Below are 56,481 nucleotides of genomic sequence, written 5' to 3' on the forward strand. Positions count from 1 at the left end.
GAACCGCAGCGGCAGGGCAGGTGTGTGCGGCCGTTGAGCAACGCGCCCGCGGCCTCGGAACGGCGTTGCCCGATGCTGCGCGGGTCATTGGCGCAGACGCCGTCGATCATGGCCAGGATGCGCCGCTCGGCGGCGATGCCGTCGGCGGCGATCAACCGGCCCCATACCGAGGTGGTCTCCGCCCCGTCCTCGTGGGCGCCGATGTGGAAGTCGCGCTCGCGCAGCGCGATGGCGGTCAGCCGGACCGCGTCGGGGTCGTAGCGTTCGATGACGGCGTTGACCGCGCCGATGAGCTTGTCTTTGGACAGCGCTCCCCACGATGTAGCGTGCTCGGCGAGTTCGGCGTCGATGATGGCCAGCACCTGGTGGTCATCGACCAGATGGGTGCGCCAGCTCAGCTCCGAGATGACCCGGGCATCGATGCGGCCGGCACAGAACAGCGCCGCGACGCGGGGCAGTCGGTCGCGCAGGGCCATCGCGATGCGCATCTGCGCCGAGGCGCGGCGCTGTCCGATGCTCAGCGCGGCGCCGATGTCGACGGAGGTGGCGGCCCACAGATCGNGCTCAGCTCCGAGATGACCCGGGCATCGATGCGGCCGGCACAGAACAGAGCCGCGACGCGGGGCAGTCGGTCGCGCAGGGCCATCGCGATGCGCATCTGCGCCGAGGCGCGGCGCTGTCCGATGCTCAGCGCGGCGCCGATGTCGACGGAGGTGGCGGCCCACAGATCGAAGCTCCAGCGGGAGCGTTCATCGTCGTCGTCGACGGTGCGGTGGGTCAGTTCGGCGATCGCGGCGAGTCGTCGCGCACTGGCCTGCGCCTCTTCCACAGCGGCCTGCTCGATCGCGCCCAGCAACGCCTCATCGGCGACGTCGGCGAACAGCTGATCGAACATACGTACGATTCTGCNGCCTCTTCCACAGCGGCCTGCTCGATCGCGCCCAGCAACGCCTCATCGGCGACGTCGGCGAACAGCTGATCGAACATACGTACGATTCTGCCCGAGCCCGCAGACATCCCGAAACACGAATCCCGCCGCCTGTGGATGAATCCGGGATTGGGGATAACCCCGGCGCCGCAACAGTTCTCGGCCACGCCGAGCGTGCATGAAATGTCCGCCGANAACACGAATCCCGCCGCCTGTGGATGAATCCGGGATTGGGGATAACCCCGGCGCCGCAACAGTTCTCGGCCACGCCGAGCGTGCATGAAATGTCCGCCGAGAGCGGCGCGTCGACCGCAGACACGCACACTCGCCGAAGAGGGGATGGGGCTACAACGCCGGGATGACCTCGCCGGCGAGCAGGTCCAGTGTCTCGTCCGAGCAGCGGTCGTGGGTGAACAGCACGATCTGGCCGAACCCCATCCCGATCAGCTCACGCAGCCGGTCCGCCACGGCGGCGGGGGTTCCGATCAGCCCCGCCTCGTGCAGCCCGAATCCCGGCCCGCCGAAACGCTTCTCGGCGGTGTCGCGCACCGCGGGCAGCGCCGCGTCATCGCGTGCCAGCGCCGCCACCGCTTCGATCGACATCACGATGGACGCCGGGTCCCGGCCCACGGCCTCGCACGCCGACCGGAGCGCGGTGATCGCGTTCTCGAGGTCGCCGAGCGCGTAGGTCGGGACGTTCCACACGTCGGCGTAGCGGGCCACGAGCGGCAGGGTGTACGTCGCGCCCACCCCGCCGACCACGATCGGGGGGCGCGGCCGCTGCGCCGGGCCCGGCTTGACCGGCATGTCGGAGACCGTGAAGTGCTTGCCCGCGTGCGTGATTCGCTCCTCGCCGAATGCCTGGTGGAGGATCTCCAGCGTCTCGCCGAGCCGCCCCGAGCGCTGGGCGAACGTCCCCCAGTCGAAGCCGCCCCGCCGGTGCTCGTCGTCGATGGAGCCGCTTCCGACACCGAGCGTGAGCCGGCCCCCGGAGATCTGGTCGAGCGTGGTGGCCATCTTCGCGAGCATCACAGGGTGGCGGAACTGATTGCACAGCACCATGTGTCCGATCCGGATCCGCTCGGTGTTACTCAGCAGTGCGGTCGCCAGCGTCCACGCCTCCAGAGACGGCAGGTCGGGCATGCCGGGCGCGTAGAGATGGTCGTAGAGCCACAGCGATTCGATGCCGAGCTCGTCGCAGCGTCGCGTGCGCCGCAGCACCTCCTCGTAGGTGAAGCCCATGTGGGGCAGGTACACGCCGATCTCGGGCCTGCTCATGGACCTCCTTGTCGCTGTACATTCCGCCCCCGCCATGGTAACGACATTCTCACAGAAGAAGAAGGCGGTTCTAGCCGCCACGAGAGGGAGGCCGGCGTGCATTTCGCGCTCACCCATCCGATGCACAGTCACCCCTACACCCCCGACCTGGTCACCGGGTCGGGCATCGCGACGATCGCCGCTGCAGCCGAGGCGGCCGGCTTCGACGGGTTCGGGTTCACCGACCATCCGGCGCCCGGCACGCGATGGCTCGCGGCGGGTGGCCACGACACGCTGGACCCCTTCGTCGCGATGGGTTTCGCCGCCGCGCACACTACGACGCTGAGACTGATCCCGAACATCGTCGTGCTGCCCTACCGGAACCCCTTCGTCGTCGCGAAAGCCGGCGCGACGCTCGACCTGGTCTCCGGCGGCCGCTTCGTCCTCGCGGTCGGGGTGGGCTACCTCAAGCGCGAATTCGCCGCGCTCGGTGTGGATTTCGACGAGCGCGCCGCTCTGTTCGAGGAGTCGCTCGACGTGATCCGGCAGATCTGGACCCGCGACGACGTCAGCGTCGAGGGCAGGCACTTCACCGCCGACGGCATCACCGCGCACCCCCGTCCCCTCACCGCGCCGCATCCGCCGATCTGGATCGGGGGCAACACCGCGGCGGCGAGGGCGCGGGTGGCCGCCCATGGACAGGGCTGGTGCCCGTTCCGGGCGCCCGCTGCGCTCGCGAAGACCGCCCGCACCGCCGCGCTCGACACCGTGGATCGGCTCGTCGCGGGGATCGCCGATCTGCGTCGTCGCCTCGAGGACGCGGGACGCGATCCGTTCGACGTCGACATCGCCTTCACCAACGATGCCGGCGGCGATCCCGGTGACGACGCCTTCAACGCCGACGCGTTCCTCGCCGGCGCCTCCGATCTGGAGAGGGCCGGCGTGACGTGGATCCAGGTGACGGTGCCCGGCGACAGCTTGGCCCGCGCCGTCGATGCCGTCGAACGGTTCGGCGCCGAGGTCATCGCGGCGCGCTGAGTCTCAGATTCGAACCAGGGTCTTGCCGATGTTGGCGCCGGTGAACAAACCGTTGAGCGCGTCGACGCAGGACTCGATGCCGTCGAAGATGTGTTCGCGGTGCACGAGCAGGCCCTCCTCGTCCCACCGGCGCAGCGCGGCGAACGCCTCGTCGAACCGGCCCCATTCGTCGAGGGCGTTGAACCCCTGCATCAGAGCGGTCTTGGCGAGCAGGTTGACGTAGTTGGCGGGGCCGGGATGCTCACCGGTCAAGTAACTGGAGATGACCCCGCACAGAACCACCCGCGCCTTGCGGGCCAGCCTGCCGAGCACTGCGTCGAGGATCGGTCCGCCGACGTTGTCGAAGTACACGTCGACACCGCGTGGGCAGTGCTTCTTCAGCGCCGCCGGAAGATCCTCACCGCGGTAGTCGATGCACGCGTCGAATCCGAAGTCCTCGACCACGGCCCGGCATTTGTGCGGCCCGCCAGCGATGCCCACCACCCGCGCACCCGCGATCCGGGCGATCTGGCCCGCCACCGAACCCGTCGCACCGGCGGCAGCCGACACCACGACCGTCTCACCCGGCTGCGGCCGGCCGATGCCGGTCATCCCGAAGTACGCGGTGGCGCCGGTCGGGCCGTAGATCGACATCACCGCGCGCTGATCGACCTGGTCCCCGGGGCCGGGGACCGGCGTGGTGAACAGGTCGTCCCGGACAATGGTGTACTCCTGGAAGCCAGTCAGGGTGGTCACCACGTCGCCGACACTGTAGGCGTCACAACGGGATTCGATCACCTCGCCGATTCCCGCGGCGCGAATCACCTCGCCGATCTGCACCGGTGGCAGGTAGCTGGGCTGGTCGTCCAGCCAGGTCCTGGCCGCCGCGTCGATGCCCACGTACGTGGTGCGCACCAGTGCCTCCCCGGCAGCCGGTTCCGGCGCCGTCGTCGTCACGAGTTCGGTGTCCTCGGGCGCGACGAGTCCGTTCGGGCGGCGGCGCAACACGATCTGGCGGTTGGTCAGAGTCGGCACACGGGCGAACCTACGCCACGGCGTCGTCGCCCCGGACCCGCTTCGGCTACAGGCGCCACAGTGCCTCCTGGGTGGTGGTGGCCACCAGCACGCCGTCGAGGTCGAACAGCGAGCCGAGCACCAGTCCGCGGGAGTCGCTGTGGTTGCGCTGCTCCACCTCGTAGCGGTGCCAGGCGTGCGGGATGAATCGACGGTGGAACCACACCGAGTGGTCCAGGCTGGCGGCGTATGCGGCGCCGGGCGTCAGGGGCGCACCCGCGGGCCGGGCCACGGGAACCGGGCCGAAGTCGGACATGAAGGTCAGCGTGCACGCCTGGATCAGCGGATCGTCCTCGATCTCGGCCCGGGTGCGGATCCAGAACGGCGGCAGCGCGAACACCGACTCGTCGCCCGGGCGGGTGCGGATCTCGAACCTGTCCGCATACTCGATGCCCGGCGCCTTGGCGCGGGCGTCCTCGAGGGACAGGGACGGCACGGCATCCGGCTGTTGGTCTGCTCCCGGTTCGGCCACGTGGAACGACGCGATCATCTCGAGGATGACGGCGCCGTGCTGGACCGCGGTGACGCGGCGGGTGTCGAAGGACCGGCCGTCGCGGGTGCGCTCGACCCGGAACTCGACGTCCTCGCCGTACCGGCCGCCGCGGACGAAGTACAGATGCAGCGACTGCGGGAGCTTTCCCGGGTCCACGGTGGCCCCGGCCGCGCCGAGGGCCTGCGCCGCGATCAGACCGCCGAACAGGCGGGGGCCGGGACCCGCTGCCGGCTGCGTCGTGACGAACGTGTCGTCGCTGCGGCGGTCGAAATCCAGCAGCTGCGCGATCCAGCTAGCGGGCGGCGAAATGCTTCTGCCCGTCGGAGGCCATCCGGCCGAACCCGGCCTTGACGATCGGAGCGAGCACCGTGAACGGCAGCCGCATGGCCCCGACCGGTTCGATGGCGACCAGCCACGTGAACTTCGTGCCGGCGCCGTCCGGTTCGACGCGGTAGTCCTCGGCGAAACGCCGGAACAGCGGGGCGTTCGCCTCGTAGACGTAGAAGCTGTAGCCCGAGCCCTCGTCCCAGCGGAAGAACCGCTCGTGCACCTGCGCGGGCCCGAGGGCCACCGTCCGGGTGGTGCCGACGCCGAACGGCCGCGGTGACGTCCAGGTCAGCGACGTCACCGTCGACCCCCATTCGGACAGCGACGCGTCGGACTGCAGCGACTCCCAGACCTGCGCGGGGGCGGCGTCGTAGTGCTTCTCGTAGCGGAACACATGCGGCGCCGACTCCAGGAAATCGGCGTCGGCGTCTTCCAGCGCGAACCATCGTGGCATGGCGCTGACTCTAGAGCGCGGCCGCCGGCAGCTCCATCACCGAGGTGGACCGACACGAGGTTGAGCGGGCAGGTGCGCGGTGACGTCTGCACGTGTCTCGTCGAAGCTGAGCATCCCGGCGATCGGCGAACTCTCCGGCAGGGGCTCGTCGTAGCTCCACGCCACGTCGTCGACCACCACATCGCCGACCACGGCGCCCCAGTACGTCGCGTGGCCCTTGTAGTTGCAGTAGCTCGTCGTGGCGGACCTGCGCAGCACGTCGGTGCGGACCAGGCTGGGCCGCACGTACAGGCGCGGCGCCAGCGAGGTCTCGAAGACGATCACGGTGTCGTCGGTGTCGACGAGCGGGACGCCTGCGAGGTCGACCCGGAGCCGGCGGGTGGTGGGCCGGCAGTCCACCCGGTGGTACGGGTTGGGCGGGTAGTGCACCAGGGTGCGGCCTTCCTCGATCCACGTGTCCACCGCGGTCCAGGGCACGACGACGAATCCCGGTGCCTCCGGTACCGGGTCGGCGCGCAGATCCCCGACGTCCTCGACGCGGAAGGCGTAGTGCAGCGGTTGGCCGCGGCGGTGCACCAGCAGTGCGCGCTCGGTGTCGATCACGGTGTGCCCGTTGCGGATTGCCTGCACCCGCCGGGGATGCGGCTCGATGTAGACGAGGTCCCCGGACAGCGGCGGTACGAAGCGGCCCGCGCGGTCCGCGGTGAGAGGACCGCGGCCGGCGACCAGGCTCATGGTCGGCAGTGTACAAATGCCCATCGCGGGGTGCGCAGAACAGGTGAAATGGGTACCAGGGTGTCGACGAACGGGGTGATCGATGAAGCGGCTCAACGGCGTGGACGCCATGATGTTGTACAGCGAGACACCGGAGATCCACATGCACACGCTAAAGATCGGCGTGCTCGACGTGTCCGGTATCGACGGGTTCGACTTCGACATGTTCCGCACTCTGGCGCTACCGCGCCTGCACGCCCTGGCCCCGCTGCGCTGTCAGCTCGTCGACATCCCGCTCAAGCTGCACCACCCGATGTGGGTGCAGAACGCGGAGATCGACCTGGACTATCACCTGCGCAGGGCCCGGGTGCGGGCCCCGGGCGGGCGGCGTGAACTCGACGAGTTGATCGGCGAGATCGCGAGCACACCCCTGGATCGCAGTCGCCCGCTGTGGGAGATGTATGTCGCAGAAGGGTTGGCGGACAACCGGATCGCGGTCATCCACAAGGTGCACCACGTGCTCGCCGACGGGATGGCGTCGGCGAACCAGATGGCGATGGCGATCGGTCCGCGCGACCCGGAGGTCGGGGGAGCGCTCGCTGATGCGCCCCCGGATTCGCAGGCGCCGATCAACTTGCTCAAGGCCGCCGGCCGCGACCATCTCCGGGGCCTGAGCCGGCTGCCCCGGCTGCTGCGCGACACCGCCGCCGGGGTCACGCGGGTCCGTCGCAGCGCGCGCGAGCGCGGCCCGAATCCCGACCTGGCGCGCAACTTCGCCCCGCCGCCGACGTTCATCAACCACGTGGTCTCGCCCGGCCGGCGGTTCGCCACCGCGCCGCTGGCGCTGGCCGATGTCAAGGAGACCGCGCGGCACCTCGGGGTCACGCTCAACGACATCGTGCTCGCGACGGCGGCGGGGGCGCTGCGCCGTCTGCAGTTGCGGTACGACGGGGCCGCCGACGCGCCGCTCATCGCCGGGGTCCCGGTCAGCGTCGACACCTCACCGCAGCGGTTGATGGGCAACGAGTTCACCTACATGACCCCGTCGCTGCCCGTCCACGTCGACGATCCGCTCGAACGGGTCCGTCTCACCGCACTGGCGACGGCGATCGCCAAGGAGAATCACCAGATGCTCGGGCCGACCCTGCTGCCGTCCTGGCTGTCGTATCTGCCGCCGGCGGCGACGCCGCGCATCTTCCGTCAGCAGGCGCGGCGGGTCGAGTCCGCGATGGTGATGAACCTGACCATCTCGAACGTGAAGGGTCCCCGCGAGCGCGGCCTGATCCACGGCGCGACGGTCAACGAGATCTACTCGGTCGGCCCGATCGTCGCGGGCAGCGGGATGAACATCACGGTGTGGAGCTACGTCGACCAACTGGCCGTCTCGGTGCTCACCGACGACCGCACGCTGGAGGACCCGCACGAGGCGACCGACGCGCTGATCGAGTCGTTCGTCGACATCCGCCGCGCGGCGGGGCTGTCCGGCGATCTGACACCGGTCGGCAGCGCCCTCCCGCCGGCTGTGGCGGTCTGACGCAGAAGTCTTGGCCGAGGACGTCTTTCGCGATCACTGCGTCCACGCGCCTTTACAAAACATGCAAGAAGTGTCACCCTGGGTGCGATGAGCGCGCGCACGTTCGAGGTGACGTCCGACAGCTGCTGTAGGCACCGGCTGCTGGTCCTGGGCGGTGAGATGGGTGACATCGGCGACCTCGTCGAGGCGGCGGGTGGCTTCCTGTGCGACCGCGCCCGCGCCGGGTGGGACGTGACCGTGATCGCGGCGGGCTGCAAGGCATCCCGATCGCTGGCCATCCTCGGCGTCACCGGCACGACGGAGATCGTCGACATCGCGACCGCGCTGCGGGCGTTGCCGCCGGGGGCGGCGGTGGCGGTCGCGCCGGATCTGCTGAGCCACGACGCGCGGTTACGTCACCAACTCGCGCGCATCGCACGCGACGGCGTGATCGAGATCCTCATGTGGGGCACACCGGCCCAGGGCGAGACCGGACGGGGACTGGAACCGGTCACGCATGCGGTCAGTGGCGCGGCGCGGGCGTTCAAGGGCCACGCGTTGACGGCCGAGGGCCGGGCGCGCGGCCATGACGCCGAGACGCTGTACCGGGTGCGCCCCGCGGCGTTGCGCCCGCTCTCCCCGGTGTGAGTCGCTAGCGGGTGTCGCTGTTGCGGCCGAGATAGACGCTGCGGGCCACGAACCCGAGCAGCAGGGCCGCGCCGGCGATCAGGAACCAGTCCTCGACGTGGCCCTGGTGGTTGCCGTGCGTCATCAGGAGCAGGAACACCGCGGCGATGACCCCGCCGACCTGCTGCAGCCGCCGATTCTCCTTGGACCAGCCCCACTGTGCGGACGGCACGTCCTCGACGTCGACACCCGTGTGTCGCTCCACCTCGGTGCTTGCCACAGCTGCTCCTCCGGTCTCGGTTGTTGAGGCCATTCTGACACAGCCGTAGGCTGGCCGGTCATGGCAGCGCAGCAGGCCGACGGACGGTTCACCGGCAGGGTGGTCTTCGTGACGGGCGCCGCGCGGGGGCAGGGCCGGGAGCACGCCGTCCGGTTCGCCGAGGAGGGCGCGGACGTCATCGCCGTCGACCTGTGCGAGCAACTCGACAGCGTGGCGTACCCGATGGCCACTCCGGAGGACCTCGAGGAAACGGTGCGCTTGGTCGAGAAGACGGGCCGACGCATCGTCGCCGAGCACGCGGACGTCCGTGACCGTGACGCGCTCGCCGGGGTCGTGGACCGGGGAGTCGGCGAGTTCGGGCGGCTCGACTTCGTGCTCGCCAACGCGGGCATCCTGCCCGCTGCCGGTGCGCAGGGCCGTGACATCACCGCCTACACCGACGCGGTGGCCGTCCTGCTCAACGGCGTCTACTTCACCGTCGACGCCGCGCTGCCCGCGCTGCTGCGCAACCCCGACGGCGGCGCGATCGTGCTCACCAGTTCGGCGGCCGGATTCAAGTCCGTCAGCACCGATTTCGACAGCATGACCCACGGCGCGGCCGGCTACACCGCCGCCAAGCACGGCGTCGTCGGCCTGATGCGGCACTTCGCCACGTCGCTGGCCGCCCGCAACATCCGGGTCAACTCGGTGCATCCCGGCGGCGTCGCGACCCCGATGGTGATCAACGAGGCGATGGCCGGATTCGTCGCCGAGCACCCATCGTTCGGGGAGTCGCAGCGGCCGCTGATGACGCTGCCGATGATGGAACCGGACAGCGTGACCGACGCGGTGATGTTCCTGTGCGCGCCGACGGGCCGCTACATCACCGGGGTGGCGCTGCCCGTCGACGCCGGGCTGCTGCTCAAGTGAGCCGGCGTCAACTCAGGTTGCTGTAGCGGCGCAGCGCCTCGGCGCGTTCGTGGCCGTGGTCGACGATCGGCTCCGGGTAGCCCTCGGGCCGGTCACCGTCGAGTTTGTGGACGTCGGGCACATCGGCCAGTTCGGGCACCCAGCGCCGGATGTAGTCACCGGACGGGTCGAACTTTTTGCCCTGGGTGGTGGGGTTGAAGACCCGGAAGTACGGCGCCGCGTCGGTCCCGCAGCCGGCCGCCCACTGCCAACCGTGCTGATTGTTGGCCATGTCCCCGTCGACCAGTTGATCGAGGAACCAGCGCGCGCCCCACTGCCACGGCAGGTGCAGGTCCTTGACCAGGAACGAAGCCACGATCATGCGCACCCGGTTGTGCATGAACCCCGTTTCGGCGAGCTGACGCATGCCGGCGTCGACGATCGGGAAGCCCGTCCGGCCCGCCTTCCACGCCTCGAACGCCTTCTCGGCGTCCTTTCCCTCGTCGACCTCGATGGCGTCGAACGCGCTGTTGAAGTTCCACCACACGCTGCGCGGCCACGCGTGCAGCACCGAGGCGTAGAAGTCGCGGAAACACAGTTCGCGCAGGTAGGCAGCCGCTCCGTTGCCGCGGCCGAGGTCGGCGGCCATCGTGCGCGGGTGGATCGCGCCGAACTTCAGGTGCGCCGACATCCTGCTCGTCGCGGCCAGGTCCGGCCGGTTGCGGTCGTCGTCGTAGCCGGCTACCCCGTCGGAGAGGAACTGTTCCCACTGCTTGCGCGCCGCCTGCTCACCGGCGGGCAGATCGAGCTCGACGTCGACGTCGGGAACGTCGACGAGCTTCGCGCCCCGCACGTCGGACGGATCGACCCATTGGGCGCAGTCGGGCCCTGATTCCGCCGGGGGTCGCCAGCCGTGTTTGCGCCACGCGGAGAAGAACGGGGTGAACACCTTGTAGGGGCTGCCGTCGGGCTTGGTGACCCGGCCCGGTGAGACGAGGTAGGGGGAGCCGGTCGCGACCAGATCGATGTCGCCGAGCGCGTCGCGCACCTGGTCGTCGCGACGCCTGCCGAACGGCGTGAAGTCGTCGGAGACGTGAACGGCGCTCGCGTCGATGGCCTTGGCCAGCTTCGGAATTCGCGCGGCCGGATCACCGCGGGTGATCAGCAGGCGGCCGTCGAGGCGTTCCTGCAGATCTCGCAGCGCGTCATAGAGATAGCGCAGCCGGCGCGGTCCCGACGAGGCCTCGAGCCGGGGGTCGAGCACATAGCAGGCGAGGACCTCGCCGTCGGCGTCGTCGTCGCGGGCGGCGGCCAGTAGTGCGGGCAGATCGGCGAGCCGCAGATCACGGCGGAACCACATCACGGCGGTCATGGAATAGATGCTGCCCCGGAATTCGGATCGAGAAACAAGTGCAAATCGGACGGAACGATGACGGCGCCGCAGCGCCGACGAGGATCCCCCGCCCGGTCGGGGGGGAATAGGCGGGGGATCCTCTGTCCTGGGGCCGTCAGGCCGCCGGCGGCATCAGCACCGTGTCGATCAGATACACGGTCGCGTTGGCGGTCTTCACGCCACCGCAAACCACCGATGCGTAGTTGACCATCAGGTGGTCGGGGGTGCCCGTCACCGTCAGATCAGCGCCCTGCACCGTCTTGTGGGTGCCCACGACCTTCGACGGATCGGCCTGTCCCGGAACCACGTGATAGGTCAGGATGCTCGTCAGCAGCGGGGCGTCGTTCTTGAGCTTGTCGATCGTCGCCGGATCGATCTTGGCGAACGCCTCGTCGGTCGGGGCGAAGACGGTGAACTCACCGCCGTTGAGCGTGTCGACGAGGTTGACCTGCGGGTTGAGCTGACCCGAGACGGCTGCGGTGAGCGTCTTGAGCAGCGGGTTGTTCGACGCCGCCTCGGCGACCGGCGCCATCGACATGCCCTGAACCGAACCGGGTCCGGCGGGCACCTGTTCGGCGTAGGCCGCACACCCGGGGCCCGCGGGCTGGGCGCCCGCGATCGGGGCGGTGGCCAGGATCATGCCGGCGGCGGTCGCCGCGGCGAACCCGATGCCGGCTACGCGTCGTGCGTTGTTCATCATGATGTCGATCTCCTCAAAGATGTTAATTGACAGTACTTTTGGTGAATCGATGCGGCCGTGATCAGGCGGCCGGGGGCATCAGGACGGTGTCGATCATGTACACCGTGGCGTTGGCGGTCTTCACGCCGCCGCACACCAGTCCGGCGTCGTTGACCTTCAGGTCGTTCCCGGCGCCGGTCACCGTCAGGTTCGCGCCCTGCACGGTCTTGTGCTCACCGGCGACCGCATCGGGCGCAGCCTGGCCCGGCACGACGTGGTAGGTGAGGATGCTGGTCAGCAGGTTGTCACCGGTCTTGCCGGGGAGGCGGTTGNCTCGATGGTCGCCGGATCGATCTTGGCGAAGGCGTCGTCGGTCGGGGCGAACACGGTGAACTCACCGCCGTTGAGCGTGTCGACGAGGTTGACATTCGGGTTCAGCTGGCCCGACAGCGCCTGGGTCAGCGTCTTGAGCATCGGGTTCGCCGCGGCGGCCTCGGTCACCGGAGCGGTCGACATCCCGGCCACGGAACCCGGACCCGACGGCACCTGCTCGGCGTACGCGGCGCAGCCCGAGCCGACGAGGTTGGCAGCGGGATCGGCCGCAGCACTGGTCGGCGAGGACGAGGTAGCGGTCGCCGACTCCACGGCCGAGGAGGCTGCGCTGGTCGCCGACGAAGCCGTGCTGGACGCCTCTTCGCTGGAACACGCGGCGGCTCCGAAGATGGCCAGAGCGGCGAGGCTCGCGGCGGCGGCGGACTTGCGGTGAACTGTGAGCATCACTTCATCCCTTCGTGGGCGGGCCTCTGTGCCCGTCCTTGGCTGACACACGTGATTCACCGCCATTCGCTTTTTGGATCGGTCCGGAGGCTTCACGTCACACTTGTGTCACAGTCACCTCACAGGTGCCGGCGCGGCACAATGAACCCGTGACGCGACGCGTACTGATCCTCGGAAGCACAGGGTCGATCGGCACCCAGGCCCTCGAGGTGATCGCGGCCAACCCCGACGAGTTCGAGGTCGTCGGGCTGGCCGCCGGCGGCGGCAACACCGATCTGCTCGCCGCGCAGCGCGCGCAGACGGGCGTGACGAACATCGCGGTCGCCGACCCGCGGGCGGCCGACGTGCTCGGCGACGTCCCGTACTCCGGACCCGACGCGGTGACGCGGTTGGTGACCGAGACCGAGGCCGACGTGGTGCTCAACGCCCTGGTGGGTGCGCTGGGCCTGCAACCCACGCTGGCGGCGCTGGCCACCGGTGCCCGGCTGGCGCTCGCCAACAAGGAGTCGCTGGTCGCCGGCGGACCGCTGGTGGTCAAGGCGGCCGCACCCGGCCAGATCGTGCCGGTCGACTCCGAGCACTCCGCGCTGGCGCAGTGCCTGCGCGGCGGCACCGCCGACGAGGTCGCCGCGCTGGTGCTCACTGCCTCGGGCGGCCCCTTCCGCGGGTGGACCGCCGAGCAGCTCGAACACGTCACGCCCGAGCAGGCGGGGACCCATCCGACCTGGTCCATGGGGCCGATGAACACGCTGAACTCGGCGTCGCTGGTCAACAAGGGCCTCGAGCTGATCGAGACGCACCTGCTGTTCGGGGTCGACTACGACCGCATCCAGGTCGTCGTGCACCCGCAGTCGATCGTCCATTCGATGGTCACCTTCACCGACGGCTCGACGCTGGCCCAGGCCAGCCCGCCGGACATGAAGCTGCCGATCGCGCTGGCGCTGGGCTGGCCGTCACGGGTCGCCGGGGCCGCCCTGGCCTGCGACTTCACCACCGCTTCGACCTGGGACTTCGAACCTCTCGACGACGCCGTGTTCCCCGCGGTCACGCTCGCCCGAGAAGCCGGTGTGGGCGGCGGCTGCCTCACCGCGGTCTACAACGCCGCCAACGAGGAGGCGGCCGCGGCGTTCCTGGCCGGCCGGATCGGATTCCCCGCGATCGTGCGCACGGTCGAGCACGTGCTGCGCGCTGCTGACCAGTGGGCCGCCGAACCAGCTACCGTGGATGACGTCCTCGATGCACAGGACTGGGCGCGCGACCGCGCCCGGCGTGCCGTCGAGCACGAGTTCGCAGGTACCCGGGACTAGCAGGAGTAGAGGCCCACCAGATGATGTTCGCGATCGGCATCGTGCTCTTCGCACTCGCCATCCTGCTGTCGGTGGCGCTGCACGAGTGCGGCCACATGTGGGTCGCGCGCGCGACCGGGATGAAGGTGCGGCGCTATTTCGTCGGGTTCGGTCCGACCCTGTGGTCGACGCACCGGCGCAATCGGCTGGGCTCGACCGAGTACGGCGTCAAGGCCGTCCCGCTCGGCGGCTTCTGCGACATCGCGGGCATGACCTCGGTCGAGGAACTCGACCCGGAGGACCGGCCCTACGCGATGTACCGGCAGAAGACGTGGAAGCGCGTCGCGGTGCTGGCCGCCGGACCCGGGATGAATTTCGTCATCGGCCTGGTGCTGATCTACGCGATCGCGATCATCTGGGGCCTGCCCAACCTGCACCAGCCCACCAACGCGATGGTGGGGGAGACATCGTGTGTGAAAGACGAAGTCACGCAGGGCACCCTGGGCGAATGCGTGACGGCCAGCCCGGCCGCGGCCGCCGGCATCCGCGCCGGTGACGTCGTGGTGAAGGTCGGCGACACCCCGGTGGCGAACTTCGACGAGATGTCCTCGGCCGTGCGCAAACTCAACGGGCCGACGCCGATCACCGTGCAGCGCGACGAGAACGGGCAGACCCGTGAGTTCGTCACCACGGTCAACGTCACCCCCAGCCAGCGCTACATCGCGGGCGGCGACGGCGCCGAACCGGCGCCCGCCAACGTCGGCACCATCGGCGTGACCGCCGCCAGTTTCGGCCCGACGCAATACAACCCGCTGTCCGCGGTGCCGGCGACCTTCGCCTTCACCGGGGACCTCGCGGTCGAACTGGGCAAGTCGCTGGCCAAGATCCCCACCAAGGTCGGCGCGCTGGTGCAGTCGATCGGCGGCGGGGAGCGCGACCCGGAGACCCCGATCAGCGTGGTCGGCGCCAGCATCATCGGCGGCGACACCGTCGAAGCGGGGCTGTGGGTGGCCTTCTGGTTCTTCCTCGCCCAGCTGAACTTCGTGCTCGGCGCGGTCAACCTGGTGCCGCTGCTGCCGTTCGACGGCGGCCACATCGCGATCGCGGTGTTCGAGAAACTGCGCAACATGTTCCGGACCGCGCGCGGCAAGGTCGCCGCCGCCCCGGTGAACTATCTCAAGCTGATGCCGGCCACCTACGTGGTGCTGGTGTTGGTGGTCGGCTACATGCTGCTGACCGTGACCGCCGACCTGGTCAATCCGATCAGGTTGTTCCAATAGGGTCCGCTCGGTTCCAGAAGGAAAAGCTCTGATGACTTCCATCGGTTTAGGAATGCCGGCCGCCCCGGCGCCCGTACTGGCCCCGCGCCGCAAGACCCGTCAGTTGATGGTGCGCGACGTCGGCGTGGGCAGTGATCACCCGATCTCGGTGCAGTCCATGTGCACCACCAAGACCCACGACATCAACGCCACGCTCCAGCAGATCGCCGAGTTGACCGCGTCGGGCTGCGACATCGTCCGGGTGGCCTGTCCGCGTCAGGAGGACGCCGACGCGCTCCCGGCCATCGCCAAGAAGTCGCAGATCCCGGTGATCGCCGACATCCACTTCCAGCCCAAGTACATCTTCGCCGCGATCGACGCGGGATGTGCGGCCGTGCGCGTGAACCCGGGCAACATCAAGGAGTTCGACGGCCGCGTCGCCGAGGTCGCCAAGGCCGCCGGCGACGCCGGCATCCCGATCCGCATCGGCGTCAACGCCGGCTCGCTGGACAAGCGCTTCCTCGAGAAGTACGGCAAGGCCACGCCCGAGGCGCTCGTGGAGTCCGCGCTGTGGGAGGCGTCGCTGTTCGAGGAGCACGGCTTCGGCGACATCAAGATCAGCGTCAAGCACAACGACCCCGTCGTGATGGTCGCCGCCTACGAGCAGCTCGCGGCCCAGTGCGACTACCCGCTGCACCTCGGGGTCACCGAGGCCGGGCCCGCGTTCCAGGGCACCATCAAGTCGGCGGTCGCGTTCGGCGCGCTGCTGTCCAAGGGCATCGGCGACACGATCCGCGTCTCGCTGTCGGCGCCGCCGGTCGAGGAGGTCAAGGTCGGCAACCAGATCCTGGAGTCGCTGAACCTGCGGCCCCGCGGTCTGGAGATCGTGTCGTGCCCGTCGTGCGGGCGCGCGCAGGTCGACGTCTACACCCTGGCCAACGAGGTGACCGCGGGCCTCGAGGGCATGGACGTGCCACTGCGGGTCGCGGTGATGGGCTGTGTGGTCAACGGTCCCGGTGAGGCGCGCGAAGCCGACCTCGGGGTGGCCTCCGGCAACGGCAAGGGCCAGATCTTCGTCAAGGGCGAGGTGATCAAGACCGTGCCCGAGGCCCAGATCGTCGAGACGCTGATCGAGGAGGCCATGCGGCTGGCCGAGCAGATGGACACGGCGCAAGGTTCCGGGGATGCCAGCGGTTCGCCGGTTGTGACCGTAAGCTGACCCCAGACCCCGTGCACGGGGTCTGATGCCAAGGGTCGTCGCAGAAAGAGTCCAGATGTCGGCTCCTCCGCTTTTTCGCCTCGTTGACGAGCGAAGGGTGTCGGTGGTGCGCGACATCCGCGACATGACCGCCGTCCGTCAGGTCCTCGACGACGACCCGGTGGCCTCCTGCATGGTCGCCTCCCGCGTTGCCGAGCACGGCATCGAGCCGTCGGCCATCGGCGGCGAACTGTGGACGCGGCGGCGTGCCAGCGAATCGCTCTGCTACGCCGGGGCCAACCTGATCCCGTTGCGTGGCGCCGCCGGTGACCTGAATGCGTTCGCCGACAAGGCGATGAGCACGTCACGGCGGTGCTCGTCGCTGGTGGGCCGCGCCGAACTCGTGCTGCCGATGTGGCAGCGACTGGAGCCTGTGTGGGGGCCGGCCCGCGACGTGCGCGCGCACCAACCGCTGATGGCGCTCGGCACCGCACCCGCCTGTGCCGTCGACCCGGCGGTGCGGCAGGTGCGGATGGAGGAACTCGACGCCTACCTCGTCGCCGCGATCGACATGTTCATCGGCGAGGTCGGGATCGACCCCCGGATCGGTGACGGCGGCCGGGGCTACCGCCGCCGGGTCGCCGGGCTGATCGCGGCGGGGCGGGCGTGGGCCCGGTTCGATCGCGGACAGGTGGTGTTCAAGGCCGAGATCGGTTCGCAGTCTCCGGCGGTGGGCCAGATCCAGGGAGTCTGGGTGCATCCCGACTTCCGGGGCCGGGGCATGGGCACCGCGGGCACCGCGACGGTCGCCGCGGCCGTCGTGGGCAGCGGTCGCATCGCGAGCCTGTACGTCAACAGCTTCAACACCGTCGCCCGCGCCACCTACGCGCGCATCGGGTTCACCGAGATCGCCTCGTTCGCCACGGTGCTGCTCGATTGACGGCCGAACAGGATGCGGCGGTGCAGCGCAAGGTCGTCGCCGACGCGATGGTGGCCGCGCTGGAACGGCGGCACGAGGTGCTCGACGCGGTCGTGGCCTCCGAGGACTACGACGCGGCGATCGAGGCGCTCGCCGATCTGCTCGACACGTCGGCCGACGCGGCCGAAGCGGTGCTGAGGCTGTCGTTCGATCGCCTGACCCGGGTGTCACGGCGCCGGATCGCCGCGGAGTTGGACACGCTGACCAGTCAGCTCGCCACCCCCGGTGCGGCTGAGCAGACGCCTGGCTCGTCGCGGCGTCTGCGACTGCGGCCGTTCAGTCCCGACACCGACCGCGACATCTTCGCCGCCCGCACCCGCGACATGCGTTCGGCCGGTGACGGCACCGACGCCCCGCCGCGCGATCTCGGCGACGAGATCCGCGACGCCGTCACCCGGGTCGCCGCCGAGGAGGCGGCGTGGCTGGTCGCCGAGGTCGGCGCCGCCAAGGTGGGGATGGTGTTCGGGGAACTGTGCGGCGGCGAGGTCGACGTGCGCATCTGGATTCACCCGGAGCACCGCAAGCAGGGCTACGGCACCGCGGCGCTGCGCACCTCGCGCTCGGAGATGGCGGCCTATTTCCCGGCGGCGCCGCTGGTGGTGCGCGCCCCCGCTGCCGGCGCATAACCGCTTTCCCGCCCACCGAGATCGACGAAAAGGTCGCTTCTTCTCGCCCGTTCACGCCCAAACGTCGGTTTGGGCGCAACGGTGCGGTGCGCCTCCGTCGAAACCGGATCGTTACTTCTTAACATCTGTCCCAATGGCAACAAGAGTCTCATCCGTATCGACCGCGGCGTCGCTCGTCGCGGTCGTCGTCCTGGTCCTGTCGCTCGGGGCCTGCACGCCCCGGCCCAACGGTCCCGAGCCCACCGCCGAAGAGTTCTTCGCCGCGCTGGCCACCGGTGACACCGGGGCCGCCGCCGCGCTGGCCGACCGTCCCGACGACGCCCGCGCCGCGCTCAACGAGGCCTGGGCCGGTCTGCAGGCCACGGGCCTGGACGCGCAGATCCTCAGCTCCAAGTACGCCGAGGACACCGGCAGCATCGCCTACCGCTACACCTGGCACCTGCCCAAGGACCGCACCTGGACCTACGACGGGCAGCTGAACATGGTCCGCGACGAGGGCCGCTGGCAGGTCCGCTGGAGTGCGACCGGCCTGCACCCGCGGCTGGGGGAGAATCAGACGCTGGCGCTGCGCGCCGACGCCCCGCCCCGCGCCTCGGTCAACGAACGCGGCGGCACCACCGTGCTGGTGCCCGGATTCCGCTACGCGTTCGCGCTCGACGCGAAGGCCGCCGGCGAGAACCTGATGCCGACGGCGCGCACGGTCGCCGACGCCCTGCGCCGCTTCGACAACACACTCGACCCGCAGCGGCTCGCCGAACAGGCCAGCTCGACCAAAGGCCCACTGAGCCTGATGACGCTGCGCCAAGCCGACCGCGACGCGGTGGTCGGCGCCCTGGGCGCGCTGCCCGGCGTGGTCATCACCCCGCAACCCGAGATGGTGCCCACCGACGAACACTTCGCGCCGGCGCTCGTCGACGAGGTCAGGAAGACCGTCGCCGACGAACTGGACGGATCCCCGGGCTGGCGGGTCGTGACCGTGAATCAGAACGGCGTCGACGTCGACGTCCTCAACGAGGTGCCCGGCACGCCCGCCCCGTCGGTGAGCATCAGCCTGGACCGCGCCATCCAGAACGCCGCGCAGAACGCGGTCGACGTCACCGGCAAGCAGGCCATGATCGTCGTCATCAAACCGTCCACCGGCGAGATCCTGGCCGTCGCGCAGAACGCAGCCGCCGACCGCGAGGGACCGATCGCCACGATGGGCCTCTACCCGCCCGGGTCCACGTTCAAGATCGTGACGGCGGGCGCCGCGATCGAACGCGACATGGCCACCCCCAACACCCTGCTGGGCTGCCCCGGCCACCTCGACATCGGGCACCGGACCGTGCCCAACTACGGCGGATTCGACCTCGGCACGGTGCCGATGTCGCGGGCCTTCGCCAGCTCCTGCAACACCACTTTCGCCGAGCTGGCCAGCCGGATGCCGCCGCGGGGCCTGACCCAGGCCGCGTCGCAGTACGGCATCGGCCCGGACTACAAGATCGCCGGCATCTCGACGGTCAGCGGCTCGGTGCCTCCGACGGTGAACCTCACCGAACGCACCGAAGACGGCTTCGGTCAGGGCAAGGTGCTCGTCAGCCCGTTCGGGATGGCGCTGGCGGCCGCGACCGTCGCCGCAGGCCAGACCCCCGTGCCGCGCCTGATCGCAGGCCGCGACACCGAGATCACCGGCGACCGCCAGCCGATCCCGCCCAGCGTGGTCGACAATTTGCGCCCGATGATGCGCCTGGTGGTGACCAACGGCACCGCCAAGGACCTGCAGGGGGCCGGGGACGTGCGCGGAAAGACCGGCGAGGCGGAATTCGCGGGTGGCTCGCACTCCTGGTTCACCGGGTACCGCGGAGACATGGCCTTCTCGGCCCTGATCGTCGGGGGCGGCAGTTCGGAGTACGCGGTGCGCATGCTCAAGGGCATGCTCGATTCGCTGCCGCCTGACTACCAGGCCTGACGGCGGGCTCCAGCGGTACCGTGGAACGGTCATGACCGATATCAACCACGGCAGGCTGCCCGCCGAGATGCCCGAGATGCGGATCTCCGACGCGGACCGCAACGGGACCCTGCGCCGGCTGCACAACGCCGTCGCGCTCGGCCTGATCGACATCCAGGAGTTCGAGGAACGCTCGGCGATGGTGTCGCGGGCGCGGCTGCCGTCGGATCTCGACGCGCTCGTCGGCGACCTGCCCGGCCCGGGCGCGATCGTCGCGTCCGCGGCCGACCGGGTGGAACTGCGCGGTGTGATGGGTTCGCTCAAGCGGCAGGGCGCGTGGGTGGTGCCCACCCGGCTGGCCCTCTACCGGCGGATGGGATCGGTGGACCTCGACCTGACCCGCGCCCGGTTCGCCGGTCCGATCGTCATCATCGAGCTCGACATGAAGTTCGGCGGCCTGGATCTGCGGCTGCCCGACGGCGCCAGCGCCTCGATCGACGACGTCGAGGTCACCGTGGGCAGCGCCACCGACCATCGCAGAGATGCTCCGGCAGAAGGCAATCCGCACGTGGTGCTCACCGGCAAGGTGGTGTGCGGCTCGGTCGACATCCGCGGTCCGCAGAAGTCGTGGCGGGTGGGGCTGCCCCGCCGGGGCCGCTGACCTACGCGCTGTCGAGCACGGCGAAGCTCAGCGTGGCCCGCGCGGCCAGCCGGTCGCGTGCGACGTCGACGACGTCGACCGCGATGATCGACAGTCGGCGGCCCGCGCGCACCACCGTCGCCTCGGCGCGGGCGGGGCCCTCGAGGACCGGGGCCAGGAAGTGGACCGTCATGTCGGCCGTCGTGACATCCCGTCCGGGCCCGACCCGGCGGTCGGCGAGCCGGCCCGCCGCGACGTCGATCAGCGTCGCCACGAGGCCGCCCTGCAGCGCGCCACGGCGGTTGGTCAGATCGGGACGGTTGTCCAACTCGATGACCATCCGGTCGTCGGACTCCTCGATGTCGCGGAAGTTCAGTTGCGCGAACAGGTGTCCCGGGGTGACCTCCATGGCCGAACGCTAGCATTGCGTCATGTCTGTAAGGACCGCCCTCCGGCCCGGCACGGTGTCGCCGACACGGCCGGTGCCTGCGTCGATTCCCCGTCCCGAGTACGTGGGCAGGCCGACGGCGCAGGAGGGCTCGGAGCCGTGGGTGCAGACCCCGGAGGTGATCGAGAAGATGCGGGTGGCCGGCCGGATCGCCGCCGGCGCGCTCGCCGAGGCGGGTGCAGCGGTCGCCCCCGGCGTCACCACCGACGAACTCGACCGGATCGCCCACGAGTACATGGTCGATCACGGTGCCTACCCGTCGACGCTGGGTTACAAGGGCTACCCGAAGTCGTGCTGCACGTCGCTGAACGAGATCATCTGCCACGGCATCCCGGACTCGACGGTCATCGAGGACGGCGACATCGTGAACATCGACGTGACCGCCTACATCGACGGCGTGCACGGCGACACCAACGCGACCTTCCTGGCGGGCGACGTCTCCTCCGAACACCGGCTGCTCGTCGAACGCACCCACGAGGCCACCATGCGCGCGATCAAGGCGGTCAAGCCGGGCCGCGCCCTGTCGGTGATCGGACGGATCATCGAGGCGTACGCGAACCGGTTCGGCTACAACGTCGTTCGCGACTTCACCGGTCACGGCATCGGCACCACGTTCCACAACGGCCTGGTGGTGCTGCACTACGACCAGCCGTCGGTGCAGACCGTGATCGAACCCGGGATGACCTTCACGATCGAGCCGATGATCAATCTCGGCAGCCTGGACTATGAGATCTGGGATGACGACTGGACCGTGGCGACCCGGGACAGGAAGTGGACCGCCCAGTTCGAGCACACCCTGGTCGTCACCGACTCCGGCGCGGAGATCCTCACCGCGGCCTGAGACGTCGGTAGCCTGAAGCCATGATCCGGCGGGCCGCCTTCGCGACGGTCGCCCTGCTGCTGCTCGGCGGGTGCTCGCCGACGGTGGCCGGCACCGCGACCTGGCCCGGTGCGCGGTTGGACCGGGCGCTGCTGACCGCCGCCGACTTCCCGCCCGGTGTGCACTACGAACGCATCTCCAAGGATCCCGGCATGGCCGACGGTGCGGGTGGTCCGCCCCCGATGCTGTCGAAGCCCGAGGGCTGCACCGACGGGCTGACCCGCGACATCGCCGCCACCGCAGAGCGCGGTCCCGGCAGCGCCGCCGAGTACGTGGCCGCCTACGACGGCGCCCGCATGGTGATCACGGTGCTCACCTGGCCGCTGGACCTCGACCGGCTGGCCGCGACCGCGGCGCGGTGCGCGGAGTTCCAGACGTTCTTCGCGCCCACCGACCCCGGCATCCCGATGACCACCACCAGGCTGACGACGCCGCGGCCCGACGCATTGGTCTACGAGCAGACCATGCACCTGTCCGGCGCGGACAGCACGGTGTACTTCTCTTTCGAAAACCTCGGTGCCACGGCCGTGTTCGGCATCGCCTTCCCGACGAACGACCCGTCGATTCCGGTCAAAGGCACGCTGCCGCAGACATTTCTGGACGTCGTGTCCCGGCAGGCGGAACGCGCGCAGGCGCCGTGAGGGCGCCGCACGAGCGGCAAAACCGGCCCGCCGACTCCCGTCCGGCCTGTAGCGTGGCGCAATGCCCTCCCCCATGATCACCGTCGACGGCATCGGCGTACCCGTCGAGGTCGCCGGTCCGGAGAAGGGTTCGGTCGTGGTGCTGCTCGGCGCGGCGCAGAAGACTCCCGCCGCGTACGAAGCCGTGTGTCAGCGGCTGCACACCGCCTCGCTGCGCACCGTCGTCATCGGCCCCGATCCGCGACTCACCGCCAAATCGGTGATCGGCATTCTGGACGCGCTCGAAGTCCGGTGGGCGCTGCTCGTGGGGGACCGGTTCGGTGGGGAACTGGCCTGGGAACTCGCCGCCACCCGGCTCGATCGGTTCATCGGTCTGGTCGTCATCGACCGCGGCCACCCGCGGGTGGCCGATCTGTCGGGGGTGGTCCGTGACGAGCACTGCCCGCCGGTGGAGTTGAACACGACCGCTCTGGTGAGCTCGAGCGCCGCGCGGGCGGTCGCCAAGGCGAGCCAACGCTTCGTCTACGGCGAGTACCGGATCGTCGACCTGCTGGGGCGCCGTCAGGCCGCCGACTCGACGGCCCAGCTGGCGGCCGAGATCGTGATGCGCACCAGCACCTGGTGAGCGGACGTCAGGCCGGGGCGTCGTCGCCGCCGGCCGCCTCGCCCGGCGTCCACGCCGGCGGGATGCCGGGCTGGCCGGGGAACAGGAAGTCGACGAAAGCCTGTGCGGTGGGCTGAGGCTCGTGGTTGGCCAGCCCCGGACGTTCATTGGCCTCGATGAACACGTACTCCGGCCGGGTGACGTCGGGGACGAGCAGATCGATGCCCGTCACCGGGATACCGATCGCGTCGGCGGACGCCACCGCGACCCGGCACAGTTCCGGGTGCACGGTCGAGGTCACGTCGTGGATGGTGCCGCCCTGATGCAGATTGGCCGTCCGGCGCACCCGCAGTCGCTCGCCCTCGGGCAGGACGTCGTCGAACGCGTAACCGGCTTCGCGCACCGTGGTCTCGGTGACGACGTCGATCGGGATGCGTGACTCGCCACCGGTGGCGGCGGCGCGCCGCCGGCTCTGCGCCTCGATCAGTTCGGCGATGGTGTGCCGGCCGGTGCCGGTCACCTCGGCGGGCATCCGCAGCGCGGCGGCGACCACCTTCTTGTCGATCACCACCAGGCGCAGGTCGTCCCCCTCGGCGCGCTGCTCGATGAGCACCTCGGGATGCTGCTCGCGGGCCCGGGCCAGCGCCGCGTCGAGTTCCTCGGGGCCGTCCACTCCCACGGTGATGCCCTTGCCCTGTTCGCCGCGGGTGGGTTTGACCACCACGTCGCCCACCTCGGCGAGGAACTCGTGGTCGGCCTCGTCGAACGTGGCCAACCGGCCCTTCGGAACGGTGATCCCGGCCTCAGAGACGATGCGCCGCGTCAGGCGTTTGTCGTCGCAGCGGCTCATCGCCACCGCAGACGTGTACTCGGACAACGATTCCCGTGTGACGACGCTGCGCCCACCGTGCGACAACCGCATCTCACCGGCCTCGGCGTCGAGCACCTCGACCCAGATGCCGCGGCGCATCGCCTCGTCGGCGATGATCCGCGCGTAGGGGTTCAGGTCGTCGACGGTCTCGGGCGGGTGGGTGAACAACGGCTCGTTGATGGCGTTCTTGCGCTTGACCGCCATCACCGGCACGCGGCTGAAGCCGAGCTTCTCGTAGAGCGCGATCGCCGCGTTGTTGTCGTGGGTGACCGACAGATCCATGTAGGCGCGGCCGCGTTCGCGGTACAGCGACGCCAGGCTGCGGGTCAGCGCCGCGCCAACGCCGGGCAGCGTGGCCGCCGGGTCCACCGCGAGCGTCCACAGGCTCGACCCGTTCTCCGGATCGGCGAACAGGGTGGCGTGGTCGACGCCGGTGACCGTGCCGAGCACGGTGCCGTCGTCACCGACGGCGACCAGGTAGTCGACCGAGTGCTGGTTCTGATGGTTGTCCCACAGCACGTCGGTGGGCGCGGGCACCATGCCGCACCGGACGTAGACGCGGTTCATCGCGTCGGCGTCCTCGCGTGTCTGCAGCGCGCGGACGGTGAAGCCACTGCGCGGGGGGCCGGGATCCTCGGCGTCGGTGAACCGCAGCCGGTAGGTGTGGCTGGGGTCGATGAACAGCTCGGCGGGCGCCTTGGAGACCAGCACGTGCGGTTCGCGGGCGTAGATGCAGATGTCGCGGCGACCGTGCGCCTCCTCGCGCAGCACCTCCGCCAGCCGCCCCGGGTCGCTGAACGTCTGGCCGAAAATCAGCCTGCCCCAGCCCAGTTCGAGCACCACATCGTCGGCCATCGCGTCGACCATGTCGGGCGGTGAGGCCTCGTGCAGGGCCATCGTGATGGCCTCGGAGGGCTCGCCGGCCTGATCGGCCCTCGGGTCGAGACCCCTCACGCGGCGGGCCCGGTGATTCCGTGCTTCTGCAGCCACAACTCGAGCAGCGCGATCTGCCACAGTTCGTTGCCGCGCAGCGGCGTGAGTCTGCCGTTGGGGTCGGCCAGCAGCCGCTCCACAGCCTCGGGGCGGAACAACCCGCGCTCCTTGGCCGCCGGGGCGTACAGCGCATCGCGGACCAGATCGAGGTAGGGCCCCTCGAGGTGGGTCAGCGCCGGCACCGGGAAGTAACCCTTGGGCCGGTCGATCACCTCGGCCGGAATCACCTGGCGGGCAGCCTGTTTGAGCACGCCCTTGCCGTCGTGGGCGGTCTTGAGCTGCGGGGGGCAGGTGGCGGCGAGCTCCACCAGGTCGTGATCGAGGAACGGCACCCGGCCTTCGAGCCCCCAGGCCATCGTCATGTTGTCGACCCGTTTGACCGGGTCGTCGACCAGCATCACGGTGGTGTCGAGTCGCAGCGCGCGGTCCACCCCGGTCTGCGCGCCGGCCCGGGCGAAGTGCTCGGTGATGAACGCTTCACTCGGATCGTCGGCGGCGAGGTAGTTCCGCGACACCAGTTCGGCGTAGCCGGCCTGGTCGCGGTCGAAGAACGCGGCGCGGTAGCTGGCGACGGACCCTTCCAGCGACGCCGCGGCGGGCTCGCCCATCGGGGGATACCAGTGGTAGCCGGCGAACACCTCGTCGGCGCCCTGACCCGACTGGACGACCTTGACGTGCTTGGCCACCTCCTGACTGAGCAGGTAGAAGGCCACGCAGTCGTGGCTGACCATGGGCTCGCTCATCGCGCCGATCGCGCCGTCGAGGGCGGGCAGCATCCGGGCGGTGTCGATGCGGATCTGGTGATGGTCGGTGCCGAACCGCTCGGCGATGATGTCGGAGTACCGGAACTCGTCGCCGGCCACCCCGTTGACCGATTCGAACCCGATGGAGAACGTCTTGAGGCCGTGCTGGCCGGCTTCGGCGAGCAGGCCGACGATCAGGCTGGAGTCGACGCCGCCGGAGAGCAGGCAGCCGACCGGCACGTCGGCGACCAGCCTGCGCTTGACCGCCACCCGCAGCGACTCCAGAATCGCGTCCTCCCAGTCCTTTTCGGACCAGTCGGCGCGATCGTCACGGCGGGTGAAGTCGGGCTCCCAGTATGTCGTGATGGTGTGGCTGCCGTCGGGTTCGATCGCCATCAGCGAGGCCGGTGGCAGCTTGCGGACGCCGCGCAAGATCGTGTGCGGCGAGGGCACGACCGAGTGGAAGGTCATGTAGTGGTGCAGCGCGACGGGGTCGATCCGGGTGTCGATGTCGCCGCCCGCCAACAGCGCGGGCAACGACGATGCGAACCGGATCCGGTCGGCGGTCTCGGACAGGTACAGCGGCTTGATGCCGAGGCGATCGCGCCCGAGGAGTACCCGGCCGCTGTCGCGCTCGACGATCGCAAACGCGAACATGCCCTTGAGGCGGTCGACGAAGCGGTCACCCCATCGGTGGTAGGCCTTGATCAGGACCTCGGTGTCGCTGTGGGAGAAGAAGCGGTAGCCGTGGCCCGACAATTCGTCGCGCAGCTGTTCGTAGTTGTAGATGCAGCCGTTCCAGGCGATCGACAGCCCCAGTTCGGCGTCCACCATCGGCTGTGCGCCGGCCTCGGAGAGATCGATGATTTTGAGCCGCCGGTGGCCGAGAGCGACGCGGCCCTGAGACCACACCCCCGCCGCATCGGGGCCGCGAGGCACCATGACCTCGGCCATCGCGGTGACGGCTGGCACGTCCGGGCTTTTTCCGTCGAGGCGTACCTCGCCGGTGGCTCCACACACCTGTTCGACCCTACTCTGTTTCGGCGTTCCGATCAGTCCATGCAGCCGCGCTCCGACGCCCGGCGATGGGGATGTTTACCCCCGGTCCGGGCGGTCAAACGCGATCAGAGCATCAAGATCGAGATCCGCGTCACAGCGAGCTCAGGAGACCCCTCGCAGCTCGTCGTCCGAGAGCGTGACCTGCTTGATCGGGCCGGTGAACCAGTTCTTCACCGACACGTGCCAGTAGATGTAGAGCAGGATCAGCACGCCGCCGACCAGCAGCGGGGTGTAGTTGACGAACTTCCATTCGAAGCTGGGGTCCCACGGTGCGCCGCCGATCGACGTCGGGAACATCGCGATGATCGACGTCACGATGATCTCGATCAGGGCCAGCGGTGCCATCCACCGGTGGTGCCCGCGAAGGTTCCACCGGCCCAGCGGGAACGAGTCGCCGGCCTTCCACCGGAAGTAGATCGGCACCGCGAAGCACAGGTACAGGCCGACCACGCCGATCGAGACGACCGCGAAGAACGCGACGGGAACGGGCGCGCCGTTGATGTCCACCTCGACCAAGGCGGGCAGCGTGATGATCGCCGCGATGGTCGCGGTGACCATCACCGCGTTGGCCGGCACCCGTTTCGCGCTGAGCTTCGACCACAGCTGATGGCCGGGCACCGCGCGGTCACGGCTGAACGCGAACAGCATGCGCGACGCACTGGTCTGGCACGCGGTGGTGCAGAACAGCTGGCCGGCGGTGGAGACGAGCAGCACGATGCCGACCCACTTGGAGTCCATCGCCTGGGTGAAGATCGTGGCGACGGCACCACCGCCGGCGGTCACGCCGTCCACGTCCTGGACGGCGAACAGGAAGGTCAGCAGCAGGATCCAGCCGCCGATGGCGGAGTAGAGGATCGAGCGCCAGATGCCTTTGGCGGCGCCGTCGGCGGCGCTCTTGGTCTCTTCGGACAGGTGCGCCGATGCGTCGTACCCGGTGATCGTGTACTGCGTCAGGATCGCCGACATCGGGAGGACGAACAGCAGGAACGTCAGGCCCGACGTGGAACCGCCGAAGAAGCCCGTGTTGTTGACGGTGGTGGCGAACACCGTGGAGAAGCTGGCGTGCTGTTCGGGGATCAGCCACAGAATGGCGACGACCGCCAGGGCCCCGGCCACGTGCCACCACACCGAGATGTTGTTGATGACGGCGAGCAGGTGCGACGAGAAGATGTTGATCGTCGCCACGACGACCAGGATGACCAGGAACATGATGAAGGTGCGGGTCAGGCTGTAGCCGGCCAGCCAGGACTCGCTGAAGGTGCCCAGGGTCAGGTCCAGGAACGTCGCACTGCCGTAGGCCACCGACGCCAGGATGGCGATCAGCCCGATCAGGTTCAGCCAGCCGGTATAGAAACCCGCCTTGGGGCCGCCCAGTTTGGCTGCCCACCAATAGATCCCGCCCGAGGTGGGATAGGCGGACACCAGCTCGGACATGCACAGCCCGATGAGAAGGATGAAGACCGACACGATCGGCCAGCCCCATGCGATGGCGGCCGGACCGCCGTTGTTCCAGCCCAGGCCGAACGACGTGAAGCAGCCGGCCAGGATCGAGATGATCGAGAACGAGATCGCGAAGTTGCTGAATCCCGACCACGACCGCGACAGTTCCTGGGTGTAGCCCAGGCTCGCGAGGTGCCTCTCGTCGTCGTCTAGGTGTTCGTGGCCCTCGGGCACGGGAGACCTCCTGTGTGTGGAAAACAGCGCGACGGCCGGCGCCGGGCACCACAAGGGAGAATAGATCGCTATTGGTCTGGCGTCCTACCTTTGAACGTGGCAGTTTGGTGCGGGTGTGGGACGCCGGCGCACGACAACGACCGCGGGGAGAGTAGGACACTGATGGGCACACGAGGCATGCTGTCGCGATCTGAGCTGGAAAAGCTGGTCGAGGCGGGGGACATCGACACGGTGATCGTCGCGTTCTGCGACATGCAGGGCCGACTGACCGGCAAGCGCCTCTCGGCGCGGCTGTTCGTCGAGGACACCGCGGACCACGGCGCGGAAGCCTGCAACTACCTGCTGGCCGTCGACGTCGACAACAACACCGTCGACGGGTACGCGATCTCCAGCTGGGAGACCGGCTACGGCGACATGGTGATGACCCCCGATTTCGCCACGCTGCGGCTGGTGCCGTGGCTGCCCGGCACCGCGCTGGTGATGGCCGACCTCTCGTGGACTGACGGCCGGCCGGTGACCCAGGCGCCGCGCAGCATCCTCAACCGTCAGATCGACCGGCTCTCCGAGCGTGGCCTGGTGCCGTACGCGGCCACCGAACTCGAGTTCATGGTCTTCGACGACACCTTTCGCGGGGCTTGGGCGGCCGGCTACAAGGGCCTCACCCCAGCCACCGACTACAACATCGACTACGCGATGCTGGCCTCCACCCGGATGGAGCCGCTGCTGCGCGACATCCGGCTCGGCATGGACGGCGCGGGCATGTACTGCGAAGGCGTCAAGGGGGAGTGCAACCTCGGCCAGCAGGAGATCGGCTTCCGCTATGACCATGCGCGCACCACGTGTGACAACCACACGATTTATCGCAATGGGGCCAAGGAGATCGCCGATCAGCACGGCAAGAGCCTGACGTTCATGGCGAAATTCGATGAGCGCGAGGGCAACAGCTGCCACATCCACATCTCGCTGCGCGGCGAGGACGGCAGCGCGGTCTTCGCCGACCCCGACGCCGAGGACGGGATGACGCCGCTGTTCCGCAGCTTCATCGCCGGCCAGCTCGCAACCATGCGGGAGCTGAGCCTGTGTTACGCGCCGAACGTCAACTCCTACAAGCGGTTCGCCGAGGGCAGCTTCGCCCCGACGGCGATCGCGTGGGGCTTCGACAACCGCACGTGTTCGCTGCGGGTGGTCGGCCATGGCGCGGCGATGCGCATGGAGAACCGGGCGCCCGGCGGCGACGTCAACCAGTACCTCGCCGTGTCGGCGCTGATCGCGGGCGGCCTGTACGGCATCGAGAACGAGCTCGAGCTGCCCGAAGCGTTGTCCGGCAACGCCTACACCAGTGGTGCCGAGCGGCTGCCGACGACGCTGGCCGAGGCCGTCGAGCTGTTCGACAACTCGAAGGTGGCGCGGGACGCCTTCGGCGACGACGTCGTCGACCACTACCTCAACTACGCGCGCGTGGAGCTCAAGGCCTTCAACGCCGCGGTGACGGATTGGGAAAGGATGCGCGGCTTTGAGCGACTGTGAGGCCGTTCGCCCGGTGATCGGGCTGACCACCTACCTGCAGCAGGCACAGACCGGTGTCTGGGACGTGCGGGCCAGCTTCCTGCCTGCGATCTACTTCGAGGGCATCGGCCTGGCCGGCGGCATCTCGGTGCTGCTGCCGCCGCAGCCGGTGGACGACGCCATCGCCGACCGCGTCCTCGACGGACTCGACGGACTGATCATCACCGGCGGGCGCGACGTCGACCCGGCCGCCTATGGCGACGAGCGTCATCCCGCCACCGACGAGCCGGTCGCCGACAGCCGCACCCGTGACGCCTTCGAGTTGGCGCTGCTGCAGGCGGCGCTGCGCCGCGGCGTCCCGGTGCTCGGCATCTGCCGGGGCGCGCAGGTGCTCAACGTCGCGCTCGGCGGCACGCTGCACCAGCATCTGCCCGATGTCGTCGGGCACACTCGCCACCAGCAGGGCAACGCGGTGTTCTCCACCTCGACGATCACCACCGTCCCCGGCACCCGGGTGGCGGAGATGGTCGGACCGGACACCGAGGCGCAGTGCTACCACCACCAGGCCATCGACCGGCTCGGCGACGGTCTGATCGTCAGCGCCTCCGACAGCGACGGAGTGATCGAGGCCGTCGAGGTCGACCGCGACCGCCACCCCGGCCGGTGGGTGGTTGCCGTGCAATGGCATCCCGAGGAGCGGCTGGACGACCTGCGGGTGTTCGCGGGTCTGGTCGGCGCCGCAGCAGCACACGCATCCCAGAAAGCCCAGAAGGTGAGCGTATGACGACGTCCAGCGATGTGATCAACCCCGCGACCGAGGAACTGCTGCGCACCGTCGAGCAGACCGACGAGGCCGGGGTCGACGACGCGGTGGCCCGCGCCCGGGCGGCGCAGCGGCAGTGGGCCCGGCAGGCCCCGGCGGAGCGGGCGGCGGCGCTGCGCGCCTTCGCCGCGGTGGTCGACGCCCACGTCGAGGAGCTGGCCCAGCTCGAGGTCGCCAACTCCGGGCACCCGATCGGCAACGCCCGCTGGGAGGCGGGCCACGTCCGCGACGTGCTGCAGTACTACTCGGCGAGCCCGGAACGGTTGTCCGGCAAGCAGATTCCGGTCGCCGGCGGCCTGGACGTCACCTTCAACGAACCGCTCGGCGTGGTCGGCGTCATCACCCCGTGGAATTTCCCGATGACCATCGCGTCGTGGGGGTTCGCACCCGCGCTGGCCGCCGGGAACGCGGTGCTGGTCAAGCCGGCGGAGTGGACCCCGCTGACCACGATCCGGCTCGGCGAACTCGCCGTCGAGGCCGGCCTGCCGGCCGATCTGTTCCAGGTCGTGCCCGGTCGGGGCTCGGTGGTCGGGGAGCGCTTCGTCAGCCATCCCGACGTCCGCAAGATCGTGTTCACCGGTTCCACCGAGGTCGGCACCCGGGTGATGGCCGGCGCGGCGCAGCAGGTCAAGCGTGTCACGCTCGAACTGGGCGGCAAGAGCGCCAACATCGTGTTCGACGACTGCGACCTCGAGCGCGCCGCCGCCACCGCGCCCTACGGCGTGTTCGACAACTCGGGTCAGGACTGCTGCGCCCGCAGCCGGATCCTGGTGCAGCGCAATGTCTTCGATCGGTTCATGGAACTGTTCGAGCCTGCCGTCAAGGGCGTCGTGGTGGGCGATCCGCGCGCCGAGGGCACCGAGATGGGTCCGCTCGTGTCCAAGGCGCACTGGGAGTCGGTGGCCGGTTATGTCCCCGACGGGGCGCCGGTGGCGTTCCGCGGCGATGCGCCCACGGGCCCCGGTTACTGGTTCCCGCCCACGGTGCTGACGCCGCCGCGCGACGACCGCACCGTCACCGAGGAGATCTTCGGTCCTGTCGTGACGGTGCTGCCGTTCGACGACGAGGCGGACGCGATCGCGTTGGCCAACGACACCCCCTACGGACTGTCCGGCTCGATCTGGACCGAGAACGTGTCCCGCGCGCTGCGGGTCTCGCGCGCCGTGGAATCGGGCAACCTGTCGGTCAACTCGCACTCGTCGGTGCGCTACAGCACGCCGTTCGGCGGCTTCAAGCAATCCGGTCTGGGCCGCGAACTCGGCCCCGACGCCCCGCTGTCGTTCACCGAGACCAAAAACGTCTTCATAGCTGTTCAGGAGGAGCACTGATGGATTTGACCCAGCGTCTGGCGGGCAAGGTCGCCGTGATCACCGGCGGCGCCAGCGGCATCGGGCTGGCAACCGCCAAACGGATGCAGGCCGAAGGCGCCATCGTGGTCATCGGTGATCTCGACGAGGTCACCGGTAAATCCGTCGCCGACGACATGAACGTGACGTTCGTCCAGGTCGACGTCTCGGATCAGGTCGCGGTGGACCGCTTGTTCGACACGGCCGTCGAGGTGCACGGCGGGGTCGACATCGCGTTCAACAACGCCGGTATCAGCCCGCCCGAAGACGACCTGATCGAGAACACCGGCATCGACGCGTGGCAGCGGGTGCAGGACATCAACCTCAAGTCCGTGTTCTTCTGCTGCAAAGCCGCACTGCGGCACATGGTTCCGGCGCAGAAGGGCTCGATCGTCAACACCGCGTCGTTCGTCGCGGTGATGGGTTCGGCCACGTCGCAGATCTCCTACACCGCCTCGAAGGGCGGCGTGCTGGCGATGTCGCGCGAACTGGGCGTGCAGTACGCCCGGCAGGGCATCCGCGTCAACGCGCTGTGCCCCGGACCGGTCAACACCCCGCTGCTGCAGGAGCTGTTCGCCAAGGATCCCGAACGTGCCGCGCGCCGGCTGGTGCACGTGCCGGTCGGCCGGTTCGCCGAACCCGAAGAGCTCGCCGCCGCGGTGGCGTTTCTCGCCAGCGACGACGCGTCGTTCATCACGGCCTCGTCGTTCCTGGTCGACGGCGGGATCAGCGGCCACTACGTGACGCCGCTGTAAGCATGTCGGCCGACCCGGGCGCCGCCGACGAGCGCTTGCGCGAGGAGCGGACAGCTCATGAAGAGCAGACCGCCAGCGAGGCGCTGCTGCGTCCGGTGCGGCCGCTCAACGCCTTCGAGGACACCGTCGAGCGGCTGCTGCAGACGATTCGCCTGGGGGTGCTCTCCCCGGGCGAATCCCTGCCGCCGGAGCGGGAACTCGCCGCCCGGCTGGGCGTCAGCCGCGACACCGTGCGGGAGGCGATCAAGTCGCTCGCCGACGCCGGCTACCTGGTGTCGCGCCGCGGCCGCTACGGCGGCACCTTCCTGGCCGACGCGTTACCGGCACCCCGACCGGACGAGGCCCGCTTCAGCGAAGCCGAGATCACCGATGCGATGCGGCTGCGGGAGATCCTCGAGGTGGGGGCGGCCCGGATGGCGGCGGGGCGGACGCTGACCGCCGCCGACCGGGAGGCGCTGTGGAGCCGACTCGCCGATGTCCGCGGTGCCGCGCCGGAGGACTACCGGCGGCTGGACTCGCGGCTGCACCTGGCGATCGCCGAGGCCGCCGGCGTGCCCTCGCTGGTCCCGCTCGTCGCGCAGAACCGGATGCGGCTCAACGAACTCCTCGACTGCATCCCGCTGCTGGCGCGCAACATCGCCCACTCCGACGAGCAGCACGAGGCGATCGTGCTGGCGATCCTGGCCGGGGACGCAAAGCGCGCCGCGCAGACGATGACGGCCCACGTCTGGGGCTCGGCCGCCCTTCTTCACGGATTCCTGGACTGACGCCGGTTAGATTAACTTCCGTGGAGGATGCCGAACTGGTCGAACGCGCGTCGTCGGCGCTGGCCGAGGTCGACACCTCCGGCTGGGCGCAGCGCTTCGACCTGGTCTCGGATCCGCACCGCCTGGAGATCCTGCTCTGCCTGCACCGCTCACCCGGCATCTCCGTCAGCGATCTGGCGGCCGCGCTCGGCCGCTCCGAGAACGCGGTGTCCCAGGCGCTGCGGGTGCTCCGCCAGCAGGGCTGGGTGAGCAACACCCGCGAGGGCCGCTCGGTGCGCTATCGCCTCGACGACGACACCGTCCACGATCTGCTGCACTGGATCGGGGCCCGGCACGGGTGAGTTCCGGTGACGAGGTGACGCGGGTGCTGAGCATCGGCGAGCCGCCGCTGGCGCCGGGTCCGCGACTCGACGGCGGGTCCGACCGGCCGGTGCACGCCCGCATCGCGGCGTGGCTGCAGGGCCTGATCGACTCCGGCGGGCTGGTGCCCGGCGACAAGTTGCCGCCCGAGGTCGAGATCGCCACCGCACTCGGCTGCAGCCGGATGACGTTGCGCCAGGCGCTCGGCGCGCTGGAGCACAAGGGCCTGATCGACCGGCGCCGCGGCCGGTTCGGCGGAAACTTCGTCTCCACACCGCGCTTCGAGTTCGACCACGCCAGCCTGCCCGGCTTCACAGAGCAGATGCGTCGTTTCGAGGTGGAGCCCGGCGCTGAGGTTCTCAGAGCGCACACCGGCCGCCCCGATGCCGAGGTCAGCGGGGCGTTGGGGCTGCGGCGCACCGACGAGGTGCATCAGATCATGCGCGGGCGTACCGCCAACGGCGAACCGATCGTGCTCGAGGAGGCCTACCTGCCCGCGGCGGTGTTCCCCGACCTGCTCTCCAGGGACCTGGGCGGATCGCTGTACGCGCTGATGCGGGAGTACGGCCACGGTCCGTCGTCGGCCGACGAGCGGATCGAGGCCACCCCGGCGACCGTCGAGCAGGCCCGTATCCTCGGTGTGGAGCCGGGCAGTCCGCTGCTGCTGATCGTGCGAACGTCGTTCGCCGACAACGGGGTTGCGGTGGAGTTCTCCCGCGACTACCACCGGTCCGACCGCACCGCGATCCGCGTCCGCTCCCGTGCCGACGGGTGATCCGGGGCGGTTGAAGTCTAGACCTTTGAGGTGGCCCCGTTTACAGTGAAGCGATGTCGTCACCGCTCACCGACGATCACCTCGACGGGCTGTTCGAGCAGATTCCGTTGCTGGCCGGTCGTGCGCGGACGCTGGAGGAACTGTCGGGCGGTCTGACCAACCGCAACGTGAAGATCACCACCGCCGATGCGGTCTACGTCGCCCGCTGCGTCGACACCGAGCGCAACCTTCTCGGCATCGACCGCGACCACGAGCATGCGAACAGTGTCGCCGCCCATCGCGCCGGCGTCGGCGCACCCGTGCTGGACTACCGGCCCGACCTCGGCGTGCTGCTGCTCGGCTATCTCGAGGGAAAAACGCTGGAGAACAACGACTTCCAGCGCGACGGTGTGATCGCCAGGGCGGCCGCGGCGGTGCGCACGCTGCACCGCGGGCCCCGCTTCGTCAACCGGTTCGACATGTTCGAACGTCAGCCCGCGTACCTGCAGACCTGCCGCAGCCGGGGCTTCGCGATCCCAGCGGACTACCACGACCACGCCGAGGCCTTCGCCGCCGCGCGACGGGTGCTGACGGCCACCGACGACGCCGAGGGCTCGCTGGTGCCGTGCAACAACGACCTCCTCGCGGGCAACTTCATCGAGCACGGCGACCGGATGTACCTGATCGACTACGAGTACTCGGGCAACAACGACCCCTGTTTCGAGCTCGGCAACATCTGGAGCGAATGCGGGCTGAGCCTCGACCAGCTCGACGAACTCGTCACGAGCTATCACGGCCGCCGCCTGCGACACAAGACCGCCCGGGCCCATCTGCAGGGCATCGTCGCCAAGTACGGCTGGACGCTGTGGGGCTGCATCCAAAATGGTTCCAGCGCCTTGGAATTCGACTTCTGGGCCTGGGCGATGGAGCGCTACGAGGCCGCGGTCGCCGAATTCCGCCACCCCGGCTATCCCCGGCTCCTCGACGACGTCGCGGCGCCCGACTGAAGGAGACACCACCGCTCATGGCCTCTGCCGCACCGCTGCCGTCGCGCACCCACGCCGTCATCATCGGCGGGGGAGTGATCGGCACCAGCGTCGCCTATCACCTGACCCGCCTGGGCATCACCGACGTGGTGCTCCTCGAGCAGGGCCAGCTCTCCAGCGGAACCACCTGGCACGCAGCCGGACTCGTCGGGCAGTTGCGCGCATCGGAAGGCATGACCCGGCTCGTGCAGTACTCGACCACGCTGTACGCCGAGCTGGAGGCCGAAACCGGGCTCTCGGCGGGATACAAGCAGTGCGGGGGCGTCACCGTCGCGCGCACCGAGGACCGCATGGAGCAACTGCGCCGCACCGCCGCGAACGCGGCCGCGTTCGATCTCGAGTGCGAACTGCTGAGTCCCGCAGAGGCTCTCGAGCACTACCCGGTGATGCGGACCGACGACCTCGTCGGCGCGATCTGGCTGCCCGCCGACGGCAAGGCCAATCCGACCGACCTGACCTACGCGCTGGCCAAGGGGGCGCGGATGCGCGGCGCCCGGATCGTCGAGAAGACCCGGGTGCTCGACGTGCTCACCACCGACGGGGCGGTGCGGGGCGTCCGCACCGACGCCGGCGACATCGAGGCCGAGATCGTCGTCAACTGCGCCGGGCAGTGGGCCAAACAGGTGGCCGCGATGGTCGGCGCGAACGTGCCGCTGCACTCCGCCGAGCACTTCTACGTCGTCTCCGAGCCTATCGCCGGAGTGCACCCCGACCTGCCGATCCTGCGCGACCCCGACGGCTACACCTACTTCAAGGAAGAGGTCGGCGGCCTGGTGATCGGCGGGTTCGAGCCCGAGGCGAAGCCGTGGGTGTCACCGGATGCGATCCCGTACCCGTTCGAGTTCCAGCTCCTCGACGAGGACTGGGAGCACTTCGAGATCCTGATGAACAGTGCGCTGCTGCGCATCCCGGCGCTGGAGAGCACCGGCATCAAGAAGTTCTACAACGGTCCGGAGAGCTTCACGCCCGACAACCAGTTCATCCTCGGCGAGGCGCCCGAATGCCGGAACTTCTTCGTCGGCGCCGGCTTCAACTCCGTCGGCATCGCCACCGCCGGCGGCGCGGGCCGGGCGCTGGCCGAGTGGATCGTCGAGGGAGCGCCGACGACCGACCTGACCGGGGTGGACATCCGCCGGTTCGCGCCGTTCAACGGCAACAACCGGTGGCTGCACGACAGGGTCGCCGAGGTCTTGGGCATCCACTACGAGATCCCCTGGCCGAACCGAGAGATGACGACCGCGCGACCGTTCCGCCGCTCGCCGGTGCACCACCTTCTGGACGCCGCCGGCGCCAACTTCGGCAGCAAGATGGGCTGGGAGCGCGCGAACTTCTTCGCCCCCCAGGGCCAGGCCCCGGTGATCGAGTACACCTGGGGCACACCGAACTGGCTGCCGTGGTCGGCCGCCGAGCAGCGCAGCACGCGCACCGGTGTGACGGTGTTCGACCAGACGTCGTTCTCCAAGTACGTCATCGTCGGGCGTGACGCCGAGGCCGCCCTGCAGTGGCTGTGCACCGCCGACGTGGCCGTCCCGGTGGGGCGGTCGGTGTACACCGGCATGCTCAACGCGCGCGGCACCTACGAAGCCGACGTCACCGTGACCCGCACCGCCGCCGACGAATTCCTGATGGTCAGCAGCGCGGCCACCACCGAGCGCGACAAGGACCACATCCGGCGCCACCTGCCCGTCGGGGCGGACGCCCACGTCGTCGACGTCACGTCGTCGTACGCGGTGTTCGGTGTCATGGGCCCACGCTCGCGCGACCTGTTGTCGGTACTCACCGACGCCGACCTCTCCGATGCCGCGTTCCCGTTCGGCACCAGCCGGGTGATCCCGCTCGGGTACGCGACGGTGCGCGCCACCCGCATCACCTACGTCGGCGAACTCGGCTGGGAGCTCTACGTTCCGGCCGAGTTCGCGGTCGGGGTGTACGAGGACCTGATGGCGGCCGGCGAGCCGCTGGGCGTGGCGCGCGGCGGGTACTACGCCATCGAGTCGTTGCGACTGGAGAAGGGCTACCGCGCGTTCGGGCGCGAACTCTCGCCGAGTGAGAACCCCGTCGAGGCGGGGCTGCTGTTCGCCTGCAAGCTGGGCACCGACATCGGCTTCCTCGGCCGCGACGCCGTCGAACGCGCCCGGGCGCAGGGTCCGCGCCGCAAGCTGGTCGGCTTCCGTGTCGAGACTCCGGGCCCGATGCTCTGGGGCGGGGAACTGATTCTGCGCGACGGCGCGGTCGCGGGGCAGGCGACGTCGGCGGCCTGGGGGGAGACGACCGGTGCGTGCGTCGGGCTGGCGTATCTGCGGGCGGGCGACGGTGCGGTCATCGATGGGGACTGGGTGCGCAGCGGCGACTACCAGGTCAGCGTCGGCGGTGTGCTGCACCCGATCTCGGTGTCGCTGCGCCCGCTCTACGACCCGGCGGGGGAACGGGTGCGGGGCTGATCACCTGCCCGTCCGGACAGGTGACCCCTGCTCATCTGATCAGCTAGACAGATGATCAGATGACCCATACGCTCGCGATGTGAACGTCCACTACCAGGCGATGCACATGAGCGACGGCATCGTCAACGCCCCGGTGTCGGTCCTGTTCGCGGCGATCGCGCTGACCGCCCTGGGACTGTGCGCGTGGCGTGCGCGCGAGGAACTCGACGAGCGCACGGTGCCGCTGGCGGGACTGGTCGCCGCGTTCATCTTCGCCGTGCAGATGGTGAACTTCCCGATCCTGCCCGGGGTCAGCGGTCACCTGCTCGGCGGTGCGCTCGCGGCCATCCTGGTCGGGCCGTTCACCGGTGCGCTGTGCGTCGCGATCGTGCTCGTGGTGCAGTCGCTGCTGTTCGCCGACGGCGGGGTCACCGCGCTGGGCACCAACATCACCAACATGGCGTTGATCGGCGTGGCCGCCGGATACGGCACCGCCCTGCTGAGCTACCGGATGGTGCGCCGCATCCGCGGTGAGGTGTCAGTGCCCGCGGTCGGCGTCGTCGCCTTCTGCTCGGCGGTGGTGGGCACCGTCTGCGCCGCGATGGGCTTCGTGCTGGAGTACTCCCTCGGCGGGGCGGGCTCCTCCTCGCTGGGCACGGTGGCCGCCTACATGTTCGGCACCCACGTGCTGATCGGCATCGGTGAGGGCATCATCACCGCGCTCACCGTGGTGGCTGTCGTGCGGGCGCGACCCGACCTGGTGTACCTGCTGCGGACCAACCGCATCGCGGCCGAGGTGCCGGCATGACGGCCCGCTGGCGGTTCTGGGTCGGCTTCGCGGTGGTGACGCTGCTGATCGCCGGCGGGTTGTCCTACCTGGCCAGCTCGAGCCCCGACGGCTTGGACTCCGCCACCCTGCAGGGCTGCCAGGTGATCGAGACCCCGCAGGGCGAACAGTTGCAGGGTGACTGCATCGCCCAGCATGCCGACTCCCACGCGCTGGCGCACTCGCCACTGGCCGACTACACCGTGGGCGGGCGCGACGGCACCAACGGCGTGGCCGGCATCGCCGGAGTGGCCGTGACGGTCCTGGTCGCCTTCGGTGCGTTCTGGTTGATCGCGCGCTCCCGCGGCGCGTCGGCATCAGCACCCGTCTCCGACGACTGACGCGGCCTGACGACATGGGAGCGGGTCACGCGCACCCCCTGTACCGCGACGGCGACTCACCGGCGCACCGGCTGCCGGCCGAGGTCAAGATCGTGGTGCTGGTGACGTTCGTGCTGGCCGTCGTCGCCACGCCCCGGGAACTGTTCTGGCCCTTCGGGATCTACGCCCTGATCATCGTGGCGATCTGGTCGGTGGCGCGCATCCCGGTGCGCTGGATCCTGCCGCGGATGCTGATCGAAGCCCCCTTCGTGGTGCTCGCGGTGCTGCTGCCGTTCGCCGAGGGAGGGGAGCAGGTCAGCGTTGCGGGACTGTCGCTGTCGGTGCCCGGTCTCTACGCGGCCTGGGGCATCGTGATCAAGGGCACGCTCGGAGTGGCCGCGTCGCTGACCGTGGCCGCCACCACGACCGCGCGCGAGCTGCCCGTCGCGCTGAGCCGGTTGCGGGTGCCCGCGGTGATCGTCTCGATGCTGACGCTGATGATCCGCTACGTCGACGTGCTGGCCGCCGAGATCCGGCGGATGCGGCTGGCGCGGATCTCCCGCGGCGACTCACCCCGCATGCTGCACCAGATCGGTGCCACGGCCACCGGCGTCGGGGCGCTGTTCCTGCGGTCCTACGAGCGGGGCGAGCGGGTGTATCTGGCCATGCTGTCGCGGGGTTTCGACGGGCGGGTGCCCCCGCTCGCGCTGGGCGCGGGCTGCGCGGCCGCGGCGTCGCCGCGACAGTGGGCGCTGGCCCTGCTGCCGGCGTCGGCCGCGGTGACCGTCGCACTGTCGGCGTGGGTGATCCGGTGAGCACGCCGGCGGTCCGGGTGGAGGACCTGCACTACACCTATCCCGACGGGCACGTCGCGCTCGCCGGTGTCGACCTCGACGTCGCGCCCGGCGAGCGGGTCGCGCTGCTCGGCCCCAACGGTGCGGGCAAGACGACGCTGATGCTCCACCTCAACGGTGTGCTGACCGCATCGCGCGGCACGGTCGAGATCGGCGGAACAACGCTGGGGCGCACCACCCTTCGCGAGATCCGGCGCCGCGTGGGACTGGTGTTCCAGGATCCCGACGACCAGTTGTTCATGCCGACCCTGGCTCAGGACGTCGCGTTCGGTCCGGCCAACTTCGGGGTGCGCGGGCCCGAGTTGGAGGCCCGGGTGGCGCGCGCCCTGGAGGTGGTGTCGATGAGCGGGCTGGCCGAACGCAGCCCCGCCCACATGTCGGGCGGACAGCGGCGCCGCGCGGCGCTGGCCACCGTACTCGCCTGCGAGCCAGAGGTTCTCGTCCTCGACGAGCCGTCGGCCAACCTCGATCCGGTGGCCCGCCGCGAGCTCGCCGAGACGCTGGCCGGGCTCGACGCCACGATGCTGATCGTCACCCACGACCTGCCCTACGCCGCGCAGCTGTGCTCGCGGGCCATCGTGATGGACGGTGGCGTCATCGTTGCCGACGGCGCGATCGGCGAGGTGCTCTCCGACGCGGATCTACTCGCCGCGCACCGCCTCGAACTGCCGTGGGGTTTCGTCGTCCCCACTCGCTGAACATCAAAAAGTGTTCTGCCACAAGCTTCTCTGGCAGAAAGCGGGACCGGCCGCTGCGGCTGGGCGATGTGCTGCATCGGTTGCCGCTGCGGCCGGCCCTCTGCCATCAGCGTAACAGAAGCATGATCACCTGAACAGGTAGACAGATGTAGTCGGGCCGGGAACGCAGTGCCTCGTCAGTGCCGCTTCAGTGCCTCTTGGAGGGCGGCCACGGCGGTTCGCCGCACAGGGCCAGCAGGGCGTTCTCGACCACCTCGGGCAGCGCCGGGTGGATCCAGTACTGGCCCCGGGCCATCTCCTGGGCCGGCAGGTCGAAGGCCATGGCCTGGATCAGCGGCTGGATGATCGACGACGCCTGGTGGCCCATGATGTGCGCCCCGAGCAGCAGACCGGTCTCGTCGTCGACGATCAGCTTCGCAAAGCCGGTCGAGTCCTCCATCGCCCAGCCGTAGGCGACGTCGCCGTAGTCCTGGACCTTCGACTTGATGCGGTACCCCGCTGCGCGGGCCTCGTTCTCGGTCAGCCCGACACAGGCGATCTGGGGCTCGGTGAACACCGCCGACGGCACGTTGCGGTGGTTGGCCGGCATCAGATTGTCGGTGTCGTCCCAGTCTTGGAGCAGGTTGTGCTTGACCACCCGGGCCTCGTGGTTGGCGACGTGCTTGAGCTGGTAGGGCGAGCTGACGTCCCCGAGGGCGAAGATGTTGCGCGCGGTGGTGCGCTGGTACTCGTCGACGGTGACCAACCCGTCGGTGACCTCGACACCGGCATGGTGTGCGTCGAGGAGATCGCCGTTGGGCACCCGGCCGGTGGCGACGAGCAGGGTGTCGGCGCGCACGGTGGCGCCGTCATCGAGGGTGAGGGTGACACCGGAGTCGTCGGACGACCCGCGCACGATGTTGCGCCGGCTGCGGATCTCCCACTTCTTGCCCGCGATATCGGTGAACCGCTCGCACACCGTGTCGTCGCAGTGGGTCAGCATCGTGGTGCCGCGCAGCACGATCGTCACCCGCGAGCCCAGCGACGAGAACACATGCGCGAACTCGGCGGCCACGAATCCGCCGCCGACGATCACGATGTGCTCGGGCAGGTCCGAGATGCGCATGATCGTGTCGCTGGTGTGATAGGCCACGCCGCACTCGGTGATCGCCGGGGGCACCGTGGCCCGGGCGCCCGCGGCGAGCACCACCTGTTCGGCGGTGAACTCCTCGCCGTCGTCGGTGCGCAGCCGGTAGCCGTCCTTGCCCTGAGACGCGGCGAAACGGGTGTGGCTGGCGAAAACGTCCACGTTCGGTGTGGACCGCCGATACTGCTCGCCCCCGCTGGCCAACGGATCGATGCGACCGAACACCCGGGACACGATGTCGGGCCAGCGCACGGCGTCGATGTGCGCGTCGATGCCGTACCGTCGCGCGTCCCGAACCTGTTCGGCCACCCCGGCGGAGTAGACGAACATCTTGGTGGGGATGCAGCCGACGTTGAGGCAGGTGCCCCCGAAGACCCCCTGCTCGCAGATGGCCACCCGCTTGTCGACATAGCGTTCGTCGAGGATGCTGTTGCCCGACCCGGTGCCGATGATCGCGATGTCGAAATCAGCCATGCCGAGAGTCTCCGTCCGTGAGGTACCAGTCCAGCCAGCGGTCGAACTCCCGGTAGGCCGTCGCGCGGGAGTCCGGCACCGAGAGGAACACGTCGTGCTTGGCGTCGGCGATGGGCACCACCGACGTGCGGTTGCCGATGCAGCCCGCCCACCGCGCGATCTGCGCGACATCGAGCACGGCGTCGCCGCGCTGGATCCGTTCCGGATCGGCCACCTCGCGCACGCTGCGGTCCGACCGCAGGATCAGGTTGGGCACCCCGACGTCCAGACCGCGGTGCAACCGCGACTGGGCCCGCCGGATCGCGTGGATCCAGCCGAGGGTGACGGGGAACCCGCCGACGGGCTTCCACGTCAGGTCGTAGTCGAACTCGCCCGCGTAGTCGCGGTGCAGCGTCGTGCCGTAACCGCCGTCGCCGGGCCGGCGCACCACGGTGTGCTTGCGCCACCGGCCCAGCGCCCGCAACGCCGCCGTCGTCGGCGCGGAGCGCAGGATCGCCGGCCCCTGCAGATCCAGCCACGGGCTGTTGAGCATCAACCCGCGCACCCCTGAGCGCTCGGTGGCGCCGCGGGCGCGCAGCCGGTCCAGCCACAGCGACACCACCAGCCCGCCCGCCGAATGCCCGCACACCAGTACCCGGCCCCCCGACTCGGCGGCGATGACAGCGAGCGCCCTCTCGAGTTCGACGTCGTAGCGGGCCAGGTCGGTGGTGAAGTGCGGGGTCTGCCCCTCGCGGTGCGAACGACCGCATTTGTGCAGGTCGATCGCGTAGAACGCGAACCCACGGGCGGCCAGGTGATCGGCGAACTCGGTGTTGAAGAAGTAGTCGGTGAAGCCGTGCACCATCAGCACCGCATGCTGCGCCGAGGGGGTCGCCGGTCCGCGGCGCACCAGCGTCGCCTCGAGGTCACCCTCCCCGTCCTGATCGGGGCCGAGCGCGAAGGTGACTCGCCAGTACCCGGACAGAACGTCGGGCTGCCATCCGGACACGACAGCCACCTTAGTGGGCGGGGTGGTCGGACGGTTGCGGGCGAGCGCGGCGGGATAACCTGAACACAAGTAAGCCGTGAGCAACGGGATGTGACCACGAAGGGCCGATCGAGTTGGTGTCTGAAGCGGAGAAGACCGACGTCCTGCTGGTGGGGGCGGGCATCATGAGCGCCACGCTGTCGGCGTTGCTGCGGCTGGTGGAGCCGAACTGGTCGATGACGTTGGTCGAGCGCCTCGACGGCGCGGCCGCCGAGAGCAGCGATCCGTGGAACAACGCCGGCACCGGACACTCGGCGCTGTGTGAGCTCAACTACACCCCGGCGCGGCCCGACGGCACGATCGACATCGCCAAGGCGGTCAACGTCAACGAGCAGTTCCAGGTGTCGCGCCAGTTCTGGACCTACGCCGTCGAGAACGGCGTGCTGCCCGACGTCCGCAGCTTCCTCAACCCGATCCCGCACGTGAGCTTCGTGCAGGGCGAGGACAACGTGGACTACCTGCGCCGCCGGTACGAAGCGCTGGTCACCAACCCGCTGTTCGCGACGATGGAGTTCATCGACGACCGCGACGAGTTCGTGCGGCGGCTGCCCCTGATGGCCGAGAAGCGTGACTTCTCCCAGCCGGTGGGGCTGAACTGGACCCAGGACGGCACCGACGTCGACTTCGGGTCGCTGTCGCGCCAGCTGATCGGGTTCGGCGCCAAGCAGGGCATGGCCACGCTGTTCGGCCACGACGTCACCGATCTCGATCAGGGCTCGGACGGCAGGTGGACGGTCAAGGTCGTCAACCGCCGCACCGGGCAGAAGCGAAAGTTCAACGCGGGCTTCGTGTTCGTCGGGGCCGGCGGCGGCGCGCTGCCACTGCTGCAGAAGGCCGGCATCAAGGAGGCCAAGGGCTTCGGCGGATTCCCGGTCGGCGGTCAGTGGCTGCGCAGCGGCAATCCCGGGCTCACCGCGCGTCATCAGGCCAAGGTCTACGGGCTGCCGCCGCTGGGCGCGCCGCCGATGTCGGTGCCGCACCTGGACACCCGCGTGATCAACGGCCGCTCGTGGCTGCTGTTCGGTCCGTTCGCCGGCTGGTCGCCCAAGTTCCTCAAGCAGGGCAAGGTCACCGATCTGCCGCTGTCGGTGAAGCCGAACAACCTGGTGTCGATGCTCGGCGTCGGGCTCACCGAAATGGGGCTGCTGCGCTACCTGATCGGCCAGCTGCTGCTCAGCGAATCGGCGCGGGTCGACGCGCTGCGCGAATTCGCGCCGAGTGCAAAGAATTCCGATTGGGAGCTCGACATCGCCGGGCAGCGGGTGCAGGTGATCCGCAAGGCCAAGGGCAAGGGCGGGGTGCTGGAGTTCGGCACCACCGTGCTCTCGGCCGCCGACGGCAGCATCGCCGGTCTGCTCGGCGCGTCGCCGGGGGCCTCGACCGCTGTGCCCGCGATGCTCGAGGTGATGTCGCGGTGCTTCACCGACCGCTACCAGAGCTGGCTGCCGACGATCAAGACGATGATTCCCTCGTTTGGCACCGAGCTGTCCCACGAGCCGGAGCTGTTCTCCGAGATCTGGGCGCACGGCACCGAGGTGCTCAAGCTCGACAAGCCCGCGGGCGCGCTTCCCGACACCGTGTCGGGCGAATCCACCGCGGGCACTGAGCATTCCCCGACCGCGGCGACCGTTTGACGGTGGTCAGCCGATGACAGTGGCGCTGCGCCGCAGTTGGGCCAAGGATCTCGACGCCGCAACGCTCTACGAGCTGCTCAAGCTGCGCGTCGAGGTGTTCGTCGTCGAGCAGGCCACCCCGTACCCGGAACTCGACGGCCGGGATCTGCTCGCCGAGACTCGGCATTTCTGGCTGGAAAGCCCTGAGGGACAGGTGATTTCGACGCTGCGCCTGATGGAGGAGCATCCCGCCGGGCAGAAGGCGTTCCGGATCGGGCGGGTGTGCACCAAGCGCACCGATCGCGGCCACGGCCACACCGCGCGGCTGCTGACCGCGGCGCTGGCCGAGGTGGGCGATTACCCCTGCCACATCAACGCGCAGACCTATCTGCAGGAGATGTACGGCAGGCACGGCTTCGTGCGCGCCGGCGACGAGTTCCTCGACGACGGGATCCCGCACATCCCGATGGTGAAGCCGTGACCGCAGACGCGCTGTATCCCTTCAGCGCGCTGGTCGGGCACGACCGCCTCAAGCTCGCCCTCGTGCTGTGCGCGGTGCGCCCCGACATCGGCGGCGTGCTGATCCGTGGCGAGAAGGGCACCGCGAAATCGACCGCGGTGCGCGGGCTGGCCGCGGTGCTCATGCAGTCGTTCCGGGTGGCGGGCGGCGACGGCGGGCACCTGGTCGAGTTGCCGATCGGCGCCACCGAGGACAGGGTCGTCGGGTCGCTGGACCTGCAGAAGGTGCTGCGGGACGGCGAGCACGCGTTCTCGCCGGGCCTGCTGGCGCGGGCCCACCGCGGTGTGCTCTACGTCGACGAGGTCAATCTGCTGCACGACCATCTCGTCGACGTGCTGCTCGACGCTGCCGCGATGGGCCGGGTGCACATCGAACGCGACGGCGTCTCCCACAGCCACGACGCGCGGTTCGTGCTCATCGGGACGATGAATCCCGAAGAGGGAGAACTGCGTCCGCAACTGCTCGACCGGTTCGGGCTCACCGTCGACGTGGCGGCCTCCCGCGACGTCGACGTCCGCGCCGAGGTGATCCGTCAGCGCCTCGACTACGAGGCCGACCCGGCGGCTTATGCCGGCCGGTACGCCGGCGCCGACGCCGATCTGGCCCGCCACATCGCCGACGCCCGCGCCCGGGTCGCGGCGGTGACCCTGCCCGACGGCGAACTGCGCCGCATCGCGGCACTCTGCGCGGCGTTCGACGTCGACGGGATGCGCGCCGATCTGGTGGTCGCGCGCACCGCCGTGGCGCACGCGGCATGGCGCGGCGTCGACACCGTGGCCGAGGAGGACATCCGGGTGGCGGCCGAGCTGGCGCTGCCGCACCGACGCCGCCGCGATCCGTTCGACGACCCGGGGCTGGATGCCGAACGGCTCGACGACGCGATGACCCAGGCGGGGGAGGCGGCCGAAGCCGATCCCGAGCCCGACCCGGAGCCCGATCCGCCCCCCGGCGGCGGATCCGTGCCCGGCGACGACGCCACTGACGCTGCGCCGCAAACTCATTCGGCTCCGCCGACGCGTCCCAGTGCGGCTCCGTCGGCGGCGTTCCGGACCAAGGCGCTCATCGTCCCCGGCGTCGGCGAGGGGGCGCCCGGCCGGCGCTCCCGCGCCCGCAACCGCACCGGCACGGTCGTCGCCGCCACCACCGATCCGCAGACCGGCCACGGCATGCACGTCTTCGGCACGCTGCTGGCCGCCGCGGGGAGTCACGACGGTGTCGGCCCGCTGCGGCCGGGGCCCGACGACGTCCGCCGCGCGGTGCGGGAGGGCCGCGAGGGCAACCTGGTGATCTTCGTCGTCGACGCGTCTGGCTCGATGGCCGCGCGCGACCGGATGTCCGCGGTCAGCGGCGCCACCTTGTCCCTGTTGCGGGACGCCTATCAGCGTCGCGACAAGGTCGCGGTCATCACCTTCCGCGGCCAGGACGCCCGGGTGCTGCTGCCGCCGACGTCGTCGGTGTACGTGGCCAGCACGCGCCTGGCGCGTTTCGACATCGGCGGCCGGACCCCGCTGGCGCAGGGACTGCTCGCCGCGCGCGACATGGTGGTGCGCGAACGGGCTCGTGACCGCGCCCGGCGCAGCCTGGTGGTCGTCCTCACCGACGGCCGAGCGACCGGCGGGCCCGATCCACTGGGCCGCACCCGCACCGCGGCGGCCCGGCTGTTGGCCGAGGGCGCCGCGGCCGTGGTGGTGGACTGCGAAACCTCCTACATCCGTTTGGAATTGGCGGGCGACCTGGCGCGCCGGCTGAACGCGCCGTCGGTGCGGCTGGACCAGTTGCGCGCCGACGCGCTCACCGCCGTGGTGAAGCGCCAGGCCGATCGCGGCGCGGCCTGAGGGAGGTGACGCGATGCCCCAGGGTCAACCGCTGACCGTGCCGCGCGACGGGCTCACCACCCGGGCGCGGCGCAACGCCCCACTGCTCGCGGTGCACACCGGCGCGGGCAAGGGGAAGTCCACCGCGGCGTTCGGCATGGCGCTGCGGGCGTGGAACCAGGGCTTCGACATCGCGGTGTTCCAGTTCGTCAAGAGCGCGAAGTGGAAGGTCGGGGAGGAGACCGCGCTGCGGGAGCTGGGCCGCGCGCACGAGGAGCGTGGCGTCGGCGGGCCGGTCGAGTGGCACAAGATGGGCTCGGGCTGGTCGTGGTCGCGTAAGGCGGGCACCGAGTCCGATCACGCCGCCGCGGCCGCGGAGGGCTGGGCCGAGATCGCGCGCCGCCTCGCCGAGGAGCGCCACGACTTCTATGTGCTCGACGAGTTCACCTACCCGCTGAAGTGGGGCTGGATCGACGTGGCCGAGGTGGTCGAGGTGCTCGCCTCACGGCCCGGCACCCAGCACGTCGTGATCACCGGACGCGACGCCCCGGCCGCGCTGCTCGACGCCGCCGATCTGGTCACGGAGATGACGAAGGTCAAGCATCCGATGGATGCCGGCCGCAAAGGCCAGCGAGGGATCGAGTGGTGACCCGCCTCACCGTTCTCCGCGAGTGTGCGTGTCTGCAGCCGACACGCCGTCAGATTCGCGAAGTTTCCGCACGCTCACGACGGGGGCAGGTCGGTGAGCGTGCGCGAAATGTGCGTGCTGCGCGGCGTGTTGCCCGCAGACACGCACGTTCGCGACGGGGAATCCAGTGGTAGCTCCGGCCGTGGTGATCGCCGCGCCGACGTCCGGCAGCGGGAAGACCACGGTCGCCACCGGGCTGATGGGCGCGCTGCGGCGCGCGGGTCATCGTGTCGCGCCCTTCAAGGTGGGCCCCGACTTCATCGACCCCGGCTACCACGGGCTCGCCGCGGGCCGGCCCGGCCGCAACCTCGACCCCGTCCTCGTCGGCGACGATCTCATCGGCCCGCTGTACCGGCACGGCAGCGCCGACGCCGACATCGCCGTCGTCGAGGGCGTGATGGGCCTGTTCGACGGGCGCATCAGCGACTCGCCGGCCACCGGCGTCGCGCGCGGGTCCACCGCACACGTCGCGTCGCTGTTGGGCGCCCCGGTGGTGCTCGTCGTCGACGCGCGCGGGCAGAGCCACAGCGTGGCCGCGCTGCTGCACGGGTTCGCGACCTTCGACCGCGCCGTGCACCTCGTCGGGGTGATCCTCAACCGCGTCGGCTCGCCTCGGCACGAAGCGGTTCTGCGACAGGCGTGCGAGCAGGCCGGGGTCACCGTGCTCGGTGCGATTCCCCGCGCCGGGGAACTCGCCGTGCCGTCGCGGCACCTCGGGCTGGTGACCGCGGTGGAGCACGGCCGCCAGGCAACCGCCGCCGTCGAGGCGATGACCGCGCTAGTGGCCCGGCACGTCGACCTCGACGCCGTGGTCGCGGCCGCAGGCTGCCGCGTCACCGCCGATCCGTGGACGCCCGAGCTGTCCGAGCCCGCGGACGCCCCGGTGACTGTCGCGCTGGCCGCGGGCCGGGCCTTCACGTTCGGCTACACCGAGCATGCCGAATTGCTGCGTGCCGCAGGCGCGGACGTCGTCCCGTTCGACCCGCTGTGCGACCCGCTGCCGGTGGGGACCTCGGCCCTGGTGCTTCCGGGCGGGTTCCCCGAGGAGTTCGGCCCCGAGCTGTCGGGCAACCGCACGGTGCGTGAGCAGATCGCGGCGCTCGCCGCCGCGGGCGGCCCCCTGCACGCCGAGTGCGCCGGCCTGACCTATCTGGCCGACGACCTCGACGGCCATCCCATGTGCGGTGTGCTCCCCGGGTCCGCCTCGTTCACCGAATCGCTGACCCTGGGGTACAGGGACGCGGTCGCGGCCGTCGACTCGTCACTGCACCAGGTGGGGGACCGGATCACAGGACACGAATTCCACCGCACCACAATGCATTACGCAGACGGCCGGGAGCCCGCGTGGCGGTACCGGGGACGGGGCGGTCACATCGTCGACGACGGCGCCGTCCGCGCGGGTGTGCATGCCGGGTATCTGCACACCCACGCGGCGTCGCACCCGCAGGCGATCGCCCGCTTCGTCCGTGCGGCGGCACGCTCTAAGCTCGCCGGGTGACCGACAACGCCTATCTGGTGGGCCTGCGCCTGGCCGGCAAGAAGGTCGTCGTGGTGGGTGGCGGCACGGTCGCCCAGCGGCGGCTGCCGCTGCTGGTCGCCTCCGGAGCCGACGTGCACGTCATCACCATCGACGCCACGCCCGCGGTGGAGGCGATCGAGGGAATCACGTTGACCATGAGGCCTTTTCGTGACGGGGATCTCGAAGGCGCCTGGTATGTGATCGCCGCCACCGACGACCCCGTGGTCAATGCGGCCATCGTCGAGGAGGCGGAAAGCCGTCGCGTGTTCTGTGTGCGCGCCGACGTGGCCATCGAGGGCACCGCCGTCACCCCGGCCACCTTCGATTACGAGGGCCTGTCGGTGGGGGTGCTCGCCGGCGGCGAGCACCGTCGGTCGGCGGCCATCCGGTCGGCCATCCACGAAGCCCTGCAGCAGGGACTCATCGCGGCCGACGCGCCCGGCGTGGTGGAGGGCGGGGTGGCGCTCGTCGGTGGCGGCCCCGGTGACCCGGAGCTCATCACCGTCCGGGGCAGGCGGCTGCTCGCGCACGCCGACGTGGTGGTGGCCGACCGGCTGGCGCCCCAGGATCTGCTCGCCGAGCTGTCCCCGGAGGTCGAGGTCATCGACGCGGCCAAGATCCCCTACGGACGCGCGATGGCCCAGGACGCCATCAACGCGGTCCTGATCGAGCGAGCCAAGGAAGGCAAGTTCGTCGTCCGGCTCAAGGGCGGCGACCCGTTCGTGTTCGCGCGCGGCTACGAAGAGGTGATCGCGTGCGCCGACGCGGGGATTCCGGTCACCGTGGTGCCGGGTGTGACCAGTGCCATAGCGGTGCCCGCCCTCGCGGGCGTTCCGGTCACCCACCGGGCGATGACGCACGAATTCGTGGTGGTCAGCGGGCATGTTGCGCCGGATCACCCCGAATCGTTAGTGAATTGGGATGCGTTGGCCGCGATGAACGGCACGATCGTGTTGCTGATGGCGGTCGAACGGATCGAACTCTTCGCGAAGATTCTCCTCGAGGGCGGCCGACCTGCGGATACGCCGGTGCTGGTGGTGCAGCACGGCACGACGTCCGCACAGCGGACTTTGCGGGCGACCCTTGCGGAGGCGCCGGAACGCATCCGTTCGGAGGGCATTCGACCCCCCGCGATCATCGTGATCGGGGCTGTTGCGGCCTTCGCCGGTTAAAAGGAAATTAAGAGTACTGTAAGGTAACTCGTTATGACGGCTCTCAATGACGCAGAGCGTGCCGCCATCCATCGGGATGCTGAAGGCAAGGGGCAGCGGGGCGCCAATCGCGCACTGCCGGCCCGCATCAAGGGGACTGCAGACGGAGCCGCCGGCCCCCGTTTCCCCAAGACGCCGGCGTGGTTGCCGTCGCGGCGCTTCATCGCCGCGGTCATCGCCATCGGCGGGATGCAGCTGCTCGCCACGATGGATAGCACGGTCGCGATCGTCGCCCTACCCAAGATCCAGGACGAGCTGAGTCTCTCCGACGCCGGCCGTAGCTGGGTGATCACGGCTTACGTGCTCACCTTCGGCGGTCTGATGCTGCTCGGCGGGCGCCTCGGCGACGTCATCGGCCGCAAGCGGACCTTCGTCGTCGGTGTCGCACTGTTCACGATCGCCTCGATCCTGTGCGGCCTGGCCTGGAACGAGGCGACCCTCGTCATCGCCCGGCTGCTGCAAGGCGTCGGGGCGGCGATCGCCTCGCCCACCGCGCTGGCCTTGATCGCAACCACGTTCCCGAAGGGTCCCGCGCGCAACGCCGCGACGGCGATCTTCGCGGCGATGACGGGTGTCGGCTCGGTGATGGGGCTGATCGTCGGCGGCGCGCTGACCGAGGTGTCGTGGCGCTGGGCGTTCCTGATCAACGTGCCCATCGGCCTGCTGATGATCCACCTGGCCCGCACGACGCTGCGGGAGACCCACCGCGAGCGGCTCAAGCTCGACGCCGCCGGGGCGCTGCTGGCCACCCTGGGATGCACCGCCGCGGTGTTCGCGTTCTCCATGGGTCCCGAGGCCGGCTGGGCCTCGACGATCACGATCGGATCCGGGATCGTGGCCGCCGGCTGCCTGATCGCGTTCTTCTGGGTCGAGCGCACCGCCGAGAACCCGGTGGTCCCGTTCGAGTTGTTCCGCGACCGCAACCGGGTCGCCACCTTCGCGGCGATCTTCCTCGCCGGCGGCGTGATGTTCACCCTCACTGTGCTGATCGGGCTCTACGTGCAGGACATCATGGGCTACAGCGCGCTCAAGGCGGGCGTCGGGTTCATCCCGTTCGTCATCGCCCTGGGCATCGGCCTGGGTCTGTCGTCGGCGCTGGTGTCGAAGTTCCCGCCGCGCATCCTGGTCATCGGCGGCGGCGTCCTGGTGCTCGCGGCGATGCTCTACGGCTCGACGCTGGACGCGGGCATCCCGTACTTCCCCAACCTGGTCCTGCCGATCACGGTCGGCGGCTTCGGCATCGGCATGATCGTGGTGCCGCTGACGGTGTCGGCGATCGCCGGCGTCGGATTCGACCAGATCGGTCCCGTCTCGGCGATCGCGCTGATGCTGCAGAGCCTCGGCGGTCCGGTCGTGCTGGCGATCATCCAGGCGGTCATCACGTCGCGCACGCTGTACCTCGGCGGCACCAACGGACCGGTCAAGGACATGAGCGCTGCGCAACTGCACGCCCTCGACCAGGGGTACACCTACGGTCTGCTGTGGGTGGCCGCGGTCGCGGTGATCGTCGGCGGTGCGGCGCTGTTCATCGGCTACACGGCCCAGCAGGTGGCGCACGCGCAGGAAGTCAAGGACGCGATCGACGCCGGGGAGCTCTAGCTCGAGAGCGATTTCGGCGTAGTTCGTCAACGGTTGCGTGACCAGCGACGCCGAAATCCCCCGGTAGGGTGGCTCACCATGTCCTCCCGGCCTCCGTTGGCGTCGTCGGTGCTGGGCATCGCGATCGTCGCGATCACCGGCATGCAGCTCATGTCGACGCTCGACGGCACCATCGTCATCGTCGCGCTGCCGCGGATGCAGGCCGAACTCGACCTCTCCGATGCCGGTAAGAGCTGGGTCATCACCGCGTACGTGCTGGCGTTCGGGGGTCTGCTGCTGCTCGGCGGCCGCATCGGCGACGCGATCGGCCACAAGCGGGCGTTCCTGTCCGGCGTCGGCGTGTTCACGATCGCCTCACTGGTCTGCGGGCTGGCCACCGACGAGGCCACGCTGATCGTGGCCCGTGCGGTGCAGGGCACCGGCGCCGCGGTCGCCGCCCCCACCGGGCTGGCGCTCATCGCCACCACCTACGCCGTCGGGCAGCCGCGTAACCGCGCGCTCGCGGTGTCGGCGGCCATGCAGGCCACCGGCTCGGTGCTCGGCCTGGTCCTCGGCGGTGCGCTGACCGTGATCTCCTGGCGGCTGGCGTTCCTCATCAATGTCCCGATCGGGATCGCCATCATCGTGATCGCCTTCTTCCGGCTGGCCGAGACGCACCACGAGCGGCTCAAGCTCGACGTCACCGGCGCCTTGCTGGCGACGCTGGGCTGCACGTCGGCCGTGCTGATCTTCACGCAGGGCCCGGCGCTGGGGTGGACTTCTCCGTTCGTGATCGGGGCGGGTGTCGCCGCGGTGGCGTTCTTCGTGTCGTTCTTCGTCGTCGAGCGCTCCGCGGACCATCCGATCGTCCCGATGGAGGTGTTCGACAACCGCAACCGGGTGGCCACGTTCATCTCGCTGTTCCTGGCGGGCGGGGTGATGCTGAGCGCGACGGTGATGATCGGCCTGTACGTGCAGGACGTGATGGGGTACTCGGCGCTGCTCGCGGGCGTCTGCTTCATCCCGTTCGCGCTGGCGCTGGGCGTCGGCACGATCGTCGCGGCGCGGCTGGCGCCGTATGTCGCGCCCCGCTGGCTGATCCTCGGCGCCGGGCTGCTGGTGCCGTGCGCGATGCTCTACGGCGCGACGCTCAACCGGGGCATCCCGTACTTCCCCGACCTGCTCGCTCCGCTCGTGGTCGGCGGCTTCGGGATCGGCGTGATCTCGGTGATCCTGCCGCTGTGCGCTGTCGCCGACGTCGGGCCGCGCGAGATCGGCCCGGTCTCTTCGATCACGCTGATGGTGCAGAATCTGGGCGGACCCGTCGTCCTCGTGATGATCCAGGCCGTCCAGACGTCGCGCACCCTGTTCCTCGGCGGCACGACCGGGCCGGTCAAGGACATGACGTCGGCCCAATTGGATGCCCTCGACGCCGGCTACACGTACTCGCTGCTGTGGGTGGCGGGGGTGTCGGTGTTCGTCGGCGCCGCCGCGTTGTTCATCGGTTTCACCGCCCGGGACATCGCCGCGGCCCAGCACACCCGGGAGGCGGTCGAGGCCGGGGAGCTCTGAGTGCTAGCATAAGGTGGTCGGCTGTGATCACCCGCATGTCTGAGCTGTTCCTGCGCACCCTGCGCGACGATCCGGCCGACGCCGAAGTGGCCAGCCACAAGCTGCTCATCCGCGCCGGATACGTCCGCCCCGTCGGACCCGGGTTGTACAGCTGGCTGCCCCTCGGGCTCAAGGTGCTGCGCAAGATCGAGGGAATCGTCCGCGACGAGATGAACGCCATTGGGGGACAGGAGATCCTGTTCCCCGCCCTGCTGCCGCGGGCGCCCTACGAGACCACCAACCGCTGGACCGAATACGGGGACACGCTGTTCCGGCTGCAGGACCGCCGCGACAACGACTACCTGCTGGGGCCCACCCACGAGGAGATGTTCACCCTCACCGTCAAGGGGGAGTACTCCTCGTACAAGGACTTCCCGCTGATCCTGTTCCAGATCCAGAACAAGTACCGCGACGAGGCCCGTCCGCGTGCCGGCATCCTGCGCGGACGCGAGTTCCTGATGAAGGACTCCTACTCCTTCGACATCGACGACGACGGTCTGAAGAACGCCTACCACGCGCATCGTGAGGCCTATCAGCGCATCTTCGCCCGCCTCGCGGTGCGCTACGTGATCGTGTCGGCGGTGTCCGGCGCGATGGGCGGCAGCGCGTCGGAGGAGTTCCTGGCCGAGAGCGAGGTCGGCGAGGACACCTATGTGCGGTGCGTCGAGTCCGGCTACGCCGCCAACGTCGAGGCCGTCATCACCGCGGTGCCCGAAGCCATCCCCTTCGACGGCCTGCCCGAGGCGACGGTCTACGAGACCGGGGACACGCCGACGATCGCGACGCTGGTCGAGTGGGCCAACGGCGCCGGCCTGGGCCGCACCGTCACCGCGGCGGACACGCTGAAGAACGTGCTGCTCAAGGTTCGTGCGCCCGGTGGGGAGTGGGAACTGTTGGCGGTGGGGGTGCCCGGCGACCGCGAGGTCGACGACAAGCGTCTCGGCGCGGCGCTCGAGCCGGCCGAGTACGCGATGCTCGACGACGCCGACTTCGCCAGGTACCCGTTCCTCAAGAAGGGATACATCGGCCCGAAAGGCTTGCTGGCCAACGGAGTTCGGTACCTGGTCGATCCGCGTGTGGTCGACGGTACGGCGTGGATCACCGGTGCCGACGAGGTGGGCAAGCACGTCGTCGACCTCGTCGCGGGACGCGACTTCACTCCGGACGGCACCATCGAAGCCGCCGAGGTGCGCGAGGGTGACCCGTCGCCGGACGGCGCCGGTCCGCTGGTGGCGGCGCGCGGCATCGAGATCGGCCACGTCTTCCAACTGGGTCGCAAGTACGCCGACGCCTTCACCGCGGACGTCCTGGGCGAGGACGGCAAGCCGGTGCGGCTGACCATGGGCAGCTACGGCATCGGGGTGTCCCGGCTGGTCGCGGTGATCGCCGAGCAGCAGCACGACGAGCTCGGGCTGCGGTGGCCGGCCGCGGTGTCTCCGTTCGACGTGCACGTCGTGATCGCCAACAAGGACGCCGAGGCGCGGGCCGGCGCGAACGAACTGGCCGCCGATCTGGACCGCCTCGGCGTCGACGTGTTGCTCGACGACCGGACGGCCTCGCCGGGGGTCAAGTTCAAGGACGCCGAGCTGCTCGGCGTTCCGTGGATCGTCGTCGTGGGTCGCGGCTGGGCCGGCGGTGTGGTGGAACTGCGGGACCGGTTCAGCGGCGAGAAGCGCGACGTGGCCGTCGGATCGGCGGCCACGGAGATCCTGGCCGCGGTCGGCTGAGCGTCACTCGGCGCCGCCGGGGAACGCGACCGTGACCGGTGTCGCGCCCAGGACGCGCCGCCAGCGCGCCGCGGTGACCGCGGACTCGAGCATCGCCGCCACCCCGAACGCGCGGACCTTCTCGTCGGTCGCCTGTTCGACCACCGCCCGCCACGCGGTGGCCGTGTCCTCCTCCATCCGGACCGCGAGCGTGGCGGCCTGTCGCGGCGTGCCGACCTCCATCGGCATCGCGTAGCCGGCCGCGGGCAGCGGCACCGCGGCGCCCGCGTCCTCGAGCAGGGCGATGCCGGCTTCGCGGCGGGCGCGGTGTTCGGCCATCGTGTCGGCGACCAGGTCGTTGTCCTCGGGCGTGGAATGCGCTGACACCAGCCCGTATCCGTAGATGGAGGCGTGCTCGGCGGCGACGGCGTCGAACAGCGCGCCGGCGGCCGGATCGGTGGGGCGCGTGGTCGGGCTCGGCGAGGGTGAGGTCATCGCGCACCGCCCGGGGAGGCCAGCGCGACGGTGTAGGCGGCCGTGCAGGACGCGGCGATCGAGGCGAGCAGACCCGCGCGATACCCGGACAGCGTCGCGGCGGCATGGGCTGCGCTGTCGGCGGAGGCGCGCAGCGAACCGATCACGTCGTCGGCCGTCGGCGCCGGTGCCGGCGGCACTCCCGCGGCGACGCTGGTCGACGTCGTGACCGACACACTGGTGGTCGGCGCGGGTTGGCCGGTCAACCGGACGATCTCGTCGGACAGCGCCGCAGCGTGTGCGGAGCGCTGCCCGGCCACCTGGGTGAGCGTCTGCGCGACGGATCCGCGCGCGGTGGCGGCGGCGTCGCCGGCCAGTCGGGCGTCGGCGCGGGCC

53 protein-coding genes and 3 pseudogenes (1 of these 56 only partly in view) are annotated in these 56,481 nt (G+C 69.9%); 36 read left to right on the forward strand and 20 right to left on the reverse strand.

Features of this window, described 5'->3' with window-relative positions; translation table 11 throughout:
• The 3 genes and pseudogenes from MCHUDSM44219_RS05220 to MCHUDSM44219_RS05230 all read right to left on the reverse strand — a co-directional run.
• Positions 1-488, reverse strand: a 488-nt coding sequence (locus MCHUDSM44219_RS05220) for a DUF222 domain-containing protein (protein WP_413783582.1), incomplete at its 3' end; no start/stop codon positions are given.
• A gap of 74 nt (positions 489-562) precedes the next feature.
• Positions 563-895, reverse strand: a pseudogene (locus tag MCHUDSM44219_RS05225) (DUF222 domain-containing protein); the annotation flags it as partial.
• A 378-nt stretch (positions 896-1,273) separates the two neighbouring features.
• Positions 1,274-2,206: an LLM class flavin-dependent oxidoreductase gene (locus MCHUDSM44219_RS05230; RefSeq protein ID WP_048417179.1), complete on the reverse strand. Its 933-nt coding sequence runs from the start codon at positions 2,204-2,206 to the stop codon at positions 1,274-1,276.
• A 96-nt stretch (positions 2,207-2,302) separates the two neighbouring features.
• Between MCHUDSM44219_RS05230 and MCHUDSM44219_RS05235 the strand changes: the two genes are divergently transcribed.
• Positions 2,303-3,223: an LLM class F420-dependent oxidoreductase gene (locus MCHUDSM44219_RS05235; RefSeq protein ID WP_048417180.1), complete on the forward strand. Its 921-nt coding sequence runs from the start codon at positions 2,303-2,305 to the stop codon at positions 3,221-3,223.
• A 3-nt stretch (positions 3,224-3,226) separates the two neighbouring features.
• Here MCHUDSM44219_RS05235 and MCHUDSM44219_RS05240 read toward each other — a convergent pair whose 3' ends face one another.
• From MCHUDSM44219_RS05240 to MCHUDSM44219_RS05255, 4 genes are read right to left on the reverse strand one after another with little or no spacing between them, the layout of a single operon-like run.
• On the reverse strand, positions 3,227-4,237 hold the full coding sequence (locus MCHUDSM44219_RS05240; protein WP_048417181.1) for an NADP-dependent oxidoreductase: 1,011 nt from the start codon (positions 4,235-4,237) through the stop codon (positions 3,227-3,229).
• A 46-nt stretch (positions 4,238-4,283) separates the two neighbouring features.
• On the reverse strand, positions 4,284-5,078 hold the full coding sequence (locus MCHUDSM44219_RS05245) for an acyl-CoA thioesterase (protein ID WP_048417182.1): 795 nt from the start codon (positions 5,076-5,078) through the stop codon (positions 4,284-4,286).
• On the reverse strand, positions 5,062-5,550 hold the full coding sequence (locus MCHUDSM44219_RS05250) for an SRPBCC family protein (protein WP_048417183.1): 489 nt from the start codon (positions 5,548-5,550) through the stop codon (positions 5,062-5,064). Before MCHUDSM44219_RS05250 ends, MCHUDSM44219_RS05245 begins: the two co-directional genes overlap by 17 nt.
• 36 nt (positions 5,551-5,586) lie before the next feature.
• On the reverse strand, positions 5,587-6,285 hold the full coding sequence (locus tag MCHUDSM44219_RS05255; protein ID WP_048417184.1) for a DUF427 domain-containing protein: 699 nt from the start codon (positions 6,283-6,285) through the stop codon (positions 5,587-5,589).
• Positions 6,286-6,367: 82 nt separating this feature from the next.
• Between MCHUDSM44219_RS05255 and MCHUDSM44219_RS05260 the strand changes: the two genes are divergently transcribed.
• Together MCHUDSM44219_RS05260 and MCHUDSM44219_RS05265 are read left to right on the forward strand one after the other, a co-directional pair.
• Positions 6,368-7,798 (forward strand): WS/DGAT/MGAT family O-acyltransferase, encoded by a 1,431-nt coding sequence (locus MCHUDSM44219_RS05260; RefSeq protein WP_048417185.1) that lies wholly within the window; start codon positions 6,368-6,370, stop codon positions 7,796-7,798.
• Between the two features lie 87 nt (positions 7,799-7,885).
• Positions 7,886-8,425 carry a hypothetical protein gene (locus MCHUDSM44219_RS05265; RefSeq protein WP_048417186.1) on the forward strand — a complete coding sequence of 180 codons (540 nt, stop codon included), beginning with the start codon at positions 7,886-7,888 and terminating at the stop codon, positions 8,423-8,425.
• A 4-nt stretch (positions 8,426-8,429) separates the two neighbouring features.
• Here the strand turns inward: MCHUDSM44219_RS05265 and MCHUDSM44219_RS05270 are convergent, their stop codons facing one another.
• Positions 8,430-8,684 carry a DUF2631 domain-containing protein gene (locus MCHUDSM44219_RS05270; RefSeq protein WP_048417187.1) on the reverse strand — a complete coding sequence of 85 codons (255 nt, stop codon included), beginning with the start codon at positions 8,682-8,684 and terminating at the stop codon, positions 8,430-8,432.
• A gap of 60 nt (positions 8,685-8,744) precedes the next feature.
• On the opposite strand from MCHUDSM44219_RS05270, the gene MCHUDSM44219_RS05275 reads away from it, so the two are divergent.
• Entirely contained in the window at positions 8,745-9,593 is an 849-nt protein-coding gene (locus tag MCHUDSM44219_RS05275) for a mycofactocin-coupled SDR family oxidoreductase (RefSeq protein WP_048417188.1), read from the forward strand.
• Positions 9,594-9,600: 7 nt separating this feature from the next.
• Here MCHUDSM44219_RS05275 and MCHUDSM44219_RS05280 read toward each other — a convergent pair whose 3' ends face one another.
• The 4 genes and pseudogenes from MCHUDSM44219_RS05280 to MCHUDSM44219_RS30690 all read right to left on the reverse strand — a co-directional run.
• Positions 9,601-10,944 (reverse strand): cryptochrome/photolyase family protein, encoded by a 1,344-nt coding sequence (locus MCHUDSM44219_RS05280; protein ID WP_048417189.1) that lies wholly within the window; start codon positions 10,942-10,944, stop codon positions 9,601-9,603.
• Positions 10,945-11,080: 136 nt separating this feature from the next.
• On the reverse strand, positions 11,081-11,665 hold the full coding sequence (locus MCHUDSM44219_RS05285; protein ID WP_048417190.1) for a fasciclin domain-containing protein: 585 nt from the start codon (positions 11,663-11,665) through the stop codon (positions 11,081-11,083).
• 61 nt (positions 11,666-11,726) lie between these two features.
• Positions 11,727-11,976, reverse strand: a pseudogene (locus tag MCHUDSM44219_RS30685) (fasciclin domain-containing protein); the annotation flags it as partial.
• Between the two features lies 1 nt (position 11,977).
• Positions 11,978-12,421 (reverse strand): annotated as a pseudogene (locus MCHUDSM44219_RS30690) (fasciclin domain-containing protein); the annotation flags it as partial.
• Between the two features lie 149 nt (positions 12,422-12,570).
• Between MCHUDSM44219_RS30690 and dxr the strand changes: the two are divergent.
• The 7 genes from dxr (at position 12,571) to MCHUDSM44219_RS05325 (ending at position 20,357) form a co-directional block, all read left to right on the forward strand.
• Entirely contained in the window at positions 12,571-13,728 is a 1,158-nt protein-coding gene (dxr, locus tag MCHUDSM44219_RS05295; protein WP_236695360.1) for a 1-deoxy-D-xylulose-5-phosphate reductoisomerase, read from the forward strand.
• A gap of 20 nt (positions 13,729-13,748) precedes the next feature.
• Positions 13,749-14,987: a M50 family metallopeptidase gene (locus MCHUDSM44219_RS05300; RefSeq protein ID WP_048417192.1), complete on the forward strand. Its 1,239-nt coding sequence runs from the start codon at positions 13,749-13,751 to the stop codon at positions 14,985-14,987.
• Between the two features lie 31 nt (positions 14,988-15,018).
• A complete protein-coding gene (gene ispG, locus MCHUDSM44219_RS05305) occupies positions 15,019-16,185 on the forward strand; it encodes a flavodoxin-dependent (E)-4-hydroxy-3-methylbut-2-enyl-diphosphate synthase (RefSeq protein WP_048417193.1) in 1,167 nt (388 codons plus the stop codon).
• Positions 16,186-16,240: 55 nt separating this feature from the next.
• On the forward strand, positions 16,241-17,104 hold the full coding sequence (locus tag MCHUDSM44219_RS05310; RefSeq protein WP_048417194.1) for a GNAT family N-acetyltransferase: 864 nt from the start codon (positions 16,241-16,243) through the stop codon (positions 17,102-17,104).
• Positions 17,105-17,151: 47 nt separating this feature from the next.
• Complete coding sequence (locus MCHUDSM44219_RS05315; RefSeq protein ID WP_048417225.1) at positions 17,152-17,769, forward strand: GNAT family N-acetyltransferase; 618 nt, start codon at positions 17,152-17,154, stop codon at positions 17,767-17,769.
• Between the two features lie 133 nt (positions 17,770-17,902).
• Positions 17,903-19,717, forward strand: a complete 1,815-nt coding sequence (locus tag MCHUDSM44219_RS05320) for a penicillin-binding transpeptidase domain-containing protein (RefSeq protein ID WP_048417195.1) — start codon at positions 17,903-17,905, stop codon at positions 19,715-19,717.
• 31 nt (positions 19,718-19,748) lie between these two features.
• Complete coding sequence (locus tag MCHUDSM44219_RS05325) at positions 19,749-20,357, forward strand: DUF1707 SHOCT-like domain-containing protein (RefSeq protein ID WP_048417196.1); 609 nt, start codon at positions 19,749-19,751, stop codon at positions 20,355-20,357.
• Between the two features lies 1 nt (position 20,358).
• Here MCHUDSM44219_RS05325 and MCHUDSM44219_RS05330 read toward each other — a convergent pair whose 3' ends face one another.
• Positions 20,359-20,745, reverse strand: coding sequence for a PaaI family thioesterase (locus tag MCHUDSM44219_RS05330; protein ID WP_048417197.1), 387 nt, complete (start codon positions 20,743-20,745; stop codon positions 20,359-20,361).
• Between the two features lie 22 nt (positions 20,746-20,767).
• Between MCHUDSM44219_RS05330 and map the strand changes: the two genes are divergently transcribed.
• The 3 genes from map to MCHUDSM44219_RS05345 all read left to right on the forward strand — a co-directional run bounded on the left by map (position 20,768) and on the right by MCHUDSM44219_RS05345 (position 22,930).
• Positions 20,768-21,625: a type I methionyl aminopeptidase gene (gene map, locus MCHUDSM44219_RS05335; RefSeq protein ID WP_048417198.1), complete on the forward strand. Its 858-nt coding sequence runs from the start codon at positions 20,768-20,770 to the stop codon at positions 21,623-21,625.
• A gap of 20 nt (positions 21,626-21,645) precedes the next feature.
• Complete coding sequence (locus tag MCHUDSM44219_RS05340) at positions 21,646-22,305, forward strand: hypothetical protein (protein ID WP_048417199.1); 660 nt, start codon at positions 21,646-21,648, stop codon at positions 22,303-22,305.
• Between the two features lie 61 nt (positions 22,306-22,366).
• Positions 22,367-22,930 (forward strand): alpha/beta fold hydrolase, encoded by a 564-nt coding sequence (locus MCHUDSM44219_RS05345; protein ID WP_048417200.1) that lies wholly within the window; start codon positions 22,367-22,369, stop codon positions 22,928-22,930.
• Positions 22,931-22,937: 7 nt separating this feature from the next.
• On the opposite strand, the gene ngg is transcribed toward MCHUDSM44219_RS05345, so the two are convergent.
• The 3 genes from ngg to MCHUDSM44219_RS05360 form a co-directional block, all read right to left on the reverse strand.
• On the reverse strand, positions 22,938-24,677 hold the full coding sequence (gene ngg / locus MCHUDSM44219_RS05350) for an N-acetylglutaminylglutamine synthetase (RefSeq protein WP_048417201.1): 1,740 nt from the start codon (positions 24,675-24,677) through the stop codon (positions 22,938-22,940).
• A gap of 53 nt (positions 24,678-24,730) precedes the next feature.
• Positions 24,731-26,536 (reverse strand): N-acetylglutaminylglutamine amidotransferase, encoded by a 1,806-nt coding sequence (locus MCHUDSM44219_RS05355; RefSeq protein ID WP_048417202.1) that lies wholly within the window; start codon positions 26,534-26,536, stop codon positions 24,731-24,733.
• Positions 26,537-26,677: 141 nt separating this feature from the next.
• Entirely contained in the window at positions 26,678-28,249 is a 1,572-nt protein-coding gene (locus MCHUDSM44219_RS05360) for an amino acid permease (protein ID WP_048417203.1), read from the reverse strand.
• 162 nt (positions 28,250-28,411) lie between these two features.
• On the opposite strand from MCHUDSM44219_RS05360, the gene MCHUDSM44219_RS05365 reads away from it, so the two are divergent.
• From MCHUDSM44219_RS05365 to MCHUDSM44219_RS05425, 13 genes are all read left to right on the forward strand, one after another.
• Positions 28,412-29,776: a glutamine synthetase family protein gene (locus MCHUDSM44219_RS05365; protein ID WP_048417204.1), complete on the forward strand. Its 1,365-nt coding sequence runs from the start codon at positions 28,412-28,414 to the stop codon at positions 29,774-29,776.
• Positions 29,763-30,539, forward strand: a complete 777-nt coding sequence (locus MCHUDSM44219_RS05370; protein WP_201778128.1) for a gamma-glutamyl-gamma-aminobutyrate hydrolase family protein — start codon at positions 29,763-29,765, stop codon at positions 30,537-30,539. Before MCHUDSM44219_RS05365 ends, MCHUDSM44219_RS05370 begins: the two co-directional genes overlap by 14 nt.
• Positions 30,536-31,906 (forward strand): aldehyde dehydrogenase family protein, encoded by a 1,371-nt coding sequence (locus MCHUDSM44219_RS05375; protein ID WP_048417205.1) that lies wholly within the window; start codon positions 30,536-30,538, stop codon positions 31,904-31,906. Before MCHUDSM44219_RS05370 ends, MCHUDSM44219_RS05375 begins: the two co-directional genes overlap by 4 nt.
• Positions 31,903-32,679 (forward strand): 3-oxoacyl-ACP reductase, encoded by a 777-nt coding sequence (locus MCHUDSM44219_RS05380; protein WP_172506273.1) that lies wholly within the window; start codon positions 31,903-31,905, stop codon positions 32,677-32,679. Before MCHUDSM44219_RS05375 ends, MCHUDSM44219_RS05380 begins: the two co-directional genes overlap by 4 nt.
• Positions 32,680-32,681: 2 nt before the next feature.
• Positions 32,682-33,446 (forward strand): FadR/GntR family transcriptional regulator, encoded by a 765-nt coding sequence (locus tag MCHUDSM44219_RS05385; RefSeq protein ID WP_236695361.1) that lies wholly within the window; start codon positions 32,682-32,684, stop codon positions 33,444-33,446.
• Positions 33,447-33,466: 20 nt separating this feature from the next.
• Positions 33,467-33,787: an ArsR/SmtB family transcription factor gene (locus MCHUDSM44219_RS05390; protein WP_172506250.1), complete on the forward strand. Its 321-nt coding sequence runs from the start codon at positions 33,467-33,469 to the stop codon at positions 33,785-33,787.
• Between the two features lie 14 nt (positions 33,788-33,801).
• Positions 33,802-34,581 carry a GntR family transcriptional regulator gene (locus MCHUDSM44219_RS05395; protein ID WP_053081193.1) on the forward strand — a complete coding sequence of 260 codons (780 nt, stop codon included), beginning with the start codon at positions 33,802-33,804 and terminating at the stop codon, positions 34,579-34,581.
• A 53-nt stretch (positions 34,582-34,634) separates the two neighbouring features.
• Positions 34,635-35,567, forward strand: a complete 933-nt coding sequence (locus MCHUDSM44219_RS05400) for a choline kinase family protein (protein WP_048417207.1) — start codon at positions 34,635-34,637, stop codon at positions 35,565-35,567.
• A gap of 17 nt (positions 35,568-35,584) precedes the next feature.
• The gene (locus MCHUDSM44219_RS05405) at positions 35,585-38,047 is read left to right on the forward strand and encodes a GcvT family protein (RefSeq protein WP_048417208.1); all 2,463 of its coding nucleotides are present in this window, start codon (positions 35,585-35,587) and stop codon (positions 38,045-38,047) included.
• Between the two features lie 79 nt (positions 38,048-38,126).
• Positions 38,127-38,834, forward strand: a complete 708-nt coding sequence (locus tag MCHUDSM44219_RS05410) for an energy-coupling factor ABC transporter permease (protein ID WP_048417209.1) — start codon at positions 38,127-38,129, stop codon at positions 38,832-38,834.
• Complete coding sequence (locus tag MCHUDSM44219_RS05415; RefSeq protein ID WP_048417210.1) at positions 38,831-39,193, forward strand: PDGLE domain-containing protein; 363 nt, start codon at positions 38,831-38,833, stop codon at positions 39,191-39,193. The genes MCHUDSM44219_RS05410 and MCHUDSM44219_RS05415 overlap by 4 nt, the downstream gene beginning before the upstream one ends.
• A 14-nt stretch (positions 39,194-39,207) precedes the next feature.
• A complete protein-coding gene (cbiQ, locus tag MCHUDSM44219_RS05420; protein ID WP_048417211.1) occupies positions 39,208-39,987 on the forward strand; it encodes a cobalt ECF transporter T component CbiQ in 780 nt (259 codons plus the stop codon).
• On the forward strand, positions 39,984-40,724 hold the full coding sequence (locus tag MCHUDSM44219_RS05425; protein WP_048417230.1) for an energy-coupling factor ABC transporter ATP-binding protein: 741 nt from the start codon (positions 39,984-39,986) through the stop codon (positions 40,722-40,724). The genes cbiQ and MCHUDSM44219_RS05425 overlap by 4 nt, the downstream gene beginning before the upstream one ends.
• A gap of 187 nt (positions 40,725-40,911) precedes the next feature.
• Here MCHUDSM44219_RS05425 and mtr read toward each other — a convergent pair whose 3' ends face one another.
• Both mtr and MCHUDSM44219_RS05435 read right to left on the reverse strand, forming a co-directional pair.
• Complete coding sequence (gene mtr / locus MCHUDSM44219_RS05430; RefSeq protein ID WP_048417212.1) at positions 40,912-42,324, reverse strand: mycothione reductase; 1,413 nt, start codon at positions 42,322-42,324, stop codon at positions 40,912-40,914.
• Positions 42,317-43,312, reverse strand: coding sequence for an alpha/beta hydrolase (locus MCHUDSM44219_RS05435; RefSeq protein WP_048417231.1), 996 nt, complete (start codon positions 43,310-43,312; stop codon positions 42,317-42,319). The genes mtr and MCHUDSM44219_RS05435 overlap by 8 nt, the downstream gene beginning before the upstream one ends.
• 116 nt (positions 43,313-43,428) lie before the next feature.
• Between MCHUDSM44219_RS05435 and mqo the strand changes: the two genes are divergently transcribed.
• From mqo to MCHUDSM44219_RS05480, 9 genes are all read left to right on the forward strand, one after another.
• Positions 43,429-44,985, forward strand: coding sequence for a malate dehydrogenase (quinone) (mqo, locus tag MCHUDSM44219_RS05440; protein ID WP_048417232.1), 1,557 nt, complete (start codon positions 43,429-43,431; stop codon positions 44,983-44,985).
• A 13-nt stretch (positions 44,986-44,998) separates the two neighbouring features.
• The gene (locus MCHUDSM44219_RS05445; protein ID WP_048417213.1) at positions 44,999-45,445 is read left to right on the forward strand and encodes a GNAT family N-acetyltransferase; all 447 of its coding nucleotides are present in this window, start codon (positions 44,999-45,001) and stop codon (positions 45,443-45,445) included.
• On the forward strand, positions 45,442-47,319 hold the full coding sequence (locus tag MCHUDSM44219_RS05450; RefSeq protein ID WP_048417214.1) for a magnesium chelatase subunit D family protein: 1,878 nt from the start codon (positions 45,442-45,444) through the stop codon (positions 47,317-47,319). Before MCHUDSM44219_RS05445 ends, MCHUDSM44219_RS05450 begins: the two co-directional genes overlap by 4 nt.
• Positions 47,320-47,332: 13 nt before the next feature.
• Positions 47,333-47,947 (forward strand): cob(I)yrinic acid a,c-diamide adenosyltransferase, encoded by a 615-nt coding sequence (gene cobO, locus MCHUDSM44219_RS05455; RefSeq protein WP_048417215.1) that lies wholly within the window; start codon positions 47,333-47,335, stop codon positions 47,945-47,947.
• Between the two features lie 166 nt (positions 47,948-48,113).
• Entirely contained in the window at positions 48,114-49,484 is a 1,371-nt protein-coding gene (locus tag MCHUDSM44219_RS05460) for a cobyrinic acid a,c-diamide synthase CobB (protein WP_048417216.1), read from the forward strand.
• On the forward strand, positions 49,481-50,677 hold the full coding sequence (gene cobA / locus MCHUDSM44219_RS05465; protein WP_048417217.1) for a uroporphyrinogen-III C-methyltransferase: 1,197 nt from the start codon (positions 49,481-49,483) through the stop codon (positions 50,675-50,677). The genes MCHUDSM44219_RS05460 and cobA overlap by 4 nt, the downstream gene beginning before the upstream one ends.
• Before the next feature lie 33 nt (positions 50,678-50,710).
• On the forward strand, positions 50,711-52,315 hold the full coding sequence (locus MCHUDSM44219_RS05470; protein ID WP_048417218.1) for an MFS transporter: 1,605 nt from the start codon (positions 50,711-50,713) through the stop codon (positions 52,313-52,315).
• A gap of 78 nt (positions 52,316-52,393) precedes the next feature.
• Positions 52,394-53,866, forward strand: a complete 1,473-nt coding sequence (locus MCHUDSM44219_RS05475) for an MFS transporter (protein WP_048417219.1) — start codon at positions 52,394-52,396, stop codon at positions 53,864-53,866.
• Positions 53,867-53,889: 23 nt separating this feature from the next.
• Entirely contained in the window at positions 53,890-55,632 is a 1,743-nt protein-coding gene (locus MCHUDSM44219_RS05480) for a proline--tRNA ligase (protein ID WP_048417220.1), read from the forward strand.
• Between the two features lie 3 nt (positions 55,633-55,635).
• On the opposite strand, the gene MCHUDSM44219_RS05485 is transcribed toward MCHUDSM44219_RS05480, so the two are convergent.
• A complete protein-coding gene (locus tag MCHUDSM44219_RS05485) occupies positions 55,636-56,106 on the reverse strand; it encodes a ferritin-like domain-containing protein (RefSeq protein WP_048417221.1) in 471 nt (156 codons plus the stop codon).
• A protein-coding gene (locus MCHUDSM44219_RS05490) for a hypothetical protein (protein ID WP_082162060.1) crosses the window boundary here: on the reverse strand, positions 56,103-56,481 show its 3' portion. The gene runs 152 nt beyond the window's last position; only the last 379 of its 531 coding nucleotides appear in the window; the start codon falls outside the window, past its right edge; its stop codon occupies positions 56,103-56,105. Before MCHUDSM44219_RS05490 ends, MCHUDSM44219_RS05485 begins: the two co-directional genes overlap by 4 nt.

It is taken from the genome of Mycolicibacterium chubuense (genome assembly GCF_001044255.1).
Lineage (GTDB): Bacteria > Actinomycetota > Actinomycetes > Mycobacteriales > Mycobacteriaceae > Mycobacterium > Mycobacterium chubuense.

What these genes read in the sequence shown, in the direction of transcription:
- MCHUDSM44219_RS05315 (WP_048417225.1), top strand. Translation starts at nt 17,152, where the DNA reads ATGGTGGCCGCGCTGGAACGGCGGCACGAGGTGCTCGACGCGGTCGTG.
- cbiQ (WP_048417211.1), top strand. Translation starts at nt 39,208, where the DNA reads ATGGGAGCGGGTCACGCGCACCCCCTGTACCGCGACGGCGACTCACCG.
- MCHUDSM44219_RS05485 (WP_048417221.1), bottom strand. Translation starts at nt 56,106, where the DNA reads ATGACCTCACCCTCGCCGAGCCCGACCACGCGCCCCACCGATCCGGCC.
- MCHUDSM44219_RS05255 (WP_048417184.1), bottom strand. Translation starts at nt 6,285, where the DNA reads ATGAGCCTGGTCGCCGGCCGCGGTCCTCTCACCGCGGACCGCGCGGGC.
- mtr (WP_048417212.1), bottom strand. Translation starts at nt 42,324, where the DNA reads ATGGCTGATTTCGACATCGCGATCATCGGCACCGGGTCGGGCAACAGC.
- MCHUDSM44219_RS05325 (WP_048417196.1), top strand. Translation starts at nt 19,749, where the DNA reads ATGACCGATATCAACCACGGCAGGCTGCCCGCCGAGATGCCCGAGATG.
- MCHUDSM44219_RS05445 (WP_048417213.1), top strand. Translation starts at nt 44,999, where the DNA reads ATGACAGTGGCGCTGCGCCGCAGTTGGGCCAAGGATCTCGACGCCGCA.
- MCHUDSM44219_RS05260 (WP_048417185.1), top strand. Translation starts at nt 6,368, where the DNA reads ATGAAGCGGCTCAACGGCGTGGACGCCATGATGTTGTACAGCGAGACA.
- MCHUDSM44219_RS05250 (WP_048417183.1), bottom strand. Translation starts at nt 5,550, where the DNA reads ATGCCACGATGGTTCGCGCTGGAAGACGCCGACGCCGATTTCCTGGAG.
- MCHUDSM44219_RS05475 (WP_048417219.1), top strand. Translation starts at nt 52,394, where the DNA reads ATGTCCTCCCGGCCTCCGTTGGCGTCGTCGGTGCTGGGCATCGCGATC.
- MCHUDSM44219_RS05375 (WP_048417205.1), top strand. Translation starts at nt 30,536, where the DNA reads ATGACGACGTCCAGCGATGTGATCAACCCCGCGACCGAGGAACTGCTG.
- MCHUDSM44219_RS05385 (WP_236695361.1), top strand. Translation starts at nt 32,682, where the DNA reads ATGTCGGCCGACCCGGGCGCCGCCGACGAGCGCTTGCGCGAGGAGCGG.
- MCHUDSM44219_RS05285 (WP_048417190.1), bottom strand. Translation starts at nt 11,665, where the DNA reads ATGATGAACAACGCACGACGCGTAGCCGGCATCGGGTTCGCCGCGGCG.
- ispG (WP_048417193.1), top strand. Translation starts at nt 15,019, where the DNA reads ATGACTTCCATCGGTTTAGGAATGCCGGCCGCCCCGGCGCCCGTACTG.
- MCHUDSM44219_RS05470 (WP_048417218.1), top strand. Translation starts at nt 50,711, where the DNA reads ATGACGGCTCTCAATGACGCAGAGCGTGCCGCCATCCATCGGGATGCT.
- MCHUDSM44219_RS05330 (WP_048417197.1), bottom strand. Translation starts at nt 20,745, where the DNA reads ATGGAGGTCACCCCGGGACACCTGTTCGCGCAACTGAACTTCCGCGAC.
- MCHUDSM44219_RS05405 (WP_048417208.1), top strand. Translation starts at nt 35,585, where the DNA reads ATGGCCTCTGCCGCACCGCTGCCGTCGCGCACCCACGCCGTCATCATC.
- MCHUDSM44219_RS05320 (WP_048417195.1), top strand. Translation starts at nt 17,903, where the DNA reads ATGGCAACAAGAGTCTCATCCGTATCGACCGCGGCGTCGCTCGTCGCG.
- map (WP_048417198.1), top strand. Translation starts at nt 20,768, where the DNA reads ATGTCTGTAAGGACCGCCCTCCGGCCCGGCACGGTGTCGCCGACACGG.
- ngg (WP_048417201.1), bottom strand. Translation starts at nt 24,677, where the DNA reads ATGGCCCTGCACGAGGCCTCACCGCCCGACATGGTCGACGCGATGGCC.
- MCHUDSM44219_RS05310 (WP_048417194.1), top strand. Translation starts at nt 16,241, where the DNA reads ATGTCGGCTCCTCCGCTTTTTCGCCTCGTTGACGAGCGAAGGGTGTCG.
- MCHUDSM44219_RS05230 (WP_048417179.1), bottom strand. Translation starts at nt 2,206, where the DNA reads ATGAGCAGGCCCGAGATCGGCGTGTACCTGCCCCACATGGGCTTCACC.
- MCHUDSM44219_RS05280 (WP_048417189.1), bottom strand. Translation starts at nt 10,944, where the DNA reads ATGACCGCCGTGATGTGGTTCCGCCGTGATCTGCGGCTCGCCGATCTG.
- cobO (WP_048417215.1), top strand. Translation starts at nt 47,333, where the DNA reads ATGCCCCAGGGTCAACCGCTGACCGTGCCGCGCGACGGGCTCACCACC.
- MCHUDSM44219_RS05345 (WP_048417200.1), top strand. Translation starts at nt 22,367, where the DNA reads ATGCCCTCCCCCATGATCACCGTCGACGGCATCGGCGTACCCGTCGAG.
- MCHUDSM44219_RS05340 (WP_048417199.1), top strand. Translation starts at nt 21,646, where the DNA reads ATGATCCGGCGGGCCGCCTTCGCGACGGTCGCCCTGCTGCTGCTCGGC.
- MCHUDSM44219_RS05400 (WP_048417207.1), top strand. Translation starts at nt 34,635, where the DNA reads ATGTCGTCACCGCTCACCGACGATCACCTCGACGGGCTGTTCGAGCAG.
- MCHUDSM44219_RS05415 (WP_048417210.1), top strand. Translation starts at nt 38,831, where the DNA reads ATGACGGCCCGCTGGCGGTTCTGGGTCGGCTTCGCGGTGGTGACGCTG.
- MCHUDSM44219_RS05365 (WP_048417204.1), top strand. Translation starts at nt 28,412, where the DNA reads ATGGGCACACGAGGCATGCTGTCGCGATCTGAGCTGGAAAAGCTGGTC.
- MCHUDSM44219_RS05275 (WP_048417188.1), top strand. Translation starts at nt 8,745, where the DNA reads ATGGCAGCGCAGCAGGCCGACGGACGGTTCACCGGCAGGGTGGTCTTC.
- MCHUDSM44219_RS05265 (WP_048417186.1), top strand. Translation starts at nt 7,886, where the DNA reads ATGAGCGCGCGCACGTTCGAGGTGACGTCCGACAGCTGCTGTAGGCAC.
- MCHUDSM44219_RS05300 (WP_048417192.1), top strand. Translation starts at nt 13,749, where the DNA reads ATGATGTTCGCGATCGGCATCGTGCTCTTCGCACTCGCCATCCTGCTG.